This window comes from Streptomyces sp. AV19 (assembly GCF_015999245.1).
Classification (GTDB): Bacteria; Actinomycetota; Actinomycetes; order Streptomycetales; family Streptomycetaceae; genus Streptomyces.
The window spans coordinates 320,330-376,201 of record NZ_JAEAMR010000006.1 but is presented as its reverse complement, the minus strand read 5'-3'; the positions used below and the strand labels follow the sequence as shown (position 1 = coordinate 376,201).

51 protein-coding genes (1 of these 51 running past the window's edge) are annotated in these 55,872 nt (G+C 73.0%); 26 read left to right on the top strand and 25 right to left on the bottom strand.

What is annotated here, in order from left to right:
- Positions 1-868, top strand: the 3' portion of a protein-coding gene (locus I5Q34_RS09490) for an FAD/NAD(P)-binding protein (RefSeq protein WP_199891747.1). It extends 638 nt beyond the left edge of the window; only the last 868 of its 1,506 coding nucleotides appear in the window; the start codon falls outside the window, past its left edge; the stop codon is at positions 866-868.
- Positions 869-964: 96 nt separating this feature from the next.
- Positions 965-1,942, top strand: a complete 978-nt coding sequence (locus I5Q34_RS09485) for a hypothetical protein (protein WP_199891746.1) — start codon at positions 965-967, stop codon at positions 1,940-1,942.
- Between the two features lie 183 nt (positions 1,943-2,125).
- On the opposite strand, the gene I5Q34_RS09480 is transcribed toward I5Q34_RS09485, so the two are convergent.
- From I5Q34_RS09480 to I5Q34_RS09470, 3 genes are all read right to left on the bottom strand, one after another.
- Positions 2,126-2,299, bottom strand: coding sequence for a hypothetical protein (locus I5Q34_RS09480; RefSeq protein ID WP_199891745.1), 174 nt, complete (start codon positions 2,297-2,299; stop codon positions 2,126-2,128).
- A 112-nt stretch (positions 2,300-2,411) separates the two neighbouring features.
- On the bottom strand, positions 2,412-3,932 hold the full coding sequence (locus I5Q34_RS09475; protein WP_199891744.1) for an MFS transporter: 1,521 nt from the start codon (positions 3,930-3,932) through the stop codon (positions 2,412-2,414).
- A complete protein-coding gene (locus I5Q34_RS09470) occupies positions 3,929-4,579 on the bottom strand; it encodes a response regulator transcription factor (protein ID WP_199891743.1) in 651 nt (216 codons plus the stop codon). The genes I5Q34_RS09475 and I5Q34_RS09470 overlap by 4 nt, the downstream gene beginning before the upstream one ends.
- Before the next feature lie 196 nt (positions 4,580-4,775).
- Between I5Q34_RS09470 and I5Q34_RS09465 the strand changes: the two genes are divergently transcribed.
- Together I5Q34_RS09465 and I5Q34_RS09460 are read left to right on the top strand one after the other, a co-directional pair.
- Entirely contained in the window at positions 4,776-5,336 is a 561-nt protein-coding gene (locus tag I5Q34_RS09465; protein WP_199891742.1) for a universal stress protein, read from the top strand.
- A gap of 129 nt (positions 5,337-5,465) precedes the next feature.
- The gene (locus I5Q34_RS09460) at positions 5,466-5,966 is read left to right on the top strand and encodes a universal stress protein (protein WP_199891741.1); all 501 of its coding nucleotides are present in this window, start codon (positions 5,466-5,468) and stop codon (positions 5,964-5,966) included.
- 17 nt (positions 5,967-5,983) lie between these two features.
- Here the strand turns inward: I5Q34_RS09460 and I5Q34_RS09455 are convergent, their stop codons facing one another.
- Positions 5,984-7,369 (bottom strand): hypothetical protein, encoded by a 1,386-nt coding sequence (locus tag I5Q34_RS09455; RefSeq protein WP_199891740.1) that lies wholly within the window; start codon positions 7,367-7,369, stop codon positions 5,984-5,986.
- A gap of 148 nt (positions 7,370-7,517) precedes the next feature.
- Here I5Q34_RS09455 and I5Q34_RS09450 point away from each other — a divergent pair, with 148 nt between their 5' ends.
- Complete coding sequence (locus I5Q34_RS09450; RefSeq protein WP_199891739.1) at positions 7,518-8,432, top strand: LysR family transcriptional regulator; 915 nt, start codon at positions 7,518-7,520, stop codon at positions 8,430-8,432.
- Positions 8,433-8,510: 78 nt separating this feature from the next.
- On the opposite strand, the gene I5Q34_RS09445 is transcribed toward I5Q34_RS09450, so the two are convergent.
- Both I5Q34_RS09445 and I5Q34_RS09440 read right to left on the bottom strand, forming a co-directional pair.
- Positions 8,511-8,744, bottom strand: coding sequence for a hypothetical protein (locus I5Q34_RS09445; protein WP_199891738.1), 234 nt, complete (start codon positions 8,742-8,744; stop codon positions 8,511-8,513).
- 155 nt (positions 8,745-8,899) lie between these two features.
- On the bottom strand, positions 8,900-11,032 hold the full coding sequence (locus I5Q34_RS09440) for an FUSC family protein (RefSeq protein ID WP_199891737.1): 2,133 nt from the start codon (positions 11,030-11,032) through the stop codon (positions 8,900-8,902).
- 206 nt (positions 11,033-11,238) lie between these two features.
- Here I5Q34_RS09440 and I5Q34_RS09435 point away from each other — a divergent pair, with 206 nt between their 5' ends.
- The 5 genes from I5Q34_RS09435 (at position 11,239) to I5Q34_RS09415 (ending at position 15,408) form a co-directional block, all read left to right on the top strand.
- Positions 11,239-11,748 (top strand): universal stress protein, encoded by a 510-nt coding sequence (locus I5Q34_RS09435; protein ID WP_199891736.1) that lies wholly within the window; start codon positions 11,239-11,241, stop codon positions 11,746-11,748.
- Positions 11,749-11,936: 188 nt separating this feature from the next.
- A complete protein-coding gene (locus I5Q34_RS09430; RefSeq protein WP_307811661.1) occupies positions 11,937-12,377 on the top strand; it encodes a sortase domain-bontaining protein in 441 nt (146 codons plus the stop codon).
- Positions 12,378-12,530: 153 nt separating this feature from the next.
- Entirely contained in the window at positions 12,531-13,190 is a 660-nt protein-coding gene (locus I5Q34_RS09425) for a hypothetical protein (RefSeq protein WP_199891735.1), read from the top strand.
- The gene (locus I5Q34_RS35760) at positions 13,187-15,208 is read left to right on the top strand and encodes a SpoIIE family protein phosphatase (protein WP_199891734.1); all 2,022 of its coding nucleotides are present in this window, start codon (positions 13,187-13,189) and stop codon (positions 15,206-15,208) included. The genes I5Q34_RS09425 and I5Q34_RS35760 overlap by 4 nt, the downstream gene beginning before the upstream one ends.
- An 11-nt stretch (positions 15,209-15,219) precedes the next feature.
- Positions 15,220-15,408 (top strand): hypothetical protein, encoded by a 189-nt coding sequence (locus I5Q34_RS09415; RefSeq protein WP_199891733.1) that lies wholly within the window; start codon positions 15,220-15,222, stop codon positions 15,406-15,408.
- Between the two features lie 169 nt (positions 15,409-15,577).
- Here the strand turns inward: I5Q34_RS09415 and I5Q34_RS09410 are convergent, their stop codons facing one another.
- From I5Q34_RS09410 to I5Q34_RS09400, 3 genes are read right to left on the bottom strand one after another with little or no spacing between them, the layout of a single operon-like run.
- Positions 15,578-16,441 (bottom strand): DMT family transporter, encoded by an 864-nt coding sequence (locus I5Q34_RS09410; protein WP_199891732.1) that lies wholly within the window; start codon positions 16,439-16,441, stop codon positions 15,578-15,580.
- 6 nt (positions 16,442-16,447) lie between these two features.
- Complete coding sequence (locus tag I5Q34_RS09405) at positions 16,448-18,973, bottom strand: bifunctional lysylphosphatidylglycerol flippase/synthetase MprF (RefSeq protein ID WP_199891731.1); 2,526 nt, start codon at positions 18,971-18,973, stop codon at positions 16,448-16,450.
- Positions 18,974-19,009: 36 nt separating this feature from the next.
- Positions 19,010-20,341 carry an esterase family protein gene (locus tag I5Q34_RS09400; RefSeq protein ID WP_199891730.1) on the bottom strand — a complete coding sequence of 444 codons (1,332 nt, stop codon included), beginning with the start codon at positions 20,339-20,341 and terminating at the stop codon, positions 19,010-19,012.
- A gap of 211 nt (positions 20,342-20,552) precedes the next feature.
- Between I5Q34_RS09400 and I5Q34_RS09395 the strand changes: the two genes are divergently transcribed.
- The gene (locus I5Q34_RS09395; protein WP_234428631.1) at positions 20,553-22,700 is read left to right on the top strand and encodes a hypothetical protein; all 2,148 of its coding nucleotides are present in this window, start codon (positions 20,553-20,555) and stop codon (positions 22,698-22,700) included.
- 489 nt (positions 22,701-23,189) lie between these two features.
- Here I5Q34_RS09395 and I5Q34_RS09390 read toward each other — a convergent pair whose 3' ends face one another.
- Both I5Q34_RS09390 and I5Q34_RS09385 read right to left on the bottom strand, forming a co-directional pair.
- Positions 23,190-23,411 (bottom strand): DUF397 domain-containing protein, encoded by a 222-nt coding sequence (locus tag I5Q34_RS09390; RefSeq protein WP_199891729.1) that lies wholly within the window; start codon positions 23,409-23,411, stop codon positions 23,190-23,192.
- A complete protein-coding gene (locus I5Q34_RS09385) occupies positions 23,398-24,285 on the bottom strand; it encodes a helix-turn-helix transcriptional regulator (RefSeq protein WP_199891728.1) in 888 nt (295 codons plus the stop codon). Before I5Q34_RS09385 ends, I5Q34_RS09390 begins: the two co-directional genes overlap by 14 nt.
- A 393-nt stretch (positions 24,286-24,678) precedes the next feature.
- On the opposite strand from I5Q34_RS09385, the gene I5Q34_RS09380 reads away from it, so the two are divergent.
- Positions 24,679-24,894, top strand: a complete 216-nt coding sequence (locus I5Q34_RS09380) for a hypothetical protein (protein ID WP_199891727.1) — start codon at positions 24,679-24,681, stop codon at positions 24,892-24,894.
- Between the two features lie 16 nt (positions 24,895-24,910).
- Here the strand turns inward: I5Q34_RS09380 and I5Q34_RS09375 are convergent, their stop codons facing one another.
- The 3 genes from I5Q34_RS09375 to I5Q34_RS09365 are packed head-to-tail and all read right to left on the bottom strand — an operon-like array spanning position 24,911 to position 28,693.
- Entirely contained in the window at positions 24,911-26,104 is a 1,194-nt protein-coding gene (locus I5Q34_RS09375; RefSeq protein ID WP_199891726.1) for a wax ester/triacylglycerol synthase domain-containing protein, read from the bottom strand.
- Complete coding sequence (locus I5Q34_RS09370) at positions 26,049-27,713, bottom strand: prenyltransferase/squalene oxidase repeat-containing protein (RefSeq protein ID WP_199891725.1); 1,665 nt, start codon at positions 27,711-27,713, stop codon at positions 26,049-26,051. The genes I5Q34_RS09375 and I5Q34_RS09370 overlap by 56 nt, the downstream gene beginning before the upstream one ends.
- Positions 27,713-28,693: a terpene synthase family protein gene (locus I5Q34_RS09365; RefSeq protein ID WP_199891724.1), complete on the bottom strand. Its 981-nt coding sequence runs from the start codon at positions 28,691-28,693 to the stop codon at positions 27,713-27,715. The genes I5Q34_RS09370 and I5Q34_RS09365 overlap by 1 nt, the downstream gene beginning before the upstream one ends.
- Positions 28,694-28,834: 141 nt before the next feature.
- Here I5Q34_RS09365 and I5Q34_RS09360 point away from each other — a divergent pair, with 141 nt between their 5' ends.
- Positions 28,835-29,452 (top strand): hypothetical protein, encoded by a 618-nt coding sequence (locus I5Q34_RS09360; protein ID WP_199891723.1) that lies wholly within the window; start codon positions 28,835-28,837, stop codon positions 29,450-29,452.
- A gap of 318 nt (positions 29,453-29,770) precedes the next feature.
- Here the strand turns inward: I5Q34_RS09360 and I5Q34_RS34560 are convergent, their stop codons facing one another.
- Both I5Q34_RS34560 and I5Q34_RS09350 read right to left on the bottom strand, forming a co-directional pair.
- Positions 29,771-29,989 carry a hypothetical protein gene (locus tag I5Q34_RS34560; RefSeq protein ID WP_234428694.1) on the bottom strand — a complete coding sequence of 73 codons (219 nt, stop codon included), beginning with the start codon at positions 29,987-29,989 and terminating at the stop codon, positions 29,771-29,773.
- 86 nt (positions 29,990-30,075) lie between these two features.
- Positions 30,076-30,747: a M20 family metallopeptidase gene (locus tag I5Q34_RS09350; protein ID WP_234428630.1), complete on the bottom strand. Its 672-nt coding sequence runs from the start codon at positions 30,745-30,747 to the stop codon at positions 30,076-30,078.
- A gap of 135 nt (positions 30,748-30,882) precedes the next feature.
- On the opposite strand from I5Q34_RS09350, the gene I5Q34_RS09345 reads away from it, so the two are divergent.
- From I5Q34_RS09345 to I5Q34_RS09335, 3 genes are read left to right on the top strand one after another with little or no spacing between them, the layout of a single operon-like run.
- Positions 30,883-32,040 carry a glycosyltransferase gene (locus I5Q34_RS09345; RefSeq protein ID WP_199891722.1) on the top strand — a complete coding sequence of 386 codons (1,158 nt, stop codon included), beginning with the start codon at positions 30,883-30,885 and terminating at the stop codon, positions 32,038-32,040.
- A 10-nt stretch (positions 32,041-32,050) separates the two neighbouring features.
- Positions 32,051-33,061 (top strand): SDR family NAD(P)-dependent oxidoreductase, encoded by a 1,011-nt coding sequence (locus I5Q34_RS09340; RefSeq protein WP_199891721.1) that lies wholly within the window; start codon positions 32,051-32,053, stop codon positions 33,059-33,061.
- Positions 33,062-33,075: 14 nt separating this feature from the next.
- Positions 33,076-34,089, top strand: coding sequence for an esterase family protein (locus I5Q34_RS09335; RefSeq protein ID WP_234428629.1), 1,014 nt, complete (start codon positions 33,076-33,078; stop codon positions 34,087-34,089).
- 1 nt (position 34,090) lies between these two features.
- Here I5Q34_RS09335 and I5Q34_RS09330 read toward each other — a convergent pair whose 3' ends face one another.
- On the bottom strand, positions 34,091-34,519 hold the full coding sequence (locus I5Q34_RS09330) for a nuclear transport factor 2 family protein (RefSeq protein WP_199891719.1): 429 nt from the start codon (positions 34,517-34,519) through the stop codon (positions 34,091-34,093).
- Between the two features lie 36 nt (positions 34,520-34,555).
- Positions 34,556-36,073, bottom strand: coding sequence for an NAD(P)/FAD-dependent oxidoreductase (locus I5Q34_RS09325; protein ID WP_199891718.1), 1,518 nt, complete (start codon positions 36,071-36,073; stop codon positions 34,556-34,558).
- A 143-nt stretch (positions 36,074-36,216) separates the two neighbouring features.
- Between I5Q34_RS09325 and I5Q34_RS09320 the strand changes: the two genes are divergently transcribed.
- Entirely contained in the window at positions 36,217-37,194 is a 978-nt protein-coding gene (locus I5Q34_RS09320; protein WP_199891717.1) for a Rieske 2Fe-2S domain-containing protein, read from the top strand.
- Between the two features lie 9 nt (positions 37,195-37,203).
- Entirely contained in the window at positions 37,204-38,586 is a 1,383-nt protein-coding gene (locus I5Q34_RS09315; RefSeq protein WP_199891716.1) for an MDR family MFS transporter, read from the top strand.
- Here the strand turns inward: I5Q34_RS09315 and I5Q34_RS35755 are convergent.
- The 5 genes from I5Q34_RS35755 to I5Q34_RS09290 form a co-directional block, all read right to left on the bottom strand.
- Positions 38,554-40,404: a helix-turn-helix transcriptional regulator gene (locus tag I5Q34_RS35755; protein ID WP_199891715.1), complete on the bottom strand. Its 1,851-nt coding sequence runs from the start codon at positions 40,402-40,404 to the stop codon at positions 38,554-38,556. The two genes, I5Q34_RS09315 and I5Q34_RS35755, sit on opposite strands and share 33 nt — an antisense overlap.
- 539 nt (positions 40,405-40,943) lie before the next feature.
- Positions 40,944-42,923 carry an FAD/NAD(P)-binding domain-containing protein gene (locus tag I5Q34_RS09305; protein ID WP_277965414.1) on the bottom strand — a complete coding sequence of 660 codons (1,980 nt, stop codon included), beginning with the start codon at positions 42,921-42,923 and terminating at the stop codon, positions 40,944-40,946.
- Positions 42,924-43,066: 143 nt separating this feature from the next.
- Positions 43,067-44,554 carry an MFS transporter gene (locus I5Q34_RS09300; RefSeq protein ID WP_199891714.1) on the bottom strand — a complete coding sequence of 496 codons (1,488 nt, stop codon included), beginning with the start codon at positions 44,552-44,554 and terminating at the stop codon, positions 43,067-43,069.
- On the bottom strand, positions 44,551-45,024 hold the full coding sequence (locus I5Q34_RS09295; RefSeq protein WP_199891713.1) for a hotdog fold thioesterase: 474 nt from the start codon (positions 45,022-45,024) through the stop codon (positions 44,551-44,553). The genes I5Q34_RS09300 and I5Q34_RS09295 overlap by 4 nt, the downstream gene beginning before the upstream one ends.
- Positions 45,021-46,691, bottom strand: coding sequence for a class I adenylate-forming enzyme family protein (locus I5Q34_RS09290; protein WP_234428628.1), 1,671 nt, complete (start codon positions 46,689-46,691; stop codon positions 45,021-45,023). The genes I5Q34_RS09295 and I5Q34_RS09290 overlap by 4 nt, the downstream gene beginning before the upstream one ends.
- 219 nt (positions 46,692-46,910) lie before the next feature.
- Here I5Q34_RS09290 and I5Q34_RS09285 point away from each other — a divergent pair, with 219 nt between their 5' ends.
- The 7 genes from I5Q34_RS09285 (at position 46,911) to fabI (ending at position 53,581) form a co-directional block, all read left to right on the top strand.
- Positions 46,911-48,698, top strand: coding sequence for an AMP-binding protein (locus tag I5Q34_RS09285; RefSeq protein WP_277965413.1), 1,788 nt, complete (start codon positions 46,911-46,913; stop codon positions 48,696-48,698).
- On the top strand, positions 48,695-49,825 hold the full coding sequence (locus I5Q34_RS09280) for a beta-ketoacyl synthase N-terminal-like domain-containing protein (RefSeq protein WP_199891710.1): 1,131 nt from the start codon (positions 48,695-48,697) through the stop codon (positions 49,823-49,825). The genes I5Q34_RS09285 and I5Q34_RS09280 overlap by 4 nt, the downstream gene beginning before the upstream one ends.
- Positions 49,822-50,760: a beta-ketoacyl synthase N-terminal-like domain-containing protein gene (locus I5Q34_RS09275; protein ID WP_199891709.1), complete on the top strand. Its 939-nt coding sequence runs from the start codon at positions 49,822-49,824 to the stop codon at positions 50,758-50,760. The genes I5Q34_RS09280 and I5Q34_RS09275 overlap by 4 nt, the downstream gene beginning before the upstream one ends.
- Before the next feature lie 50 nt (positions 50,761-50,810).
- Positions 50,811-51,074, top strand: coding sequence for an acyl carrier protein (locus I5Q34_RS09270; protein ID WP_199891708.1), 264 nt, complete (start codon positions 50,811-50,813; stop codon positions 51,072-51,074).
- Positions 51,071-51,847, top strand: coding sequence for a 3-oxoacyl-[acyl-carrier-protein] reductase (gene fabG, locus I5Q34_RS09265; RefSeq protein WP_199891707.1), 777 nt, complete (start codon positions 51,071-51,073; stop codon positions 51,845-51,847). The genes I5Q34_RS09270 and fabG overlap by 4 nt, the downstream gene beginning before the upstream one ends.
- Positions 51,848-51,968: 121 nt before the next feature.
- Positions 51,969-52,748: a 2,3-dihydro-2,3-dihydroxybenzoate dehydrogenase gene (locus I5Q34_RS09260; protein ID WP_199891706.1), complete on the top strand. Its 780-nt coding sequence runs from the start codon at positions 51,969-51,971 to the stop codon at positions 52,746-52,748.
- A gap of 53 nt (positions 52,749-52,801) precedes the next feature.
- The gene (fabI, locus tag I5Q34_RS09255; protein ID WP_199891705.1) at positions 52,802-53,581 is read left to right on the top strand and encodes an enoyl-ACP reductase FabI; all 780 of its coding nucleotides are present in this window, start codon (positions 52,802-52,804) and stop codon (positions 53,579-53,581) included.
- A 7-nt stretch (positions 53,582-53,588) separates the two neighbouring features.
- On the opposite strand, the gene I5Q34_RS09250 is transcribed toward fabI, so the two are convergent.
- Entirely contained in the window at positions 53,589-54,617 is a 1,029-nt protein-coding gene (locus tag I5Q34_RS09250) for a PD40 domain-containing protein (RefSeq protein WP_199891704.1), read from the bottom strand.
- 62 nt (positions 54,618-54,679) lie between these two features.
- Entirely contained in the window at positions 54,680-55,225 is a 546-nt protein-coding gene (locus I5Q34_RS09245; protein ID WP_199891703.1) for a hypothetical protein, read from the bottom strand.
- A gap of 124 nt (positions 55,226-55,349) precedes the next feature.
- Here I5Q34_RS09245 and I5Q34_RS34550 point away from each other — a divergent pair, with 124 nt between their 5' ends.
- Positions 55,350-55,784, top strand: coding sequence for a YchJ family protein (locus I5Q34_RS34550; RefSeq protein WP_277965412.1), 435 nt, complete (start codon positions 55,350-55,352; stop codon positions 55,782-55,784).
- The last annotated feature ends 88 nt before the right edge of the window (positions 55,785-55,872 follow it).

The window sequence follows — 55,872 nt, the reverse complement described above, 5'->3', positions numbered from 1 at the left end:
CCGCGACGGCCACCGGACGACGATGGCCTCGCCGTCCGGCACCCTGCCCTCCGTACGGATCTCCCTGCACGCGCCCGCCCGCGCCTTCCCGCCGCTGGAGCGCCTGGCCCGCCTCGACCCCGCGGACCCGCTGCTGGCGGAGCGGATGACCCGGTGCGTCGTCGAGGCCGTCCGGCTGCTCGGGAACACCCCGCTGCGCCGGCAGACCTCGCGGGCGGCCGACCCCGTCCGGCGCCTGGCCGAGGAGACGGCCCTGGCGGAGGCCGGGACGTGTCAGTGGCCGGGGGTCGCCATGGCGGCGATGGAGGCGTTCACGGCCTTCGCGGACGGCCTGCCCCTGGAGCGGCGGAAGGCGCTGATGGCGCGCTTCGACTGGTTCACCGGCCGCTACGTGACCGCGCTGGCCGCGGTCAACGCGCGGCGGCTGCTCGGCCATCTGGAGTCGGGCGCGGTGGAGTTGGCCCCCGCGTATCCCCGGTCGGTGTCCTTCCGGGACGGGCTGTGGCGGGTGGAGTGGCCCGGTTCCGCGCCCTCCGTGCCCTCCGCGCCTTCCACGCCTTCCACGCCTTCCACGCCGGAGTCCTTCGACTACGTCGTCAACGCCACCGGCTTCCACCCTCCCGAGCTGTGGTGGGCGGACGGGGGCGCCGAACTGCGCCTGGCGCCCCACGGATCGGCCACCGTGGGGCACTTGGCGCCGGACCTGCGCGTACGCCGGGCGCCCGGGACCGCGCCCGAGCGGATCCGGGTGGCCGGCGTCGGCACGCACCCGCGCATCCCGTTCTCCAACCACCTGCGCACGGTGGCCCGGCAGACCCGCGCGGTGGCCCGGCAAGTGGCGGAAGGTGGCGGGTTCGAGTCCTTGTGAAGGCCGCTGTGGGGCGGTGGATACTGGCGCCGCGATCCGCGCCGGGCCGCGTGGCGCGCCCGGTGTTCCCGGTGCTGCCCATGGAGGGGATGTCTCATGGCGATGGTCCGGACGAAATCGGGCAGAGGCGGCGCGGGCAAGGGCGGCGCCCTCAACCTGCCGCGGACGGCGACCGGCGTCGATCAGCTCCTCCACGCCGTGCGGGCCAGGAAGCCGCGGCGCGGGCCCGAAGTGCCCGGGGAGCCGCGCTGGCGCGGCGACTACGTCGCCCCGGACGCGGACGGGCCGCGGGTCGCGCTCCAGGAGTTCGGCTACACGTCGCGGGAGCTCAACCGGGCGCACGGGCGGGTGGACGACACGGCGCTCGTCGGCCCGTTCCAACTGCTGACGCCGGAGGGGCTGGACTGCCTGGCCGAAGTCTGCGACCGGCTCGAACCGGCCGCCGGGTCCAGCCGGTTCATCGCGACGCGGCGGGTCCGCAGCGCGGACCTGATGTCCCCGTTCATCAACAACATGATCCGTGACCGGGCCTTCCTGGTGGCCTGCTCGCGGATCGTCGGCGTTCCGCTGATCCCCCACCCGCTGCGGATCCCCACGGCGCAGATCAACTACTTCGAGGGCCGGGGCCGTCCGGAGATCGTGCGCTGGCACCACGACGGCATGGACTACGTCTTCACCATCCAGCTCAGCGACGGCGATTCCTACGAGGGCGGCCGCTTCACGTACTTCCAGGGCCGGACCGGGGAGTTCGACGACGTGACGGAGCACGACCCGCGGATCCGCGAGGCGGACTGCCGGGCGCGCGGGGCGACGCTGTTCCTGCACGGGAGCCGGATCTTCCACGCGGTGACGCCGGTGACGCGGGGGCGGCGGGTGACGCTGGTGATCTCGTTGTTCTGCCCGTACTTCGCGCGACGGGACTCGAACACGTTCTGGCATCTGGCGGGGGACGACGGGATTCTGGCCACGGTGCCGAACTGGGTGCGGTTGAAGTGGCCGGTGGAGGATGCGGCGATGGATTTCGCGCTGCGGGCGGGGAGTCCGGTGGTGACGTGGGAGGACGTGCGGAGGTAGTGCGGTGGGGGGTGTTGTGCCCCAGGCCCGCCCTCTCACCGTTTCTTCCGGGGCTCCGCCCCTCGGCCCGGTACCGCGCTCCGCTCGGTGAGCGGGGGCTTCGCCCCTTGGCCCCCCGAAGCGCCCTCCGGGCGCTGTCCTCAAACTCCCCGGAGGGGGCAACCCCCGGACGGGCTGATCGCCCTATCCCTTCCTGATCTGCCCGTACCGCTTGAGGTCGGGAGCGTTCCTGGGAGGAGCCCCCGTCGGCCCGTAGGTGGGCGTGTAGCCGCACCGGGAACACTGCTCGGCCTGCATCACGCCGTCCTGGTCCACGGTCTTCGTGCGGTACTCGGGCGCGCATCCGTGCTCTCTCATCGTCGGAAGCACAGACCACCTCCTGTATGCGGGGTTGAGCAACGTAGCGCACCGTGGGGCGCACCGGCACTCGCACCGTTGCGCGATCACGAGACCCAACCCTCGTACGCGGTCAATGCCCACCCGTCACCCGCACCCCCCGCGGCACCAGCCACACCACCAGCACCATCACCACCGCCACGATTCCCGCCGACACATACGCCGTCACCGTCAGCGCGTCGTCGAACGCCGCGCGCGCCGCCGCCAGGACGAGGCGGCCCGCCTCCCCTCCCACCTGGTCCGCGATCTCCACCGCCCCGCCCACCGAGCCCCGGGCCGTCGTCAACTCGCTTCCTGCCAGCGGGAGTCCGGTCATGTGGCGGGTGAAGACCGCTCCGTGGATGCTGCCCAGCAGGGCGACGCCGAGGCCCACGCCCAGTTCGTACGCCGTTTCCGAGACGGCCCCGGCCTGGCCGGCGCGTTCCGCCGGGACCGACGAGACCAGCACCGACGCGGCGGCCGTCATCGCCAGGCCGTCGCCGGCGCCGAGCATGGCGAGGACGACGGCGACGACGAGGTAGGAGTTCGGCACGGGGGTCAGCGCGAGGACGAGGAACGCCGCGACCATCGCCCCGAGGCCCAGCCCCAGCACCGTCCGCACCCCGGCGCGGTGCATGACCCACGGCGAGCAGAGGGAGCCGGCCAGCATCGCCACGGCCGACGGCAGCGTGCGCAGCCCGGCCTGGAAGGGCGAGTAGCCGTGCACGTACTGCAGCCACAGCGAGATGAGGAAGAGCGCGGCGCCGATGGCGAGCATCGCCAGCAGGGTGGCGAGGGCGGCCGCCAGGAACGGCCCGTTGCGGAACAGCCGTACGTCCAGGAGGGGGTCGTGGGAGGCGAGTCGTCGCCGGGCGAAGAGCGCCAGGAGCAACAGGCCCAGCAGCAGGACGGCGACGTCCGCGGCGCCCGGGTCGCCGGTGGCGACGTGTTTGATGCCCCAGGCGAGCGCCACGATCCCGGCGACGGAGAGCAGGGCGCTGCCCCGGTCGAGCGGTCCGGTCTGCGGGACGCGGTACTCGGGCAGCAGGCGGAGGCCCGCCAGGACGGTGACGACCACGACCGGGACGTTCACCCAGAACGCCGCCGACCAGCCGAAGTGCTCCACGAGCACCCCGCCGACCAGCGGTCCCACACAGGCGCCCGCGCCGGCGACCGCGGCCCAGATGCCGATGGCCAGGGCCCGTTCGTGCGGGTCGGTGAAGACGGTGCGGATCAGCGACAGCGTCGAGGGCATCACCATGGCGCCGCCGATGCCCAGCAGCACCCGGCCGGCGATCAGCTGCGCGGAGCTGTCCGACGTGGCGGCCAGGACGGAGGCCGCGCCGAAGAGCACGAACCCGGTGAGGAAGAGCAGCCTGCGGCCGAAGCGGTCGCCGACCGCGCCGCAGGTGACCAGCAGGCCGCCGAGGACGAGTCCGTAGATGTCGATGATCCACAACTGGGCCATCGCGCCGGGCCGCAGGTCGTCGATGAGGGAGGGCAGGGCCACGTTGAGGATCGTGGCGTCCATGGCCACCAGGAGGAGGCTGGAGCAGAGCACGGCGAGCACGGCCCACCGGCTCGTTCCCCGCGCGGGGCCCGCGGAGACCGTCATTCGAGCAGGCCGCGGCGCATCGCCTCGGCGACGGCGGCCGCGCGGTCGGACACCCCGAGCTTCTCGTAGAGCCGCTGCGTATGGGTCTTGACGGTGCTCGCGCCCAGGTAGAGCTCGGCGGCCAGCTGCGGGATGCTCTTGCCCTCGGCGAAGCCGCGCAGCACCTGCCGCTCGCGCTCGGAGAGGACCGTCTCGTCGCGGTCGGCGCGCAGCCGGATCTCGTCCACCAGTCCGTCGGAGAGGTCCTCGGAGACGATGCGCTTGCCCCGGGCGACCTTCAGCACCGCGTCCACGATCTCCGAGCGCTTGGCGTCCTTCGCCAGGTAGCCCGCCGCGCCCTCCTGGACGGCGCGGTAGACGACGGCGCCGTCCGTCGTCGCCGACAGCAGGATGGTCCGGGTCGGCAGCCCGTCGCGGACGGTGGCGTGGATGACGGCGATCCCGTCCATTTTGGGGATCCGGTAGTCGATCAGGGCCACCTGGGGCCGGTGCTCGCGGATGGCCTCCAGCGCCGCCGCGCCGTCCTCGACCTCGGCGACCACCTTGATCCGGCCGCTGAGCTGCAGCCCCCGGGTGATCCCCTCGCGATAGATGGGATGGTCGTCGGCCACGACGACGGTCACCTGCGTTCCGGAATCGGACTCCATGTCCTCGTCACTTCCGTTTCGCGTGCACTGCCTGTTTGTCAACCATACGTGCGTTCGCCCCGGTGGGCCGCTCCGGACGGTGGCGGGCCGGTCCCCCGGGGCACCGGCCGAAAGGGGGACCCGCCCGGCCCCAGGACGCTCCTAGCGTGGAGTTTTTCGTGTGTTCCGCGAGGTGGGAGAGGTGGGAGGAGTTGTCATGGACGACCGGATGACCGACCGGACGCCCCGCGTCGTCGTCGGCGTGGACGGTTCGCCGAACAGCGTGGTCGCCCTGCGCACCGCGCTGGCCGAGGCCCGCCGCCGGGCGGCCGAGCTGTACGCGGTCACCGCGTACCTGCCGGTGGACGGCGGCTGGGCCATCGGCCCCGGCCCGGCCCCCGACCCGGACCGGCGCAAGGCCGCGGCCGCCCTGGAACGGACCTGCCGGTCCGCCCTGGGCACGGACCCCGGGGGCGCGCCGCTGACGGCCGCCGTCGTGCGCGGCCCGGCCCGCCACGTCCTGACCGACCTGGCCGACCGGCCGCAGGACCTGCTGGTCGTCGGCCTCGGCCGGCAAGGACCCCTCCGGCGGCTGCTGCGGTCCTCGGTGGCCCGGGACTGCGTCCGCCACGCGCGGTGCCCGCTGCTGCTGGTGCCGCCGTCCGGCCTGGCCCGCGACTACCGCAAGGGGCTGCGCCGCTGGAACGGCTGGCTCGGGCGGCAGGCGGACGACATGGTCCGCACCGCCTTGGACGACGACGGCGTACCGCGCGCGTGAGCACCGGCCGGGGGACCCGGCCGTCCGCCGGCGCCCCCTCCGGACGCCCGATCCCGGGCCCGGGACGCGGCCGCCACGCTGGCGGGAGAAGCAATCGAAGACACCGATGAGGGATGAGGAGTGAGCGTGATGTCGGAGACGGTCGAGCGGGTCGTCGTCGGAGTGGACGGCTCGGCGGGCAGCGTCGCGGCCCTTCGGCAGGGCGCGCGGGAGGCGGCCCGCCACGGCGCGGTCCTGTGCCCGGTGTTCGCGTGGTCGCCGCCGGGCGGGGAGGCCGCCGACGCGGTCAACCCGGCGCCGGCCGACGTCCGCGCCCATTGGGAGCAGGCCGCGGAAGCAGTGCTGCGGCGCACCTGCGAGGCGGCACTCGGTCCGGACGCGCCCACCGCGGGGATCACGGGGTTCCGTCCCCGGACCGTGCGCGCGGACGCCGGCGCGGCGCTGGTCGCGCTGAGCCACCACGGCACGGACCTGCTGGTCATGGGCGCCGGGAGTCACGGTGTGCTGCACCGCTTCGTCCGCGGCTCGGTCAGCCGGCACTGCCTCAGGCACGCCGCCTGCCCCGTCCTCGTCGTCCGGCCCGACACGGCGGACGACCGGGTCGCCGCCGCGGCGGGGCCGGGACGATGACCCGGCCCCGCCGGCGGTCAGGACCGGCTGCCGGCCAGCTGGTGCTCGTACGAGATCTTGGGGAAGTCCCAGGTCTTGTCGAGGACCTTGGTACCGAAGACGTTCAGCCTGGCGAAGAACGAGCCGGTGAGCTCGCCTCCGCCGTACAGGGCCCAGTCGGCCTTGGCGTCGTTGACGGACTTGGGGTCGTTGACGGACTTGGCGTCCGGCACGCTCTTGGTGTCGCCGGCCGTGCCGTGCACGGTGGCCTTCAGGTACGGCATGGCCTCGGCGGTGACGCCGACCGAGCCGTACAGGCCGAGTTCGGCGTGCGTGCCGATGCCCGCCTTCGCGGTGGCCGAGCCCTCGACGCGGGCCGGGGTGCCGGTGGTGGTGGGCTCGGGGCCGGAGAGCGCGCTCCAGCCGTGGTCCGCGTCGTACTTGGCGCCGACCTCCAGGTGTCCCTTGGTGTCCTGCTCGGCGTCGAGCGTGATCTTCCCGTCGGCCGCGATGTCGTAGAAGTAGTTCACCTTGAGGTTGAGCACGATCGGCACCGGGCCCACCCAGACGGTCTTGTTGACATCGACCTCGGCCGCCGGGATGTGCAGCGGCTTGTGCCCGGTGTCGTACGAGGCGGTGCCCTCGGCGTGGGCGGCGAAGCCGTAGTCGTAGTCGGCGGCCATGCCGATGGTGGCCCTGGACGGCTGGACCGAGTACCAGTGGGCCCGTTCGTAGGAGAACAGCATCTCCGGCTTGAGGTCCAAGTGGCCCTTGAGCGCGGAGGAGTGGCCCTCGGTGGGCTTGACCCCGGACGGCATCGGCACGTCCACGTCGAAGCGGATGCCCTGCCCGTTGCCCTGCCCGGCGGAGACCTTTCCGCCGCCCCCGGGCGACTTGACCTTCAGGTCGGCCGCGGTCAGCGGGACGCGGAGGTCGGCCTTGGCGTCGCCGAGCGCGTCGGCCAGGGTCGCCGGCGCGGTGTCGACGGAGACCGAGCCGCCCGCCTGCGGGTGCACGGCCTTGACCTTCACCAGCGCGCCCTGCGGCGCCACCGGCGTCGCGGGTGCGGCGATCACATCGCCCCCGCGGAGCTCCGCGGGGCTGCCCTTGACGCCGTCGGACGAGGCGCCGGCCGACAGGACGGCGTGTCCGCCGGAGGCGTCGTAGCCCGTCAACCGGGCGCCCCCGACCTGGACTTGCCCGGCCTTGCCGTCGCCGGCCGGCCGGACGACGGTCACGGCCTGCTTGTCGGACGGGCCGTCGCCGAGCGAGAGGGACGGCGGGGTGCGGTTGCCCCCGGAACCTCCGGAGCCTCCGGAGCCCCCGGAACCTCCGGTGTCGGCGGAGGCGGGGAGCGCGGCCAGCGGCACGGCCACCCCGGCCAGCAGCACGGGCAGCAGCAGTGAACGGCGAGAGAACTTCATGGACTTCCTTCCGGGCGGGGCCGCTTCGAGCACCTCCCCGGACCCCGCTGTCTCCTCGCGGGACCGCCCCTCGGCCACGGGTTCACTGAAACCCGGCGGCCGGGCCGGGATCAAGAAGAATTCACCGAAGCAGAGATAGGCAAGAGCTATGGCACAGGGCACGGAAACGGAGCGCAGCGCGAGCAACCTGTCCCTGCGCCAGCTGGAATACCTGGTGACCGTGGTGCACGAGGGCCGGCTGACGCGGGCGGCCGAGCGGCTGCATGTGACGGAACCCACGGTCTCCCAGCAACTGCGCACCCTGGAACGGACGGTCGGCACCGCCCTCCTGGAGCGCCGCCCCGAGGGCGTGCGCCCCACGGAGGCGGGCGCGGCCTTCCTGCCCTACGCGCGCACGACCCTGCGCTGCGCGCAGGAGGCGACCTCGGCGGCGCGCTCGGCGGCCCGCGGCAGGCGGCGGGCGCTGCGCATCGGCACGGTGCACGCGGCGCTGCCCGCCGCGCTGCTGCCGGGCGTGCGGCAGTGGACCCTGGCCCACCCCGCGGCTCCCGTCTGCGTCCGCCCGCACGGCAGCCGGTCCCAGCTCCAGGACTCCGTCGCCGCGGGCGCGGTGGACCTGGGCGTGGGGCCGCGGCCGGTCGGCTGGGACGGGCGGGTGCTCGCCCTCGGCACCGAGGAGCTGGTGATCGTCTGTCCCGAGGACGACGAACTGTGCGGGCGCACGGCCCACTTGGAGGACCTGTCGGGGCGGCGCTGGATCGGCCACCAGGGCCACGGCCCCGGTGAGGCGTTCGCCGAGGCGTTCCGGGCGGCCGGGTTCCATCCGCGGATCGCCGTGGAGGTGCCGCAGGCCGAGGCGGCGGTCGCGCTGGCGCGCCAGGGCGTGGGCCTCACCCTCGTCCCCGCGGACGCGCTGCCCCCGGACCTGCGGAAGGTGGCGGCGCACCCCGCCCCCCGGCTGCTGCGCGAGCTCACGGTCTACACGGCGGCGCACCCGCGCGACGAGGCGCTGGCCTGCGCGACGGCGCTGGCGGAGGAGGCGGGGGCCGGGAACGCGGACTGACGCCTCCCGGCGGTCCCTTCGCGGGCCCGTTCCGCGGCTCTCCTCCGGCCTCCCGGGTTCACGTCCGGCCGGTCTCGTTCACTTCCGGCCGATCTCGCCCTGGCCGACCGAGAAGATGGGCATCTGGAGGCCGAAGAGGGCGTAGTTTCCCTGGCCGTTGGCGTTTCCGTTCCCGTTCCTGCCCCCGTTGTGGCCGCCGAAGAGGCCACTGAGGCCCTCGTCCGGTTTTCCGTCATGGGCGCTGGCGGGGCCTGCGAGGACACTGAGGAGCGCGGCGGCTCCGAGGAGGACGGAGGCGATGCGGCGACGCATGAACGTCCTTTCCGTACGAGGTGATTGGGTCACGAGGTCATCGGGTCGGAGGCACCCTGCCCGGCACCGCCGGGGCGCATGCGGCGGGTCCCTCGTGTGGGGGGCGGGGTAACGATCCGCCGCTCCTTCGTTCGGAGTTGGGGGCGACCCACCGGTCACCGGGTCCGCACCCGTCCGGCCGTCTCCGCCGCCCCCGTCAGCCACGCCTCCGCGTCGGCGGTCAACAGGGCCCGTTCCGGGGGGATTTCGGCACCGTGCTCGACCACGTACCGCAGCGGCGCCGACTCCCGCGCGGGGCACACCGGCGGCGGGCCCGTCTCCCGCCACCGGCCGGCCCGGAGCGCGGCCGCCGACCGCAGGTACTCCTCCGCCGCCCGGGCGGCCAGCGCGGCGAGCCGGTCCGCCGCCGCGGCCGGGAGCGGGACCCGGTGGCCGGCGCGGTGCCGGCCCACCGTCGCCTCGCCGCCGCGGAGCGCCTGGTAGGCCGCCGCCATGGCGTCGCCCCAGACCGGGTCCGGGTCGCGCCCGGGGTGACGCTCGGTGCGGTACTGGAGGTATGTGGCCTCGGCGAGCAGCACCGCTTTCCGGGCCCGGTGCAGGCCCACCGGTCCGTCGCCGCCCGTGCACAGGGCGCCCGTCACGGACCGGCACAGGGCGGCCGACGCGGTGAGCGCGTCGGCGAACGCCTGCCGCAGCCGGCCGTGCGCGCCGCGCGGCCAGGCGAGCAGTCCGGCCAGCGCCCCGACGGAGCCGCCGATCACCACGTTGACCAGCCGCACGCCGGACAGTTCCCAGTGGGGCGCCGCGAGCTGGGAGAAGATGAGGACGAAGGTCAGGGTCATCGCCGCCTGCATCCAGGCCGGTCCCAGCACCGGTCCGACGCCGAAGCCCACGAGGACGACGACCGGCAGCAGCACGGCGTAGTACACGGGCCGGTCGCCGACCGCGTAGAGCAGGCCGGCGGCGAGCGCGGCGCCGGCGGCCGTGCCGAGGAAGGCGGGGACGAGGGCGCTGCGGGTGTCGGCCGCCGAGGTGCGCATGAGGCTGAGGGTCGCCAGCAGCACCCAGAACCCGTGGGAGAGGTCGAGCGCCCCGGCGAGCAGCCGGGCGGCCGCCAGGGCCACGGCGACGCGCACGGCGTTCTGCAACAGCACCGATCCGGGGGTGAGATGGGCGCGCAGCCGCCACCACCAGCGCCCCGGGCCGGACACCAGGGCGTAGCCGAAGGGCTCGTCCGCCGGTGTGACGCCGGATCGCGGCGGCGCGGGCCGGGCGCCCAGGGCGATCCGGGTGGCCTCCGTGACCATCCGGGTGCCCTCGGCCGCGGCCCGCACCAGGGCGTCCTGGCGCAGTCCGGCGGCGGAGACGCGGTCCAGCGTCCGGGCGCGGGCCGTGTCGAACGTGCCGAGCGCGGCGGCCAGTTCGTCGGGCGGCGGCGGCCCGGCGGAGCCGTCGCGCAGCGCTGCGGCGGCTGGGCGCAGGGCCGCGGCGGCCTGCCGCAGGAGCTCCGCCGACACCGGGTGGGGCACATCGGGGCAGGCGTGCAGCCGGTCGAGCTGGTCGCGCACGTACCGCAGGGCGGCGTGGGCGTGGTTCAGGGCCCGGTCGGACATGGAGGGCGAGGTGGGGCGTTCGGCGGCCGGCACCCGGGAGAGCCGGGCGGCGTCCAGGGCCCGGTCGGCGGCGCCCCGGAGGGCGGCCAGTCCCGTGCCGGCGGCGAGCGCCACGGCGGTGCGTTCCGCGTGGCGGGCCACGGCGTCGGCCGCGTCGGCGAGGACGGCACGGTAGGGCACGGGGGCCGGTTCGGGCCACACGAAGCGTTCGGCCAGGGCCGTGCAGAGGATGCCGACGGTCAGGCCGGCGAGCCGGGACCCGAGCGTCTGCGGCGCGTAGGGCGGGAAGCACGGCAGGACGTAGTAGAGCTGGTGGGCGATGGACAGGGCGGCCGCGCGCGGGCCGAGCGCCGCGCAGAAGGCGACCAGGAACCCGACGACGAGCATCCCGCAGGCCGCCGCCCAGGAGCGCACCGCGAGCAGGGTGCCCGCCGTGACCATGAGCCAGCCGACCGGCAGGGCCGCGAGCAGCGTGCGGGTGCGCTGCCGGGGCGGGCCGGGCACGTGGCAGAAGAGGACCAGCGGCAGCGCGCCGAAGATCGCGTAGAGGGCGGCGACCGGCCGGTGGAGGCCGTAGCGCAGGGCGAAGAAGGGGACGCACCCGGCCAGCACGATCCAGACCGCGCGCCGCAGGGCGGGCGGACCGTCCTCGTGCCGCAGCAGCCACCGGATCATGCCGGATCCCACGATTCGGCGCCCCGGACACGGCCGCAACCGGAAGGACCACGGCGGTGTCCGCCGATCGGCCGAGGCGCTCCCCCGCCTGGCCAGCCGGACGAGGGATCCGCAGGTGGCAGGGGCTTCCCTAGCGTGGTGGGCACGGCCCGACGCGAGCGGACCGAACCCGAAGCGGAAAAACGGGACGAGGAAGGGACCGGGAAATGAACCACTCCGTACGACGTGTCGTGGTGGGGGTCGACGGCTCCGCGGGCAGCCTCGTCGCACTCCGGCAGGCCGCGGGCGAGGCCCGCCGGCACGGCGCCGAGCTGCATCCGGTCTTCATCTACTCCTCGCCCCAGGGCGACTACATCGACCTGCTGTGGCCGCCGGACGAGCGGACCGCCCGCGAGCTGGCGCACCAGGCCCGGGACGATCTGCACGACGCGTGCGTGTGCGCGTTCGGCGGCGAACCGGACGGCCTGCGGTGCTCGCCGGTCGTGGTGCGCGGCCGGACGGGCCCTGCGCTGGTGGCGAGCGCGGCCGAGGACGGCGACCTGCTCGTCGTCGGCGGCGGTTCGCACGGCGCGGTGCACCGCTTCCTCACCGGCTCGGTGAGCCGCTACTGCGTGCGGCACGCCCGCGGCCCGGTCCTGGTCGTCCCGGCGGCCGGCGCCCGGGAGCGGCACCGGGACGGGCGGCGGTCCGCCGTCGCGGCCGGACGGGACGGGTGATGCCCGGCGGCCGGCGGCACGGGTGGGGACTCCTCGTCCTCCTGCTGCCGGCCGCCGCCGGCCTGGCCGCGCTCCTGCTGAGCTTCGGCCGGCCGGGCCCGGTGCCGCCGCCTTCCGCTCCGTGGGGAAGTTCTCCCGTGCCATCGGGAAGTTCTTCCGCGCCGCCTGGAAGCGCGGAGCCGGTGCGGGTGACCGTGCCCGCGCTGGGGCTCACCGCACGGGTGGTCCCCCTGGGCCTGGAGCCCGACGGCACCGTCGCCGTCCCGCCCATCGAGCCGGACGCGCCCGTCGGCTGGTACGAGGGCTCGCCCGTCCCCGGCGCGCCCGGCGCGTCCGTCCTCCTCGGGCACTCGACCGTCGGGCGCTACGGCGACGGCGCGTTCTTCCGCCTCGGCGAACTGGGCCCCGGCGGGCGGATCTCCGTCCTGCGGGCGGACGGCCGCACGGTCGCGTTCACCGTCCGGCGGGTGCGCGAATACCCCAAGGCGGACTTCCCGTCGCGCGAGGTGTACGCGGGCACCTCGGGAACGCCCCGGCTGCGCCTGGTCACCTGCGGAGGACCTCGGGACGGGGCGGGTGGCTACCGCGACAACGTCGTCGTCTACGCGGATCTGGCCGCCGGGCGGTGAATTGCCGGGGCCCGGTCGGGGGACGGCGTCCCGGCCCCGCCGGTCCCCCGGCCGTCCGACCCTCCCGGGCCCCGCCCGCACCCAGGGTGGGGACGAAACCATCTGAACCCCTCGGAGAAACCGTCCGAACCCCTCGGAAAGGATGTGGATCCCATGCGTCGCCTCCTCTGCGCGACCGCGACCGGTTCCGCGCTCGTCCTGGGCGGGGCCCTCGGCGCCCCGGCCGCCGTGGCCGACCCGCCGCCCCGGCCCGACCCCCTCGTGGGCGCCGCCACCATCGGCATCAGCCCCCACGAGACCGTCAACGGGAAGACGGTGTCGATCACCGGCGCCTGTGCCCCCTACCCGGGCGCGAGCGTACGGTCCGTGTCCTCCCGGGCGGGACAGGTCGGCCTCACCGACATCCGGCCCGAGCACATCCGCGGCACCCTGCTCGTCACGGCCGGACAGGGCACGTACCCGGTACGGCTGGTGTGCAGCAACGGCAGCGCGCAGACCCAGCTCAGGGTGGACGCCTCACCGCCCGGTCCGGCACCCGCGCCGCAGCCCCACCCCGTGAACCCGGCACACCACGGCCAGAACGGCGGCCGCGGCCTCGCCCCGGTGCACCACACGACCGGACAGACCGCCGGCACGGGCCCGCGGACCGCGTCCGGCACCGTCCCTCAAGGCGCGCCGCGCACCGGCGCGGCCCCCTCGAACGGTGACGCATGGGACGCGGATCTGTTCCTGGCCGGTGTCGGCGTCGCCGTCGTCGCCGGGACGATCGTGGTGACCGTCCGGCGTCCGTCCGGCAGGAGCCGGGTCCGGTGACGGCTCCTGTCACGGACCGCACGTTCCCGGAGCCCCGTACGGCTCCGGGAACGGCAACGGGCCGTTCCCGTCCGCCCGTCGACGTCGTACGGACGCTGACCGAGGTGTTCCTCGACGCCCCGGTGGGCCTGGCCGTGCTCGACGCCGAGGGCGTCGAGTGGGCGGCGAACGCCCGCTGGGAGCAGCTCCTGGGCGGGCGCCGCACCGAGGGCGCGATGGTTCCCTGGACCGACCGGCTGCCCGCGGCGGACCGCGACCGCGCGGCCCGGGCCGTGACCTCGGCGTTCGCCCTGCCCGCCCGGGACGCCGTCCTCGTACGCCTCACCGGCCTGCGCCTGACCGTCCGCGCGCTCGGCACTCCCGGGCTGTGCGTGGCCGCCGCCGAGGCGGACGACGGCACCCCCGACGCAGAGCACTCCGAGCGGGAGGCCCAGCTCCGGCTCGCCCTGGAGATCGTCGACCTGGCCGCCTGGAGCGTGGACGCGGACACCCTGCGGCACCGCTGGTTCGCGGGCTCGGAGAAGCTGTACGGCATCACCCCCGGCCCGGCGGGCGAAGGCATCGAGGAAGTCATCGCCCCCGAGGACCTGGAGGCGGCGACCACCGCCTTCTACCGCGCCGTGGACGGCATCGAGCCCCTGGACATCCGCTGCCGGCTGGCCGCCGGGGACAAAGCCGGCCGCTGGCTGCGGGTCAAGGCCCGGACGTACATGCTCGGCGACCCGCCCCGCCGCACCCTGGTCGGCGTCACCCGCGACATCACCGACACCGTCCACCACGAGGACCGGCTCCGGGCGCGGGCCGACAACGCGGCCGACCGCGCCGACCGGATCCAGGACCTGGCCACCACGCTGCTCTCCGCCACCACCACCGACGAGGTGGCGCGCGCCGTCGCCGACCACTTCTGCGCCTCGACGGACGCGATCGGCGCGCTCGTCGTCGTCCCCGAGGACGGACGGCTGCGCACCATGGCCGGTTCCGGCACCGGGGTGCGCATGGGCGCGCTGATGGACGGCACGCCGCTGGACAGGGCCGGGGCCACGGCCCGCGTCATGCGCGAGGGCAAGGCCCTGTACGTACGCTCCCGCGCCGAGATGCGCGAGCTGTCCGGCGGCGACCCGCACCACTGGCTGGACCACACCCGGGCCCGCTCCTGGGCACTGCTCCCGCTCACCCACGGGGCGCTGCTCTTCGGCTACGCCCGCGAACACGACTTCCCCGTGACCGAACGCACCCTCCTCCTCGCCCTCGCCGGGCTCACCAGCCAGGCCATGGAGCGCTGCGGTCTCGTCCAGGCCCGCATCGACCTGGCGAGCGCCGTCCAACGCGCCCTCCTGCCCGAGGAGTTGCCCGATCTGCCCGGCCTGCGGCTGGCGGCCCGGTACAGCCCGGCGCGGGACGGCGTCACCGTCGGCGGCGACTGGTACGACGCGGTCCGGCTCCCCGACGGGCGCTGCGCCCTGGTCATCGGCGACGTCGAGGGCCACGACGTCGAGGCGGCCGCGACCATGGGCCAAGTACGCACCGCCGTACGCGCCTACGCGCGCACCCGCCTGGAGCCGAGCGAGGTCCTGGCCCACGCCAACGCCCTGCTCTGCTCCCTCGACACGTCCCTCTTCACCACCTGTACGTACGCGGTCGTCGACCGCGGGCGCGGCGAGCTGACTGCGGCGACCGCCGGTCACGTCCCCGCCCTCCTCGGCCTCGCCGACGGCACGACCCGCCCGCTGGCGCCCCGGCCGGGCCCGCCGCTCGGCATCCTGCCGACGGCCTCGTACCCGACGCTGCGCGTCCCCCTCGACGGGGCCCGCTGGCTCGCGCTCCTCACGGACGGCCTGCTGGAGGGCCCGGACCTCGAACTGGACGCCGGTGTCGACCGGTTGCGTCACTCCGTCCCCGCCGACGCCGGCGACGACCCCGCCCGGCTGGCCGACGCCCTCCTGGAGGCCGCGGCCTCCACGGGCCACCGGGACGACGCGGCGGTCCTCACGGCCTGCCTGGAACCGGCCCACCCCTGAAGGAGCTCCTCATGCGCCACACCCACACCCGCGACGGCGTCGCCGGGCTCGCGGTCGTCGTCCTGATCGTGCTGGAGGCCATCGCTCTGCGGCTGTCCCCGGCGCGGGACTGGCCGCTGGTGACGGTGGTGCTCGTGGCGGCGCTCGCCGGGATCGCGGTGGTGATCGCCCTGGGCGCCCGCCGGAGGGGCCGGGGATGAGAGGTCCGCGCGGAGCCTCGGGACGGCGGTCGCATGCCCCGCCCGCGCCCTCGCCGTCGAGGGCATGGACGGGCCGTCCCGAGGCCACTCGGGCGAGGCCGTTCCCGGGCTGAGCGGTGAGCGCACCCTCTCGCCCCCGGGTCCGACGCCCCCGGGCAGGAGGACGCGCTCAGAGCTCGCGCGGCGTCTTTGTGTCGACGCGGGGCAGGACGAGCACCCCCCAGGTGACGAGCACCGCCCCGACGGCCTCGGGGAACAGCCACCATCCGGTGCGGACCCGTTCCCCGTAGACCAGCATGCCGAGGGCGAGGCTGACCAGGGCCTCGCCCAGGGTGAGGGCGGGCTGGGAGGCGATCAGCGGGCCGGACTCCATGGCGTTGGCCAGGAGGAAGAGCGCGATGGCACCGGTCGCGACGAAGCCGTAGAACTGCCAGGCGGCCAGGAAGGCCGATGCGCCCTCCCGTGCGAAGACGTCGGTGGCGGCGGTCATCAGGGTGGCGGTGAGGGCGTAGCCGATCGCGGAGGCGGAGCTGAACAGCGCGGCCCGGGACCGGCCGCGCGGCCTGGGCAGGGCGGCCAGGACGCACAGGGCCATGGTGCCCGTGGTGCACAGCAGGGTCAGCGCCCACAGGCCGGCGGCGACTTGGCTGTGCCCCCCGGAAGGTGCCGCCGCCGCCAGGGCCAGGCCGAGCCCGGCCGCGACCATGACCGAGGCCGCCCAGCCGGCCGCCGGCAACCGCCGGCGGGCATGGGCGGCGGCGATGAGGAGGGTGAACGGCAGCTCGGTCACCAGGATGGGCTGCACGAGGGACAGGGAACCGAGGTTGAGGGCGAGCGCCTGGCAGGCGGCGGCAGCGACGATCACGGCGATCCCGCCGAGCCAGACGGGCCGCCGCCACAGGTGCCCCACCAGGCGGACGCTGAACGCGTCCCCGTGCGGAACGGTCACCGCGGCGGCTCTCTGCAACACCGTTCCCGAGGCATTGCCGACGGCCGCCAGCAGGGCGAACAGCGCGGACAGCACGGCCGACACATCGATTCACCCCCCGAACTGCCGCATCAACCGCACCCCTTGCCCTGCCGTCATGTGCGGCAGGTACGCCTTCCCGATCGCCCGCGTGATCGCCGGCAGCGCCGCCGGGTCCGGGTACACCATGTACATCGGCCGGTACTCCGGCTGGAACTTCGCCTTGAAGTTCAGCAACGACCGGAAGCCGTACACCGGTTCCAGCACCTTTCCCGCGTAGTCCAGCATCCGCTGGAGCGCCGCCGGGGGCTCGCCCGTCGCCTTGCGGGCCAGGGGCGCGCCCGAGAGGCTCACGAAGCGGGCACCCTCCTCCTTGAAACCCAGGGCGGCCGAGGCGATGAGGAACTCCATCGAGCCGCGGAAGCCGCTCGCCCGGCGGCGCATGAAGTCCAGGGTCCAGCCGACCGGTTGACCGGATTCGTGCACCGGCATCCAGCTCGTGATGCCGTGGACGGTCCGGTCGCCGTCGACGGCGATGAGGCAGCGGACCGCGGGGTCGTCGAGTTCGTCCAGGCCGCCGAGGGTGAAGCCCATCTCGGGCAGGCCCTTGTCGGCGACCCATTCCTCGCTGATGCCGCGGATCTGGTCGGTGAGGGCGACGGGGGCTTCGCGGAAGGACCACCACTCGGCCGAAATGCCTTCTTTCTTGGCCTTGTTGAGGGCGGTGCGCACGTCCTGCCACTTCTTGCCGGTGAAGGCGAGGCCGGGCAGGGGGACGACGGTGTCCTCGGCGACCTGGACCGAGCGCCAGCCCAGGGCCTCCGCCGCGGCCCGCGTCTCCTCGCCGACGCTGTAGAGGCACGGCGTCCAGCCGCGTTCGTCGCAGAAGCGGGAGAAGCCGGCGACGGCGTCGGCGCGGGCGCCGGCGGCGCCGAAGGGGTCGGTCGTGGTGAGGGCCACGGTGGTGACGACGCGGTAGGCGACGGCGGCGCGGCCGTTCCCGTCGAACCAGTAGTAGTTGCCGTCCCAGGTGGTGATGTGGCCGAGGTTGGAGGGGCTGCCCTCGGCGACCAGCAACTCCCGCGCGCGGACGGCCGCGTCGGCGTCCGTGTGCAGCCGGGGGCGGCGGAAGGTGACCAGCAGCGCGATCAGGGCCACCAGCCAGAACAGCAGGCCGCAGTACTGGTAGAGGGCCTTCGCCGTCCCTCCGACGGGCACCGGCCAGTCCGCGAAGTACCCGAGGAACGCGGGCGGGAGGAACTCGGAGACCAGCCCGCCGAAGAGCTGCCCGGCGCTCGCCGGGGGCCGGTACTGGTCGCGGACGGCCAGCCCGATGCCCACGTACGCGGCGCACGCCAGCAGCAGCGTCCCCCCGACGACCGCGCCGAGCTTGCGCACCGCGGACCGCGGCAGGCGCAGGTCGAAGCGGCGCCGGGTGACCAGCAGGAGCACCAGGACCAGGAACGGCAGCAGCATCTGCTCGGCGAAGTACTGGATGAAGTCGGCGTGTTCGGCGGGCAGCGCGCCGTAGGCGGTGGGGTTGGCGAGGAAGTCGTGCAGCCAGTAGGCGAAGAGGGCCATCCAGGCCAGGTGCAGCAGCACCGCGAGTGTCCAGGCGAGCCGCCGGCCGCGGCGCAGTCCCTCGGCGAGGACGAGCAGGATCACGGGGACGACGACGGCCGTGGCGACGGCGGGCGAGTCGTAGAAGTCCCGCAGGGCGTGGGCGGCGTCGCAGTCCAGGGCGGACTGGGCGCAGGCGTCCTTGACGTCCTCGGCGCCGGGCCGGGTGGAGACGTAGAGGTCGTTGAAGGTGCTGAACGGGCCGTAGGAGTCCTGGTAGAGGATGGCGATCATCGGCCCGATCGCGGAGGCGGCGACGACGAGGGCGACGAGCACCCGCGCCTCGGTGTGCGAGGCGTTGCGCGGCCACAGGGGCCCGCGCCGCCGGTGCAGGGCGGCGCCGATCGCGAGGCCGACGACCGCGCCGCCCAGGCGCAGGACGCCCTGGAGGTGGCCGACGTACAGCGACATGACGAGCGCGAACGCGACGATGCCGAGCCGGGTGCGGCGCCGCCACAGCGCGGTGAGCCGGTAGCTGAGGACGCCGCCGACGGCGAGGGCGCCGATGGTGGGGGTGACGGTGAGGTCCTCGGTGAGGCTGGCGAGCCACTGTTCCCCGGCGGCGGAGCCGAGTTCGACCATGCCGATGCCCAGGAGGCTGCCGAGGATCTGCCCGCCGAGCAGGGTGGCGGCGGTGCGGGCGACGCCGAGGCGGCGCTCGGCGGGGGTGACGAGCAGCAGGACGAGGACGGTGGCCGCGAGGTAGCCGCCGAGGCCGGGGCACCAGAGGAGCGAACTGGCGGGCGTCCACCAGCGGCCCTCGGTCAGCGCGGGCACGCCGACGCCGACGCTCTCCATCCGGCGCCGGCTCGGTCCGGAGCCCAGGGAGTGGGTGACGGCGCCGACGATCCACAGGACGGCGAGGAAGGCGAGGGTGAAGGGGGCGTGGCGCACGGGGGCGAGCACGCGGTCGAGGGTGATCCGCCAGCGGTGGCGGCGGTCGCCGACGGCGGGCGTCTCCGCGGGTGCGGTGCTCATGGGATCATCCCCGTGTTCATGGGACCATCCTCGTGCTCATGGGACCATCCCCGTCTGCCGGGCGATCCACGGGAGTTGCTTCTCCAGTCCGGGCCGCCAGACCTGCCAGCTGTGGCCGCCGGGGAGTTCGACCCACTCGGCCTTCATCCCGGCCGCGACGGCGGCGTCGTAGACCTTGCGCTGCTGCGGCCGGTAGGTGCTGTCGGAGCGGCCGGCGACGAACGCGGCCCGGGTGTCGGGGAAGCGTTCGCGGGCCATGACGTCGAGGGGGTTGACGTGTTGGTAGGCGGCCACGTCGCCGCCGAAGGCCTTGTCGATGGTCTTGGTCCGGCTGCCGAGGGTCGGCGCCTGCTGGCCGGCGATGTCGTTGATGACGCCGTACACCCGGGGCGCATTGACGCCGAGCTGGAGGGAGCAGGTGCCGCCGAAGGAGATGCCGGAGATCACCCAGGACGTGCGGGCGGCGGGGACCTGGAGGTGGGCGCGGATCCAGTCGGGGACGTCGGTGGCGAGGTAGGTCTGGACGTTGCCGAGCCGGGAGTCCATGCAGAGGGTGTTGGCGAACTGCGAGCCGAGGGGGTCGGCGACGACGACCACGGGGGCGAGTCCCCGGTGGGCGGCGGCGAAGGTGTTCATCATGTCCACCAGCCGGCCGGAGTTGATCCAGTCGTCCGGGGAGCCGGGCTGCCCGGCCAGGAGGACGATCACGGGCAGCAGGGGGCGCGGACTCGTCCGGTAGGCGGGCGGCAGGTAGATGTACGCGTCGCGGGCCCGGAAGCCGGATTTCGCGCCCGGGATCGCCGACCGGGAGAGGGTGCCGTCCTTGGGCAGGTCCGGGGGCGGGCGCCAGACGTCGGAGAGGGTCTTGCCCGGCGGTACGGCGAGGGTCGGCCCGGCCGTGCCCGTCGCGTCGCTCAGCTTCGTGGTCTTGGTGAGCCAGGTGTTGAGGGCGGAACGGGCCGTCGGGTACTGGTCGAAGTGGCGGTTGATCTGCGAGGCGCCGAGGAGGACGACGAGCAGTCCGCAGAGCGCGGCCCCGGCCCAGTAGCGGGGGCGAAGGAGCGGGATCCGGAAGAGCGCGAGGCAGATGCCGAGGACCGCGACGCCCGTCCACAGGACGACGCCCGCGGGCAGCGGGTCGGGGAAGGGCTGCAGCCAGTCGTCCACGGCCCACCGCAGGGCCATGGTGACCAGCACGGCGAGCAGCACGGCGGCGGGTGCCCAGCGGGTCCACCACCGGCGCCGGCGGGAGAACAGGAGCACCGCCAGGGCGGCGAGGCCCAGGACCATGAGGACGACCGGAATCCATCCGGTCACCAGCGACCAGTCCAGGGGGCCCGCCGCGATCACCGCGTGCGTGATCACCATGTCAAGCAAAATGCTACGTAACCGGGTGGAACCGGCAACTCGGCGGGCGTCTGCGGGCCCGTACTCCCGCGTCCGAAAACGGCCGTTCCCGGCCCCCGCGAACCCGCCGGAAGTCTTACGTCCGGCCGCTTTCCCGACAGAATCGCGGGCATCGCCCGAACCATCGGGCCCGGACCACCGGGATCCTGGGAATCAGGGGGGAAGCAGAAGCATGCGACGCGACGGAATGAGCCGCAGAGGTGTCCTGCGCGCGGGGCTGGGGATCGGCGGAGCGGCCTGGGCGGCGGGCGCGCTGCCGCTGCCGCCCCCGCCTGATCCGCTGAGGATCGACCGGGCCGCCTGGGCCGCGCCCGCCGTGACGCAGGGCGTCTTCCCGGACTGGGCCCGCTTCGCCCGGATCGCGGACGGCACCTTCGACGACGACGCCGAGCCCGCGCAGTTGAAGCCGGTGATCAACACCCTCAAGGCGCAGAACGTCAGCGTCGTCGAGGTCGACACCGTTCTGTCCAACTGGCTGACCCAGGCCGAGTTCGACGCCCACATGAAGACGGTCAGGACCTTCACCGAGCTCGCGCACGCGGCCGGGATCCGCGTCGTCATGTACTACCCGTCCCTCGAACTCATCAGCGTGGGCGGCGAGAAGGGACGGTCCTTCTACAAGAACGACAACGGCAAGGCGTGGGTGCAGCGTTCCCTCGACGGCCAGGACAACGTCTTCTACGGCAGCCTCGTCGTCTGGGTGGACCCCGGCGACGAGAGCTGCTGGCTCAGCCCCAACTCCCCCTGGCGGGACTACTACCTCGCCCGTATCAAGTCCCTGGCCACCACCGGCGTGGATGCCATCTGGCCGGACGTCCCCATCTACTTCGACGGCAAGGCGAGTTGGTTCGACGCCTCCACCTGGGCGGCCGCCGCCTTCAAGGCCGACACCGGGCTGCCGCTGCCGAGGAACGCCGACTTCGGCGACACCACGTTCCGCCGCTTCGTCGAGTGGCGCCACCGCAACCTCAACCAGTGGCAGCTCGACATCGCCGCCGCCGGCCGGTCCGTCAACAAGGATCTGGTCACCTTCGTCGAGACCGTGAGCATGGACTACCAGTACGCCACGTCCATCGGTCTCGACGGCGCCTACCTGCGCCACGCGGAGAACGTCAGCCACGCCTGGGAAGTCGACATTCTCAGCAACTACGACGGCATGCGGCACGCCACAGCGTCCGACTGGACGTGTCTGATCTCCATGTACAAGTACGCGCGGGCCGCCAGCGGCACCAAGCCCGCCTGGGCGTTCTCCTACGGCTGGAAGGCGGACGACGCCTCGCTGGTGATGGCCCAGTTGCTCGCCACGGGCTGCAACCCCTACGAGGTGAAGAGCCCGTTCAAGAACGACACCACCGACGCGACGATGCGCACCCGCATGTACGGCTTCGTCGCCGCCCACGAGCGGAAGCTCTTCGCCGCCGCCCCGGCCGCCGAGGTCGCCGTCTACCACTCCACCGCCTCGCGCGACTACGTCAGCCCCTCGGCCGGCACCGGCATGTACGTCAACGACAAGAAGCCGTCCGGGGTGAAGGAGTGGTGGAGCGAGAGCACCCCCGAGGACAGCTGCGCCACGATGCCCTGGCTCGGCGAGTTCCGGGGGACGGTCAAGGCGCTGGTGTACGGGCACATCCCGTTCAACACCGTGGTCAGCGTGGGCCTTTCGGCCGCCGACCTCGCGCCGTACAAGGTGCTGATGCTCCCCAACCTCCAGGCGGTCTCCGACGCGGAGGCGGAGGTGCTGCGCGGGTACGTGGCGGGCGGCGGGACGGTGGCCGTCACCGGGCCGGCGCCGACCGCGCTGGACGAACTCGGCGCCTCGCGAGCGGAGTTCGCCCTCGCAGACGTCCTCGGCTTCCGCCGCAAGGACCCCGTCCCCGCCGCCCATCAGAACCGCTTCGGCGCGGGCACCTGCTTCTACTTCAAGGACCTCTTGGGCAAGTCCTTCCTCACCGCCACCGGCCAGGCGGACGCGGCGCAACTCCTCGCGCCGGTACGGGCCGTGGCCCCGCCACCGGTCACCCTGTCCAGCGGTGACCGCCGGATCTATCTGGAGGCGGGCCGCCTCGGCGACGACACGGTCGTCCAGCTGGTCAACTTCACCTGCTTCGGCGACACGCCGGCCGCGTTCGCGACGACTCCGGCCGCGTGCGCGGTGTCGGTGACCGTCCCCGAGGGCAAGCGGGTGACGGCCGCGACCGTCGCCTCCCCGGACGGGACGTCGCCGGCGCCGCAGCCGGTGACGTGGACGACGTCGGGGGCCACGGCGACGGTCGCGGTGACGGTGGCGCAGTACGCGCTGCTGACGGTGACGGTGGAGTAGGGCGCGTCACGGCTCAGGGGGCGGGGAAGACGACGGCGCCCCGTTGGGTGGTGCGGCGGGGATTTTGGTGTTGCCCCTGTTCATGGAACGGTCCTCGCGCGGCTCCGGCTGCCCGGCCGTGGGGCGGCATGGTGCGTGGCCGGCCGGCCGTTTCGTCTCGGGCCCTCCGGGCCCAAAGCTGCGGGCTACGGCGAGGGGGGCGGCCGGTTGCCCCGCGCTGCCGCGTGCGGGTGGCCTTCGGCAGATGCCCGAGGGGCGCGTGGGCTGAGCGGGGCGCTCTGAAAGCGGTGTGGGGGCCGAGTACCGGGTTGCGATTGCCCGGGAGCCGGGTGCGGGATCGCGACCCGCCCCACGCCGGCAGCCGTGTCCCCGGAGGGGCGGGGTGCCCGTGTGGTCGTTGACCTTGGATTGCGGGCGATTTGGTCGTGAGGAGCGAGCCGTCCGCCGCCGCCCATGAACCAAATCGCCCGCTACTTCGCACCCCGACGGCTACACCACTCGGCGGGACGCGATCGGGAATACCCCGCCCCCTATGCCCGCGACGAACGCGGCCCAGGCGGGTATCGCGAAGGCCACGGACGGCCCTTCCCTGTCCTTGCTGTCGCGGACGGGTATGAGGCCGGGGAGGTCGCCCGAGACTTCGAGGCACGCCCTTTCCCCGTTGCTGTAGCTGGATTTGAACCACTTCGCGCGAGTGTCAACCTTCTGCATATTTCCCCGCCATTTCCATGATGAGGTGCTTCGACTCGTTCTCGTCCAGCGCTGTATGCCAGATATCCTTGAAAGCCCGGTCGTACCGCTCCAACTCGGCTGGTTTGTCGAGGTAGAGAGCTCCTGTGAATCCCTCCGCATACACGGTGGACGGCTCCACCTCCCTGCCTTCGCCGTTGCACGGGAACCGCAGGATGCCGAACATCCCTGAGAGCGCGCCCATGTGAAGACCGGCATTGAACGGGACCACCCGGATCGCCACATTGGGCAGGCCGGAGACATCTGCCAAGTGCTTGAGCTGTTCCACCATCATGGTGTGCCCACCGACCGGACGCCTCAACACACTTTCACTCACCACGGCACTGAGCTGCACCGGCTTGAAGAACCTGCTGAGGAGCACCTGCCTGGCCATACGAAGTTGCACCCGGCGCTCGACCTCGTCCGGGCCCTCATCGGGCAAATGAGCACTGATGATGGCGCGTGCATAGTCGGGCGTCTGGAGCAGCCCGGGAACCAGGTCACTCTCGTACCAGTCCAGCCTTTCGGTCGCCTCCTCCAACCCGATGAACAGGTCGAATCCCTCGGCGATGACATCCCCGTAGGCATGCCACCACCCCTTCGCCTTCGTCTCCTTGGCCAGCGCTTTGAGCGCCTTGGTGACGCCGCCCGAAGCTCCGTACACCTTGCACATGACCTCGACGTCGACACTGCGCAACGACGTCTGCCCCGTCTCGATGCGCCAGATGGTCGCCTCCGCCCGCTCCAGCTCACGCGCGGCGGCACGCACCGTGAGCCCCGCCTGGTTCCGGAGATCACGCAGGTACCGGCCGAGCTGCCGACGCGGCACGGTTGACCCCGTGGGTCCGTCCGACATCCTCATTTCCTCGTCTCCGCCTTTGTGTGAAGGACTTACGGCCCGCGAAATGTAGGACCAGGAACACCCGCTCCGCAACTGGCGTCAATCTCCCGTGAGTTACCCGCTGAAGTATTGCAAGCCGCTGCTCCGCAAGGGCAATCTGAACGCCCGAACCCCGCCACGTGCGACGCAACCGGAAAGGCTCGCCATGAACACGCCCGAACCGCCACCGAATTACCCGCCTGGAACCTGGATTGTGGACATTCGAACGAACAAACTCGGTCGCTGCATGGACAAATACGGCCCCCACATCCAACTCCGAGCACCACGAGGCGGTCGTGAATGGGACGCCCCACCGAACGCTCTCCGTCCGGCCCACGCCGACGAGCTGAACCGGGAGGGGATCCCCTCGTGCTGATCCCTCCCCTGATGGCCGACCTCCCCGAGGTCATCCCTCTCCCCCACAGCAGCGGCCCGCCCGCCATGCCGGCCCCGGCCGAGGGCTGCGCGGTGTGCCGCCACCTGGACAAGGCCAGGCGAGCAGTGGACCCGGGCAAGGACCCGGCGAAAGCCCTCCGCTTCGGCGAGGCGTATATGAGCCACTGGCTCACCCGGCACACGGCGTAGGCGGACTTACCGTGTGTCAGTCCCGTCCGGGTGCCGGGGCGGACTGGGGGAAGGTCCGCTCCCAGAGGGCCGGGAGACGGTCGAGCCCCGGGAGCGCCTTGTCGGTCACGAAGTAGACGCTGGTGGTGCCGTTGTAACTGCAGGCGGCGATCGACACGGGGTGGTGGCGGGGCAGCCAGGTGAATCCCTGGACGTGGCTCGCACGGGCGCCGCGGAAGTCGAAGGGCCGGCGAAGGTCGATGTAGGAGGTGTCGATGACGGCCCGCGAGGGGGTGGCGAGTCTGCCGGCGATCATGTGGAAGGCGCGGGCGGGAATGCGGTCCGTGATCGCGCGCAGGGCCGCGCGCTGCGCCGGGCCTTTCGGCCCACGGGTGGCGGCGATAACGGCGTCCAGACGGGCGGCCGGGTCCGACAGGTGGGTCGGCAGGGGAACGCGGGAGAACGTGAACGCGTTTCCGAGGCGATGCCGTTCGCCGGGGCGTCTCAGGTCGACCATCATCAGGGCGGGCACGGGCCCGGCCGGCATCCGTGGCCGGTGTGCACCGCTCCACGTCCGCAGCGCGCCGGCGAGTGCGGCGAGAACGACGTCGTTGCCGCTGCCGCCATGTGCGTTCCCGGTGGCGCGCAGGACGTCGGTGGGCACGTGCGCCCAGGCGCTGACGCGATCGCCGCGCAGGGGCTGCGCGGGGTCGTCCCAGAGGTTGTTCGCGGCGAGAGTCCCGAGCATTCCCTTGAGAACACGTGTGTAGTTGCCGAGAGTTGGCCGGACGTGGCAGGCGGTGGCTTCCTGCGGGGAGGTGGAACCGAACAGCTCGTAGAGGACGTTGAATACGCCGATCCCGTCCTGGGTGGCGTGGTGCGCCCGGTAGCAGAGGGCAAAGCGGTCCGGTGCGTAGCCGTGCAGCAGCCACAGGTCCCACGGCGGGCCGTCGTCGGGGAGCGGGTGGGTCAGCAGCTCCCGCACCGCGTGGTCCAGGCTCGACGTGCCGGGCCGGATCCGGCGTTCGCGGACCCGGCGGCCGAGGTCGGGGGCCGGGTGGTGGGACCAGCGGGCCCTGAGGCCGGGGCCCTTGAGGCAGTGCGTCAGGGGCGGCAGCCGGCCGAGGTGGTCACCGACGTGGGTGAGCAGGTCGGCGAGCGGTGGGGCGGCGCCTTCAAAATGCAGGATGGCCCCGATCACCAGGGACAGCGAGGGTTGGCTCTGGGCCATGGTGTGCATGGTCAGATCCATGGGCGTGGGGCGGGTGGGAAGGGGCACGGCGGCTTCCTCCGGGCTGGATACGGCGGGTGAGGTGTCCGAGGGCGAGAAGGGCGAAGATGTCGGCGAGCACGGGGATGGTGAAGCCGAACGGACGGGGCCCCACGGAGTCCGGGACACTGGCGACCGACCCGTCGGGGCGCTGCTGGGCGAGTAGGTGGGCGACACCTCGTACGGCCGGTCCGGGTTCCCTGTGGCGGCTGAGAGTGATCAGGGCATAGGCCGTGCTCAGGGCGTCACTCCGGGCGCCGTCCTGTTGGCCCCAGCCTCCGTCGGCGTTCTGGGAGGCCAGGACGAGGCGCCCGGCCCGTCGGCCGATCCGGCGCGCCGAGCCGTCGCGGGCGCGGGGATGGCGAGCGGCGGCGAGAGTGGCCCGGAAGACGGTGTGCAGGCGGCTGCGGCTCCAGTCCGGCGGGAAGGACCCGTCCGCGTTCTGCTGGGAAGCGAGGAAGCCCAGCGCGTCGGCGACGGCGGTGCGCTGTTCGGGGCCCCGGGTGCTGAGGGCGTTGACGGCGGCCGCGGTCATGCAGGCTTCGGACGGGGCCCCGGACACGTAGGTGGGGTATCCGCCGTCCTGCCCGCGCAGGGTGTTCAGAGCCGCCAGCCCTCGGCGGATCGGGGCGTGGTGGGCGCGCGGGTCGGTCAGGTGGAGGACTTCGACGGCGACCGAGGTGCAATCCACATCCGCGAGCCGGGCGCGTTCGGAGAAGGACCAGCCTCCGCCAGGCTGTTGAAGACGCAGCAGCCGTCCGGCGACGGCGGTCAGATCGGATCGGGGGGCCGCGGCGGCGTGCAGGGCGATACCGGCGGTGGCAGTCGCCCATGTGTCCTCCTCGCAGATGAACGGCATTCCGCCGTCGGGGCGTTGGTGTTCGAGGGCGGTGGCCACCCCGTCGGCGACGAGGCGTCCTTCCTCGGGCAAGGAGGCCAGGGCATGCAGTACGGACAGGTGGACAAGGATGTTGCCCTCCCACACGGTTCCGGCGCGCTGGGTGGAGCGGAGCAGGTCCAACTCCCGCTCGCTGACCGAGTGGAGCTGACCGCGGGCGTGGGCGAGGACGGCCTTGACCGCGGTGTTCTGTACGCGCGCCCAGGTGTGCAGGCCGTGCGGGGAGAACGCTTCGGGCGCTGGCGGCGGTGCGGTGGGGAGGGCGCCGGCCAGGAGCAGGACCATGTCCAGGAAGGCCCGCTTGCGGAGGCCGGTGAAGTCCGGTGCCCGGGCGAGGAAGCGGTTCATGTCCGGCGGGCCGGTCTCCGTCGGGCGGCCACCGAGAACGGATCCGGTCAGCAGCCGGTCCAGCGGATCGGGCGAATCACGGTGTTCCGCAAGGTAGTTGGTGATGCGACGGCGGGCCGTGGGGTGACGGCCGGTCCGGTCCAGCAGCGCCAGCGTGAGGGCGGACTCGAGCACGCGGCTGCGGCACGGCTCACGGACGGCCCCGTCCGCGCCGACCCGGCTCCGGAGATGGACGAGGAGCCGGGCGGTGGCGGGCGCCAGGTCGGCCGGAAACACGTCGTCGGGCCAGTAGGGCAGACCGGTGGCCACCGGGACGACTCTCATCAGGAGTCTCGTTCCCGAGGCCGCGCGCTTCCGGTGAACGGTGGTGCCGCCGCGAACGGTCCACGAGGCGCGCCGGTGAAACGCCCGGACGCGGCCAGCCAGTTCAGAGTCGCCGCCGTGAGACGCTCCACGATCGCCGCATAGCGGCGCAGTCCCTCACGCTCGTCCCGTGGCAGGCCCGAGGCTGTGCGCAGGGCCGTCGCGGTGGCGCGGACGTCGTCGCGGCGCTTGTCGATCAGGGCTGCCACCCGGATTCGGGCCGCGGCGGCCGGAATGCCGGATTCCCTGGCGACGATCGCCACCAGGTTGTCCTGGCCCACGGCTGTGTCGTCGGCGGCCGAAACAAGGTCGTTCGCCCACCCCGCGACGTCGGCTGCGGCCCACCGCAGGTCCCGCACCCGGCTGTCCGCCGCGGTTTCCTCGGTCAGTGCGGCGCGACCGGTGCGTTCCAGGACGTCCAGCATCGGCTGCACGGTGATCGTGCGGCGCCGCAAGCGCACGTAAGCCTCCAGGGACAGCCGCACGCCGTCACGGCGCAGCGCGATCTCCTCCTCCGTGGCGTCGAGGAAGTCCAGGTAGTCGGCGGTGAATCGTTCCCGCCAGGCAGCGGGCATGCCTTCCGCCGTCCGCTCCCACAACCGCGCCAGTACCGCGGCGTGTGCGGCGGAGGGTCCGGACGGCGCGGCGGCACAGGTGAGAACGCGGCGCAGCGGAGCGGTGAACTTCTCGACCTCACCCGGGACGGTGCCCATGCCTGATCGGTCGATCCGGTCGTCCAGCCAGCAGATGAAGGCCGCCCAACGGGCCGTCAGCGCGACGTGTCCGGCTCGGCCGCCGGGCAGGGCGCCCTCGACCAGGAGATCCAGACGCATCGCGGCAAGCCGCCGCGCCTCCGCGGAATCGGTCACCAGGCCCGAGTCCCGTGCCCACAGCAGCAACTCGGCCGGGCCGCGCCCGGGAGCTGACGGAGAGCCAGACATGCCATCAATGTGCCAGCAGGTGCCCGCGTTCGCATGTGGTGAGCACCGGCCAACCCTCACCCGGTTGGCTCACTTCGTTTGCGGGCCGGTGCCGTGCTCACGAGGGTGGGAGGGGGCTCTGCCACGTGAGGACGGGCTGAAATGATCCGTATATCGGTAGTGCTCTTGACCATCGTGCTGACGGGAGCTGCCGTCGTCGGCCGCGCCCTCGGCGACGCCCGTATCCCCGTCACCCTGCCCGTGGCCGAAGGCGGCGGGGAGTGCGTCATGGCGTGGAGCAAACCGGGGGTGAGCTTTGTCCCGCTCACGCCCGGGACGAACCCGTCGTCCTATGCGTTTCCCAAGGTTTCCGGGACGGTGGAGGTCGACCTGGCGTACGCCACTGACCCCGTCAACCTGGCCGCGAGTATCCGCGCCGCCTTGGCCGCCGACGGCGGCTTCTCCCTCACCGACGCCTCCGGGCACTCTCTCCAGGTGTCCGATCCTCAGGTGAGCCTGCCCTCGGGCGAGAGCACCTTCCTGGTGAAGACCTCGGCCGACCCGTCGGGTACCCGCATGTCCATCTATGTGCCCTCCACGCCGCCCTCGCTCGTCCCCGAGGTGTCCACAGCTCTTCTCCCCAAGCTCAAGGTCGGCGTCCCCGCGACGAAGGTGAACGCGACACAGGACTTCGCCGATGCGCTGAACAGCGCCTTCGGGCCCGGCAGCGCGTCGGCCGGCGCATGGTTCGCCACCTGCTCCGGTTCGTTGAGCTCCTGAACGGGGCCAGGCGGGCGGTGGGCCCGGACGACGCCCCGGCGAAAGCCCGTCGCCTCGCCGAAGCCTTCATGAGCCACTGGCTCACCCGGCACACACCGCACGCGAACACCCCGCCGGCATGGCCACCGGCGCGAGGTAGCCCTCGACGGCCGGTGTAAACCCGCCACGACGGTCGGGAGTCCTCCTGGACAACGAACCCGACGAGAGGCGGAACCCCCATGGCCACATACGCGTTACCCCGCGCCCTGGTCACCCTGGCACTGGCGGCGACAGTCGCCGCGACCACGGCCGTCCCGGCTACCTCCGCACACACGTGAGTCAGTGACCGACCCGTCGCACGGGTGCCGGCACCGGACCGTCCACTGTCAACCCGTCCAGGACTGCCGTGCCTGTCTGGGCGATGCGGCCCTGGTCGAGGACGATGATGCGGTCGGCGAGGCGGGTGTTGGCCAGACGATGGGTGATGAAGACGGTCGCCCGGCCCTCCTTCGGATCGGTTGACCTGGAGGTGGTGCGGTGGTGCTGACTCCATGTCACCGCGTTCGACGGTCCGTTCCCAGAGACGGATGTGGGGACTTCCTGGGAGCGGATCTGAGACGTTCCTGGAACCCGGATGGCAGTTGTCAGCCGGCACGGAGGAGGCCGAGGACCGCCCGGTGATAGACGGCGTAGACCTGCGGCAGTTCGGCCAGACGGGCGCGCTCGTCGATGCCGTGCAGTCCCTCGTAGGCCAGGCCGAACCCGGCGGTGGCCGGGATGCCCTCGCCGGCCAGCAGGTTGCCGATGTTCGAGGGGCCCGCCGTCTTCGGCCGCACCGCCAGCCCCTCGGTGGCAGCGGCGTTCAGCAGAGCGGCGGCCGGCTGCTCGTGCGCCGCCAGACGGAACGGGGGCCAGCTGGCCACCGGGGTGATCCCGGTCGGCCGGGGAGCGGGCAGTTCCGCGTCGAGTTCGGCCACGGCCTTGCGCACCAGGGTCTCGGCGTCGTGCGCATCGAAGACCGGCGTGGTGCGCACGTCGACGTTGAGGTCGCACCGGTCGGGTGTGACGGAGAAGCCCTGGCCGCCGTGGATGGCGGTGACCGACAGCTTCGGTGGCAGCGGGAAGGGCGAGGTCCCGTTCACTCCGGGCAGTTCGGCGGCGTCCAGGAGGCGTACGAGGTGGGCAGCACGTGAGATCGCGCCGACAACAGTCCTGCCGGAACCGGAGTGCCCGGAGGGGGCGTGCACGGCGATGGTGGCCCGCCACAGGCCCCGGCCGCCGACCACGACCTCCTCCAGTCCCGGGCGGCGGGACATCCCGGCGCCCGCCGTTTTCGCGGCCGTCCGGCCATGAGACCCTGTCGCCGGTCATCGGCGAACCAGCAGGACCACCCCAAGGCCGACAGAACGCCCTCTTAAAACCCTCTTAGGACATTTCTCCACGCTGTGGCCATGGCTACAGCACACGACACCCTCTCGGTGGTCGTCGGGGCGGGCGGCACCGGCGGGCACATCTATCCGGGGCTGGCCGTCGCCGAGGCGCTGCGAAGAGCCGTGCCGGACGCGGTCATCAGCTTCGTCGGCACCGAGCGCGGGCTGGAAGGGCGGCTGATACCGGAGGCCGGTTACCGGCTGCACACGGTCGACATGATCCCCTTCGACCCGTCGCTCGGCGCCCGCCGGTTCCTGCTGCCCGCCGATCTGCTCCGCTCGGGCCTCCAGGCGCGGCGGGTGATCGAGGAGCAGGGCGCCCAGGTCGTCATCGGCATGGGCGGGTATCCGAGCGCGCCCGCCGTGCTCGGCGCGCGGCTCGCGGGGCGGCCCGCGCTGGTCCATGAGTCCAACGCCGTGCCGGGGCGCGCCAACCGCTTCGCGGCGACGCTGACCCCGCACGTGGCGCTCGCCTTCGACCGTACGCGCCGCCACCTGCCGGCCCGGACCGCCGAGCGGGCCCGGACCGTGGGCATGCCGCTGGTCGGCGCGGTGGCGGGGCTCGACCGGGCGGCCCGCCGGGCCCTGCGCGCCGACGCCCGGCGCGCCTTCGGCGTACCGCCACACGCGCGAGTCGTGCTGTTCAACGGCGGCAGCCTCGGCGCGGCCCGGCTCACCGAGGCCGCGGTCGGCCTGGCGCGGCGCTGGCGCGACCGGCCTGACGTGCATCTGGTGATCAAGACCGGGCCGGCGGCCCTGGCGGACGTACGGGCCCGGCTGGCAACGGGCACGGCCACGGCCGTCGGCTACCTGGACCGCATGGACCTCGCCTACGCGGCCGCGGACCTCATGGTGTGCCGCGCGGGCTCGGCGACGGTGGCCGAGCTGGCGGCCCTCGGGATGCCGGCCGTCCTGGTCCCGTACCCGCACGCCCCGCACGACCACCAGACCCACAACGCCCGGGTGCTGTGCGACACCGGCGCCGGGCTGCTGCTCCCGGACGGCGAGACCGACGGCGACCGGCTCGCGGAGCTGATCGGCCCGCTGCTCGCCGAGCCGGAGCGGCTGGCCGCGATGAGCGCCGCCGCCCGCCCCGGCACCCACGCGGCCGCCGCCGACCTGATGGCCGCCTGGGCGCTGCGCCTGGCCGGCCGCGCCCCTGCCCTGATGACGAGCTGAGAGGAAGAACATGAACGCGAGTGATTTCCGGACCGGTTGGCGCGACCGGACCGTCCTGGTCACCGGGGCCGAGGGATTCATCGGGTCGACGCTGGTCGACCTGCTGGTGGAGCGCGGGGCCCGGGTGCGCGTGCTGGCGCACTACAAGCCCTACGCCGAACGCGGCTACCTGGCCCGCCACTTCGGCCCGGACTCCCCCGTGGAGATCCTCGCCGGGGACGTGCGGGACGCGAACCGGGTGACGGACGCCGTCGCAGGGTGCGACACCGTCTTCCACCTGGCGGCGCTGATCGGCATCCCGTACAGCTACGCGGCTCCCGAGGCGTATGTGCAGACCAATGTGGCCGGTACGGAGAACGTGGCCGCGGCCTGCCGCCGGCACGGCGTGCGCCGCATGCTGCACACCTCGACCAGCGAGGTCTACGGCACGGCCCGGACCGTCCCGATCCGCGAGGACCACCCGCTGCAGCCCCAGTCGCCGTACTCCGCCTCGAAGATCGGCGCGGACATGCTGGCGCTGTCGTACGCGCACACCTTCGGCCTGCCGGTCACGGTCGTGCGCCCGTTCAACACGTACGGGCCGCGCCAGTCCGCCCGCGCCGTGATCCCCACGATCCTGGCCCAACTCCACTCCGGGGCCGAGGAGATCCGGCTGGGCTCGACCTCGCCCACCCGTGACTTCACCTACGTCACCGACACCGCGGAGGGCTTCCTGGCCCTCGCCGACTGCGACCGGGCCGTCGGCCACGCCGTCAACCTCGGCACCGGCCGCGAGATCTCCGTCGGCGACCTGGCCGGCTCGCTGATCCGGGCCTCCGGACGGGACGCGAAGGTCGTCGTGGACGAGACGCGGCTGCGGCCGGCCGGCAGCGAGGTCGAGCGGCTGCTCTCGGACAACTCCCGCGCCCGCGAATGGGCCGGCTGGAGCCCGCGGGTGGACCTGGAGGAGGGCCTCGCCCGCACCTCCGACTGGGTCAGGGACAACCTGCACCTCTTCGCCCCCGACCGCTACCAGGTATGAGCAGGAACGACGGCATGACGATTTCGTTCACCAAACGCCGGATATGGGCGGTGGCCTGCGTGGCCGCCCTGGCCCTGATCGCCTGGCCGGTGCTCCAATACTCCGGTGTCTTCTCCGACAAGGGCGACCCGATCACCTTCGGCGAGAACGGCGGCGCAGGCACCGGCGCCCACGGCACGCTGATGCCGACCGGCCCGAAGGCCGGCTTCCGGATCGCCAACACCGTGCAGGACGGCACCAAGATCGGCGTGGTGACCCTGGACGGCAAGAAGTCCGGCTTCAAGGGCAAGGTGTGGGTCTGGGCCCCGAAGCAGTACGACGACCCCAAGTACGCCGAGTCCGGTTTCCCGGTCCTGATCGCCCTGCCCGGCGGAAACGGCTACCCGGTCAACTACTGGATGGGAACGGACCTCAAGCTGCAGTCGTCGATCGCCCAGTGGTCGAAGGAGGGCAAGAGCCTGCCCTTCATCGTGGCGATGCCGGTGCTCAACCCGGACGACAAGAACTACTACGACGGCAGCGACATCCCCGGGCAGCCGAAGATGGGCACCTGGCTGACCGAGGACGTCCCGGACCTGATCAAGGCCAACTTCCGTACGCTGAAGCAGCGTGACGGCTGGGCCTTCATGGGTTCCTCCTCCGGCGCCTTCGCGGGGCTGAAGGCGGTGCTCAAGCACCCCGACAAGTTCAAGGCCGTGATCGCGTCGGGCCCGGACATCGTCCCCGACTCCCCGCTATGGGCAGGCCATTCGGAGGAGAAGGCCGCGAACGACCCGGAGGGGCTGGCGAAGCGGCTGACCGAGGCCAAGGGCCCCGACGTCTACCTCGCCTTCCAGGTCGGCACCAAGGAGCGTACGTCGATGAAGAACACCAAGGAATTCATCGCGTCGTACGGCGACAAGGGCCCCGTGCACACCATGCTGCGGGAGATCCCGGACGGCGAGCACAACGCCAAGACCTATGTGCCGAGCATGGGCATGGGCCCGATCCAGTGGATCAGCGAGCACATGACCGGGCCGACGCCGTGATCTAGCGATCCGCGGGTGCCGGCACCAGGCCGTCGGCTATCAGCCCGTCGAGGACCGCCTCGCCCAGCGCCCGCACGGCCGACTGCGGCCGGACCATGACGGTGAACTCCTTGATCCGGCCGTCCTCGTGGAAGTGCAGCAGGTCGATGCCGTGGATCTGCTTGCCGCCCACGACGGCGCGGAAGAGCAGGACCGCCGACGGGGACTCCGTCCCGTCGGCGGTCTCCGCGTTCCCGGTGTGGTGACCGATGTAACGGAAGTCCTGGAAGGTGCGCAGCAGGACGCCGAAGAGGCCCAGCACCATGGGCTTGCCCTCGAAGGGCGAGAACTTGACGGGGCTGTGGAAGCGGACGTCGTCGGTGAACAGGTCGTCGAGCGCGGTGGGATCGCGCCGGTCGACAGCGGCACGGAAGCGTTCTGCGGTGGTCATGACGCACCCCTCGTCATTCATGGAAGTGGGAAGTGACTACTCACTTCCATGAATAGCACGCCGGGTTTCTCCTGCGGAAGATGAGGGGAGCGCGACGGCCCCGGTCCGGCGAGGCGGAGTCGACCAGGAATAGGCGTCGGGCTCGAAGGAGCGCAGCCGTTCGACGAGCCGGCCCGTGGACCAGGGCCAGCAGAAGGTGTTCACCCCGGGCACACCGAAGTAATAGCCAGTGCCGTCCGCGGTGTTGTACACCGTGCTCCGCAACCCCGCGCGCAGGGCGGCACCGTGCGCCTCCTGGACCTCGGGCCGGACGTCGAGGGCGGTGTACCCGCCGGCGCGGAGGTGGACGAGGGCGCTGACGATGTGGTGGAGCTGGGCCTCCACGGCGGTGGGGACCGCGGTGGTGCCGGAGAACAGGTTCGGGCCCGGGAGCAGGAAGAGGTTGGGGTAGCCGCTGACGCCGGTGCCGAGGTAGGCGCGGCGGTCGTGCTCCCACGTCCTGGACAGGGCGGTGCCGTCGGTGCCGTGGAGGGCGAACGGCGCCTCGCCGATGTGGAAGCCGGTGGCGAGGACGACGACGTCGGCGCGGGCGCGGGTGCCGTCGGCGCCGATGACGTCCCGGCCCTGCACGGCGGTGGCCCGGGTGGGGTGGAGCCGGACGTTGGGCCTGGTGAGGGCCGGGTAGTACGTGTCGGAGGCGATGATGCGGCGAACTCCGAAGCGGTGGCGGGGAGTCAGCGCCCGGCGCAGGGCGGGGTCGCGGACGGATGCGCGCAGGTGGAGCCGCCCGAGGGCCTCCACGGAAGGGAGCAGCCGGGGGTGGCGCAGGAGGAAGCCGATGGCCTCCTGGGTCCAGTAGTGCTGGCCGCGGAGGGCGCGGTGCAACGCCGGGTGCCGGTGGAGGAACTGCGGCAGGGCGTAGTCGGGCTTGGGCAGGACCCATTGCGGCGTGCTCTGGAAGATCTCGACGCGGCCCGCCCCGGGCTGGATCTCGGGCACGAACTGCACGGCGGACGCGCCCGTGCCCACCACGGCGACGTGACGGCCGGTCAGGTCGACGTCGTGATCCCAGCGGGCGGAGTGGAAGACCGGGCCCGGGAAGGCATCCAGGCCGGGGATGTCCGGGTAACGGGGGCGGTTCCAGAGGCCGGTGGCCAGGACGACGGCCCGGGCGGTGCGGGTGCCCCCGGTGGTCCGCAGCGTCCAGTGGTGCGCGGCCGCGTCCCACCGCGCTTCCTGTACCTCCACGCCGTACTGGACAACCCGGTCCACACCGTGCTCCGAGGCGGTGGTCCGCAGGTAGTCCAGGATCTCGGACCGGGAGGCGAAGCACCTGCTCCAGGGGTGGGGGGCGAAGGAGTACTCGTACAGCACGGCCGGGACGTCGCAGCCGCAGCCGGGGTAGGTGTTGTCGCGCCAAGTGCCGCCCCCGCGGGCCGATTTCTCCAGCACGACGACGTCCTCGAAGCCGGCTCGGCGCAGGGCGATCACGGCGGCCGTGCCGGACAGGCCGGCCCCGATGACGACGACGTCCGTCGTGCCGTACCCGCCCATGGCATCGCCCCCTTGACTGCCCACTGGCCAAAGTAACAACGGGTGATACCGGCACCAATGGATACGACGACAGTGCAACTCATATGAGTGATTCTTCCCGAGGTCAGCTGCCTCGCGCCCTTTCCTGTGGTTTGCTGCGGCCCATGACCACGGGGGCGGATCTGCCGGGATCGCGGGAACTTCCGTATCCGAGCAGCTGGTTCTTCCTGGCGCTCTCCCGGGAACTGCGCCCCGGCCGCGTCCTGACCCGGCGGCTGGCCGGCGAGGACGTGGTCCTCTACCGCACCGACGACGGACGGCCGTACGCGGTGCGCCCGTACTGCCCGCACCTCGGCGCGCACTTCGGCTCCGGCGGCACCGTGGCGGGCCGGAACCTCGTGTGTCCCTTCCACCACTTCGCCTTCGCGCCCGACGGTACGTGCGTCGGCACCCCCGACGGGCCGCCACCGCGTGCGCGGGTGGAGCACCACACGATCCGCGAGCGCAACGGATTCGTCTTCGTCTGGTACGCGCCGGACGGCAAGCCGCCCGCGTGGGACGCCCCCGAATCCGCTCCGGCGGGCGTCCTGGCAACCGCCGCCTGGAGCACCGAAGTCCGCGCGCATGTCCAGGAACTCGCCGAGAACACCCTCGACTACCGGCACGTGCCGGTCGTGCACCATGTGACGCTGCGGGAGCTGGAACCCCCGCGCGCCGAAGGCCCCTGCCTCCACACCCGTCTCAGGCTCTCACCGGCCGGGCCCGCACCGCTCACGCGGTTCCGCGTCGACCACTCGTTCACGATGTCCGGGCTGGGCTGTGTACGCATCGAGCACCCCCTGCCCCCGCTCGGCCTCGTCATCTACCTGTGGGCCCTGCACACCCCGACCGGCCGGGCCAGCACCCGTCTGCAACTCGCCACCGCCTGTGCGGAGATGCGGCCGTCACGCGCACCCGGACCGCGTCGCCCCCTGCACCGCGCCCTCGCCCGGCTCATGCTGCGGATCGCGGTCGCCAAGGTCCAGGGCGACATACGGATCTGGAACACCAAGCGCTACGAGCCGCGCCCCCGCCTCACCACCGGCGACGAGGCCATCGGCCTCTACCGCCACTGGGTCCGCCAGTTCTACCCCTCCCCGTGAGGCCGCCCCATGGTGCTCGTGATCCCCCTGATGCTGGCGCTGTTCATGGCCAACCTGGACCAGACGATCGTCGCCACCGCCCTGCCCGGCATCGGTGCCGACCTCCACGCCGGGGCCGACGTCTCCTGGATCGCCACCGCCTATCTGCTCACCGGCTCGGTCTCCACCCTCCTCTCCGGCAAGCTCGGCGATCTGTACGGCCGCAAGAAGATCCTCCAACTGGCCATCGGGGTCTTCCTGGTGGGGTCCCTCCTCAGCGGCATCGCACGCACCCTGCCCGTGCTGGCCGTCTCGCGGGCGCTGCAGGGCGTCGGCGGCGGCGCGATCACCTCGCTGGTCATGGCCATCACCGGCGACCTGGCCTCCCCGCGCCGCCGCGCCCGGCTCCAGGCCGCGCTCGGCACGGTCGCCGCCCTCGCCCTCATCGCCGGTCCACTGTGCGGCGGCGCGTTCTCCGACGGCCTCTCCTGGCGCTGGATCTTCTACGTCAACCTGCCCATCGGCGTCGTCGCTCTCATCGCGGTCGCCATGAAACTCCGCCTGCCCGCCCCGCCGGGCAACGGCCGGGTCGACATCCTCGGCGCCCTGACCGTCACCGTGTTCACCACCACCGTGATGCTGTTCACCACCTGGGGCGGGCACGACTACCCCTGGTCGTCCCCCGTCGTCCTCGGCCTGGCCGCCCTCGCCGTCGTCTCCTTGGCCTGCTACCTCGCCGTCGAACGGCGCGCGGCCGAGCCGGTCACTCCGCTGCGCCTGTTCCGCTCCGCCGACTTCTGCCTGGTCTCCGCCCAGTTCCTGCTCGTGGCGATGGTACTGATGGCGGCCATGCTGTACATGCCGATGTTCCTGCAGACCGTGCAGCTCAAGTCCGCGTTCACCGCGGGGCTCCACGTCGTCCCCCTCCTCCTCGGCCTGGTGGCCGCCGCGGTGATCTCCGGGCTCCTCATCACGCGGACCGGCCGTTACAAGGTCTATCCCGTCGCCGGGGCGGTCCTCGTCGCGGCCGGTATGGCCGTCCTCGGTCGGGCCGACCGGAGCACCGGGACCGTCGCCCTGGTCGTCCCGCTGGCCGTCGTGGGCGTCGGCATCGGCTTCTTCGTCCAGGTCTGCATCCTGGTCGGCCAGTTCTCCGCGGGCCAGGAGCACATCGGCACCGCCACCGGTGTCCTGAACTTCTTCCGCTCCCTCGGCGGGGCCTTCGGCGCCGCCCTCTTCGGCGCGGTCCTCACCGCCGGGACGCGCTCCTCCGCCCCGGACGCGGCGGCGTTCCGCTCCGTCTTCACCTGGACGGTGCCCTTCATGGCGCTCGCCCTCGCGCTCGCCCTCCTGCTCGAGGACCGGCCCCTGCCCGAGGCGTCAGTCCAGCAGCCGGGCCAGTTCGACGCGTGAGCCGATGTTGAGCTTCCGGAAGATCTGCCGGAGGTGGTAGTTGACGGTGTGCGGCGAGCGGCCGAGGCGGGTGGCGACCTGACGGTTCGTCATGCCACCCGCCACCAGGTGGGCGATGCGGAGTTCGGCCTCCGTGAGGTCGTCGAGCGAGACGGCCGCGGGGGGAGCCTGGTGCGAGGACCGCGGCGGGAAGAATCCGGTGCCCAGCTCGCGGAGGACGGATTCGACCCGGCCGGCGGCGGCGCTGGCGCCGATGGAGCGGTAGCGGTCCCGGGCGGCGCGCAGGTGCTTGCCGACCGACGCGTCGCGGCCCCCGCGTCTCATGAGCAGCATGCCGAGGTCCTCGTCCGCCGCGGCCGCCGCGAAGGGGTAACGGTGCTGCCGGACCGCGCACTCCAGGGCCTCGACGTTGTCGTGCAGCAGGGCCCAGGCGTGCAGCGCCGCCGCCGTGTACGCGGGGTCCGCGGCGGACGGCTGTGCCAGCCGCTCCACGGCGCGGACGGCGGACGCGGCGAGCGAGGTGTCCGCGGCCCGCCGGGCCAGCCGTACGAGCCAGGCGGCGGCCGCGTGGTCGCGCAGGAACAGGGAGGGCTCGGTGACGAGTTCCGGGTAGCGGCCCACGAGCAGCTTCACGGCGTTGCGCGGATCCGCGTGCTCGGCGGACACGCGGACGTCGGCCCATTGGTGGGCGACCAGCGCCGCGCGGGGTCTCCCGGCGAGCTCCGTGCCCGCCCGCCAGACCTGGTCGGCGGCCCGGCCGTTCTCGCCCCGCGCCAGGGAGATCAGCGACATCAGTGCCAGCCCGTGGGAGGCGGTCGTGCTGTCGCCGAGCCGGTGCGCCAGGGAGACGGACGAGCCGAGTTCGGCCTCGGCCTGGGCCATGTGGCCCCGGCCCATCAGGACCCGGCCGTTCGCGATCATGGAATCGGCGATGGCCCTGTGGTGGCGCAGTCGTTCGGCCAGGGCACGTGCCCGGCCGATTTCGGTGGCGCTTTCGCAGAACCGTCCCAGCTGATTCAGTTTGGCCCCGAGTGCCAGCGACGGATAGGGCCGCCAGGTGACGGGCAGGGCGCCGTTCGCCAGGCGGAGCGCCTCACGGCCCCAGTGCAGCCCTTCGTCGAGCGAGCCCGCGGCCCACTCGAGATTCGACAGCACGATCGCGGCGATCGCGGAGACGGGCGCGGCCCGGTGGGCGCGCAGGATTTCCCGGGCCCGGTCCTTGCGCCCCCGCGCGTCGTCCTTGAAGAGCCCGACGACCAGATCCGCCTCGTTCCCGGCCGCGGCGACATCGGTCAAGCCGGACAATTGGCGGGTCAGGGCGGTGTGCAACTCCTTCTCCGCGGAGGACGACAATCGTTCCCCCGCCGCGCTCTCCGCCCGGAACAGCCCGGACAGTAATTCCTCGGCGGCACCCGGGGAGTTATCCGGAGAAATCACGGGCTCTTCTTCGGGAACGGCCGGAACGGCCGGAACGGCCGGATCGGCCGCCTCGTGCCGGTGCGAGGGCGAGACGCTGTGGAGAAGCACGTGCCGCACCCGGCTGGGGACTTGCTCCTGGAGGGCCCGGTGGGCCTCCGCCGAGGCGAACGCGAGCCGGTCGCCGGCGAACTCGACCACCCCGGCGGCGAGGACCTCGTCGAGCGAGGGCAGCAGGCTCAGCGTGGTCACCGACTGCAGCTGGGCGACCTCCTGCAGCGTGAATTCCTCCCCGATAAGGGCGGCTGCCTGGACGAACTGCCGAGCACCCGCGGACAGCTCGTCGAGTTCCGGATGGGCGTGGGAAAGCATCTGGCGCGAAGTGATGACGTCATCGAGCACTTGACACCCGTTAGTGTGTAGCGGCCGATTTTGATAGTCAGTTGACCGGGCGACGCAGGCCCGGAGAATCCGTCACAATCAAATCGGCTCACCTCGCTCCAAGTTACGCACGAGTACGGCCGACCGAGCGCTACGGCATACCGCCTGAGCGCGCGCCGACGGCCGTGGGGGCAACGCACGAGATGGTACTCCACGCCGCACTAATGACCAGGCAAAACTACGTTCAGGTACCAACCACTATGGGAGCGTTGGAATACTTTGCCCAACGGGCGGCCATGGAGGGATGGTTCATGGCGGACGAAGCCCGGGGGAACAACCGGGGAACGCCGGATTCGCCCTCCGCCGGGCGGGCCGAACGGACGGGTTCGCGGTCGCGACGGCTCATGATCGGTCCGCACTTGGTCCCGGAACTGTCACCTCCGGGAGCCGGGCCGTTCTTTGCGCAACGCGAACGACACGAAGCGCAAACGACAGGAGCGGGAGCCGGGTGGGGATCCGGCTCCCGCTCCTGGGTACGGGCGGCGGTGCTGCGCGAGGGCTCAGGCGACCGCCCCTGTCCGTCCGGCGCCCCGGCCGTCCAGGGCCGCGCCGGAGCAGGCGAGGACGGCCCGCGCGATGGCGTCGGAGTCGGTGAGGGTGACGGAGTTGACCCCGGGGCGGATGCCGGCCGCGGTCACCCAGTGCACGGACTCGGTGGGCACGCCGAAGGCGAAGCGCCGCGGGTGCGCGCGGCCCCGGGCGTCCAGGAGCCGGAAGGGGCGGGGGGTGACGGCGAGCCCGTCGGTCTCGTGCCACCCGCCGTCCCGGGTCCTGATCCGGTACGGGGCGCACTCCCCCGCGTCCAGCAGGCTCCGCAGCAGCGCGTCGCCGGTGCCGCGCAGTGTGATCTCGGGCAGCCGGGCCTCGACAATGGCTTCGGCACGGACCCCGGAACCGGGCACCACGGGCGAGTGCGCGGTGAGGGCACCGGTCGCCCCGTCCACGTCCACCCGCATCCCGGGACCGACGACGGACAGGACGCCGGCCTCGATCAGGGCGGTCATCTCCTCGACGCGCCGCGTCGGCGGACCGATGGACAGGAACGCGTTGAGCGGGGTGAACCAGCCGTCGAGAGCGTCGCGGTGCGAGTCCCCGTGCAGTCCGCCGTGGTCGACCAGCTGCCGTATCTCGTTGCGCAGGTCGCGCAGCACGTCCAGGGCGGCCTTGCGCGGACCGTGCACGTTGCCGGCCCGGGCCTCGGCCACGTCCTGGCGCAGCCGGTCGAGCAGCCAGCACTCGAAGGCGGCGGGGCCGCTGAACTCCTCGTCCCGGTACGGCCGGGCGAGCAGGTCCCAGTCCCAGCGGTCCTTCTCCCCGATGTCGTGGGCGTCGAGGATGCGCTGCTCCTCGCCGGTGCCCCACGGGGCGTGCACGTACGCGCTCTCGAAACACCGTGCTTGCAGGGTGAGTTGCCGGGAGGCGAGCAGGGTGCGGTAGTAGACCGTCTCGACCTCCTTGGCGACCAGGGGCCAGATGTCGCGCTCGAAGTCGAGGCCGGACTGCCGGGCGGCGCGGGCCTTCAGAGCGGCGATGCGCTCCGGGGTCAGCAGCAGCGGCTCGTGGCGGCCGTGCGGGCCCTTCTGGTTCTCGCCGCGCGCGTGGTAGGGGATCCCTCGCCGCGAACCCGCGTACAGGCGCGGCTCGTTGCCCGACGCGTGGTAGACGAGCCGCCCGGCGGACCGCGTGAAGGAACCGCCCCGGCCGGCGGTGAACAGTGCCATGTAGTCGAAGAAGTTGAGCCCCAGACCCCGCACGATCACCGCCTGGCCGGGGCGGATCGCGCCGAGGCCGACGTCCGCGGGGTTGGCCGGCGGGACGTGGTGGATCCCGTGGCGCGCCGCCCGTGCGGCCAGGTCGCGGTCGGCGCGCGAGGCCCGGGCCGGCAGGTGGCCCTGGGCGAGGACGACGGCGTCGAGATGCCGCAGTTCCGTGCCGTCCGCCAGCACGACGGCCTGCCGGGGGGTGTCCGTGGTGCCGTCCTGCTCGTCCCGCAGGGCCACGGCCCGGGTACGGTGTTCCGTCACGGTGACCGAGGACGGTGCGCCGGCCACGATCCGCGCGTGGACCCAGCGCAGGTACTGCCCGTAGAAGGCGCGGGTGGGATAGCTGTCGGGGCCGAGCTCCCGTGCCTCCGCGAGGACGTCACGGCGCGGCTCGCCGAGGCACGCGTCGTCGGCCTCGCCGGCGAGCAGCGCCCGCGCCCACTCGTACAGGCTGGGCCCGGGCTCCAGCGGCCCCTCCAGATCGACGCTCGCGTCGGTGAACACCGAGATCTGGCCGGCCACGGTGTTCATCAGCAGCTGCCGGGACTGGTCGGTGCGCCACACGCCGCCCGCTCCGGGGGCGTACGGGTCGACGACGTGGATGTGGACGTCCGTGCCGGCGGCTGCCCGGCCGGCGTTGGCGCAGAGTCGTTCCAGCACGGACAGGCCACGCGGCCCCGCGCCGACGAGGCATATGGTGTGCGGTCTGGCGATCACGGCCGGAACTCCTCCTGGTTTGCCTGTTGCGGTGGCTGGATCGGGGTGTGCGGCACTGACGGGGGCATGCGGAACCAGGCCCACGGGCGAGGTGGGCCCGGATCCGGGCGGTGGATGACGGAAAAGGAAGAACTGACGGAACGTCAGTTCGTCGGCGCCGGGCGGCCGGCGATGCGGCGGAAGATCCCCAGCATGCTCATCACGACGAGGCACATGGCCAGGCACACGGACGCGGCCCACACCATGGCGTCCGCGTACGAGGTGCCGGGCGCGCGGTCACCGGCGACGGCGAAGAACAGCGCGCCGACGGCGGCGACACCGGCCGAACTGGCGAACTGCTGCGCCGTGGTGAGCGCCCCGGACGCCATGCCGGCCTTGTTCGCGGGCACTTGCAGCAGGGCGGCACCGATGAGCGAGGGCAGCACCACGCCGTTGCCCAGGCCGACCAGGGTCAGGCATCCGCAGATCCAGGCCACGCCGGTGTCCGCGCCGGCCGTGTGCAGCCGCAGGACGAGGATCAGCAGGCCGACGGCCGTCACCGCGCTGCCGGCGATGAGGGCGTTCATGCCGTAGCGGGCCGACCACTTCTTGCCCGCGATGGACGTCACCATGTAGGCGGCTCCCATCGGGGTGAAGGCGAGGCCGGCGCGGACCGGGCTCAGGTCGAGGCCGCCCTGCAGGAGCAGGGTGAGCGTGAAGATGAAGCTGCCGAAGTAGACATAGAAGGCCGCGCCGGCGACGATGCCCGCCCGGAACGACGGTCCGCGGAACAGCGACAGGTCGAGGACGGGATCCCCGCCCCGCGTGCCGAGCCGCTGCTCCCACCCCAGGGTCAGCGCCATGAGCACGGCCCCGCCGGCCATGCACAGCCAGGTCCAGGCGGCCCAGCCGGACGAGTGCCCCAGGGCCAGCGGGACGAGGACCATGCCGAGCGAGACGCTCAGTCCCAGCGCCCCGACCGGGTCGAGGCCGGTGCCGCGACGCGGCTGGGAGGCGGGCAGGATCCGGGGGGCGAGCAGCGCGACGACCGCGCAGATCGGGACGTTGACCAGGAAGATGGCCCGCCAGCCGAGCCCGGCCACATCGGCGTCGAGCAGCAGGCCGCCGAGCAGCTGGCCCGCGATCGAGCCGATGCCCGCCGTCACTCCGTAGGCGGCGATGGCCCGGGGGCGCTCCGTGGGGGCGAAGGTCGCGGTGATGGTGGCGAGGACCTGCGGCGCCATCGCGGCGCCGGTGAAGCCCTGCACGAGCCGTGCGGCGATCAACTGCCCGGGTGTCATGGCGATCCCGCACAGCAGGGAGGCCATTCCGAATCCCGCCATGCCTGTCGCGAACATCCTGCGGTGGCCCAGCAGGTCACCGAGGCGCCCCCCGGTGACCATGCCGCTGGCGAGCGCGAAGGCGTAGCCGCCCACGATGAGTTCGAGTGCCGTGCCGCCCGCTCCGAGGTCGTCCTGGAGGGACGGCGCCGCCACGTTGACCACGAAGAAGTCGAACTGGGTGATGAAGGTGCCCGCTAACAGGACCGCGAGCACCGCGCCCATGGACGCGCCCCGCACTGCTTTCGGCTGCCCGGAACTGCCCTCGCCCGAAGGGATCGAAGCGGTCGCCCGGGAATCAGCATCTGTCATTTCTTTCCTCGTTGCATGCGCTGCGAAGTGTTCGGAGTGACTGTAATCCGCGCCGTGCACGTGCGATTACCCGCCTCGTCGAGGACGGCCACGTCGTACGAGGCCGTGGCCGGCCCGAGGTTGAGAGCGGTCGCCACCCCGGTGACGATGCCTCCGCGCACCGCGCGGTGGTGCGTGGCGTTGATGTCCACGCCCAGGGCTATGTGGCCGCCGCCGGCGTGCAGGGCCGCGCCGATGGAGCCCAGCGTCTCCGCGAGGACCACGGACGCGCCGCCGTGCAGCAGGCCGTAGAGCTGTTTGTTCCCCGCCACCGGCATCGTGCCGACCAGGCGGTGGGGCGAGGCCTCCAGAAGTTTGATGCCCATGCGCGCGGCGAGGGTCTCCGGGGCGCCGGGTCTGCTGATCCAGCGGGCCAGTTCGTCCGGGTCGGTGATCGGTTCCTGCCGCGGGAAAGCCGGGGTCTCGGTCATCGGGCGACAGCGCCCCCGACGCCGGCGGTGGCGAAGGCCGCCGTGCCGGTGGCCGCGTAGTCGGCGAGGTCGGCGTACTTCTCGCGCAGCTCGCGCTTGAGGACCTTGCCGGTGGGGCCGACCGGGATGCCCGACTCGTCAGCGGCGATCTCCAGCAGGGCCAGCGGGGGCTGACCGGCCGCCGACAGCGCCGCGTTGGCGCGCTTCAGCAGGTCCCCGGGGTCCGCTCCTTCCGCCGCCCTGACCACGGCCACCGGCGCCGGGGTGCCGTCGAGGCGGCCGGCGGCCACCGCGCAGTCCCGGACCTCGGCCAGGTGCATCAGGAGGATCTCCTCCATGAGCACCGAGTAGCCGTCGCCGTCGGGCGTGCGGATCGCGTCCACGGCCCGGTCGACGTGGAAGAAGTCGTCCCCCTCGCGGTACACCAGGTCGCCGGAGAGCCAGTAACCGGCCAGTTTGCCGCGGTAGTAGGTGTCCGCGTCGTTCCAGTAGCCGGGGATGACGGACGCGCTGCGCAGGCCGAAGAGGCCCACCTCGCCGTCCGCGGCCTCGGTCCCGTCCTCGCGCAGCACCGCCACCTCGCCGGCCGGAACCGGGTTGCCCAGGAAGCGCGGCCGGGGCGGGGTGTCCCGGTCGACGTAGCGGCGCAGGGTCGCCCACCCCAGCTCCGAGGAGCCGAGGCCGTCGCTGAAGACCGAACCTGGCCTGCGCTCGCCGTCGACGAGGTGGTGGCCGTGGCGGAGCAGCTTGCGGATGTGGGCGTCGTGCGCCGCGTCACCGGTGTTCTGCCACTCGCGCACCGAGGTGAAGTCCTCGGGGTCCAGCTCCATGCCCGCGAGTTCCGAGTAGGTCTGGTTGAACGCCAGGATGCGGGTCGGCCGGTGCTCCCGGGCGCCGCGTGCCACTCCGGCGCCGGTCTGGTCGGAGAAGGAGATCAGCGGCAGTCCGCACAGCAGCGAGTAGAAGGTGTACGCGATCGCGGACGAGTGGGACTGGGGCGCCGCCGAGAGCAGCACGTTCGGGGCCTCGGGCACGGACAGCCGCCAGCCCGGGCCGTGCAGGCTCTGCCGGTGCGCCCAGATGACGGGCTTGGGGTTGCCGGTCGTGCCGGAGGAGTGGCACAGGAAGACGGGGTCGTCGTCGGCGTGCCGGTACAGCGCGCCGTCGGGGAGGGTGCGCCGGCCCGGGCCGCGCGCCTCCTCGTCGGTGACGGTCCAGCGCAGGCCCGCCAGCTTCTCGTGCCGGCCGTCGAGCAGCGCCAGCCGGTCCGCGTCGGTGTACAGGCCGACCGGGTCCACCCGGGCCATCAGGCCGAGCGCGAGCGCGGGGTCCATGCGGCCGTTGATGAGCAGGGGGATGGCGCCGATCCGGGCCAGCGCGGCCAGTTGCACCTGGTCGTCGAAGGAGTCCTCGATGTAGACCACGACGCGGTCGCGTGCGCGCACGCCGCGGTCCCAGTGGAACGCCGCCCACGCCTCGGCGAGTTCGTCGAGCTGGACGAGGCTGAATTCCGACTGCCGCGTCCCGTCGAGGTGATAAATGGGACGGTCGGCGACCAGACAGACCGCCTCCGGGTGGGGGCTCAGTTCAAGGGCCTTGCGCCAGGCGTTCCCGCCGCCCACGGAGGGGTCCTCATGAATGCGCGTTCGGGTCTCCTGGTCGAGCATGGTTCGCGTCGTGAGCGGCATCTTCACCTGGCCTCGATCGGGATCCGGTGCGCCTGATGTGTCGCACCACGTCTGCGGACGACGTTAGTTCGGCGCGTTGACCTGCGGCACTACCTGATCGAGTAGGTGGGCCCGGTGGCGGCCTACCTCTTCACGCGGTTCCCGCGACGGCCGGCGCCGCAATAGCTTTCTGGCCACCGGCAGGAAGGGAAGCCACCAGTGACCACGGAAGCCCCACTGACTACACGAGCGAGCGCCGCACGCGATCGCCTCCGCGAAATCGTGGCAACGGTTCTTGAAATGGAAGCGGCCGAAGTGGGCGATTCGGACCGGTGGGTGGACGAACTCGGCATGGACTCCCTGGAGAAGGTGGAGACCGTCACCCGCATCCGGGAGGAGTTCGGCCTCGCCCTCCCGGCGCGGGAGGCGTCGCGCATCGGCTCCGTGTCCGACGTCCTGCCGCTCCTCGACGCCCGGGGGCACGACCTCGTCGAGCGCCTGGTGGGCCGCCAACTGGCCGCCGGACGGGGCGAGCAGCTCTCCTATACGGATCCGGACGTGGGCGCGGTGACCTACGCTGCCCTGTACGAGGCGGCCCGCGGCTACGCCGGCGCCCTGGCGGAGGCGGGAGTCGCGCCGGGCACGCGCGGCGTCGTGCTGGCGGAGGACTCGGTGGCCACCGTGGTGGCCGTCCTCGGGCACTGGTGGAACGGGTCCGTCCCGGTCATGGTCAGCCCCCTGCTCGGCGACGACGACATCGCGTTCGCGGCCGAGGACTGCGCGGCCCGGATCGTCCACCTCGACGGCACCGACGCCAAACGCTCCGCCCTGCGCCAAAAGCAGGCCGGCCGCGCGCTCGTCGACGGCGAGGACGTCCGCCGGGACCTCGCCGGAACACGGCCGCCGGCCGTCCTGCGGCCCGCCGCGGCCGGACCGGCGCACGTCTGGCCCGCCGACGGCGAGACGCTGGTGCAGTACACCTCGGGCAGCACCGGAACGCCCAAGGGGGTCCGGCACTCCGCCGCCGGCGTCATCGCCATGATCGACGGGTTCGGCGACACCCTGGGACTGCGCCCCGAGGACCGCTTCCTGACCACGGCACGCCTGTCGTTCGGCTACGGATTCGGCAACGCCTTCCTGTGCGTCCTCGCGGCCGGCGCCAGTGCCGCCCTCGTGCGGGGCACCGTCGACCCCTACGTCACCGTCGACGCGCTGCGCACGCACCGTCCGACCGTGCTGTCCTCCGTCCCCCGCCTGTACGCCGCGCTGCTGGCCCTCGGCGAGGAGGAGCGCGACGTGTACGGCCCGCTGCGGCTGTGCACGACCGCGGGCGAGCACTGCCCCCCGCAACTCGCCGCCCGCATCCGCGAGATGACCGGGGCCGACCTCGTCGACTGCTTCGGCGCCACCGAGGTCATGCACGTCGCCCTGACCACCCCGCCCCGGGGCCGGACGGACGGCCCGCTCGGCTTCCCCGTGCCCGGCGTCCGCGCCACCGTGCGCGACACCGCCGGCGCCGAGCTGCCCCCCGGGCAGGACGGCCGGCTGCACATCGCGGGCCCCACCGTCGCCCTCGGCTACGTCAACCGGGAGGGGCTCGACGCGTCCTCGTTCGTGGACGGCGGCGTGTACACCGGCGACCTGGCACGGCAGGAGGCCGACGGGTCCTTCACCTACCTGTGCCGGGCCGACGACATCATCAACCTCGGCGGCTACAAGGTCGTCCCCGCCGAGATCGAGAACGTGGTGCGCGGCGTCGAGGGCGTCGCGGCGTGCGCCGTCGTGGCCGCCCGCGACGACAGCGGCCTCGAACAGGCCGTCGCCTGCGTCCAGGTGGCCGAGGGCTTCGACGCGCAGCGCACGCGCAAACAGGTCATAGCCACCGCGCGCGGGGAACTGCCCGCGCACAAACGGCCCTCGCGCGTCGAGCTGTTCGACTCGTTCCCCACGACGACGAGCGGCAAGGTCTCCGTCCGCCGCCTCCGGGAGCGGGTGACGGGCGCGTGACGTGGGACATCACCGGGCTCGCCGCCGTCACCAGCCTCGGCGCCGACGCCGAGGAGAGCTTCGCCGCGATGCGGGCCGGCCGCGAAGGACTCGCCCCCACCCGGATCTTCGACTCCGGCAGGTACCGGGCCAGGCACACCTACCCGATCGACGACCTGCCCGCGGACGGCCGCGACGTGCCGCTGCGCGCCACCGGCTGGCTGCTGACGGCCGTCGCCCAGGCACTGGCCGACGCGGGACTCGACGAGGACCTCACCGACGTCCCCGTCCTCGTCGGCACCACCCTGCGCGAGCAGCGCAGCCTGGAGCTGTGGTGGCGCGAAGGCGCCGAACTCGCCAATGATGACCTGTACTTCGGGCCCGCGCTGCGGCGCCGGTTCAACGCCGTCACGAGCTACACCTACGCCAACGCCTGCGCCGCCTCCCTGTACGCGCTCGGGCTCGGGGCGGACCTGCTGGAGCTGGGACTCGCCGACACCGTGGTCGTCGCCGGCGTCGACTCCATCGCCGAGTCCACCTTCGCCGCGATGGACCGCGCCCAGACACTGGTCCCGGACGCGGTGCGCCCCTTCGACCGCACGCACAAGGGCATGGTGATGGGGGAAGGCGCCGTCGCCGTCGTCCTCAGGAAGCCCGGCACCGGCGGCGAACCGCCCGTCGCGCGGCTGCGGTCGGTGGCACTCAACTGCGACGCCGTCCACCCCACGGCGCCCGACCCCGCGGGCATCACGACCGCCGTCCGCGAGGCACACCGCCGCGCCGGGGTGAGCCCCGGCGACATCGACCTGGTCATGCTGCACGGCACCGGCACCGCCCGCAACGACGAGACCGAGGCCACGGTGATGACCGAGGTCTTCCCCGAGGCCCCCGGCCCCCTCATGACGGCCGCCAAGTCCTCGGTCGGACACACCCTCGGCGGCTCCGGCCTGCTCAGCCTGATCACCGCCGTGCTGGGGATGCGGCACGGCGCCGTACCGCCCGTGGCCGGGCTGACCGACCCGATCGACGAGGCCGCCGGGCTGCGCCTGGTGCGCGGCGCGAGCGCCCCGGCGGAGATCCGCCTGGCCCAGGTGAACGCGTTCGGATTCGGCGGGATCAACGCCGTGGCAGTGGTGGAGAAGGCATGAGCAACGACCCTGCGCGCACCGTGTCCGTCACCGGAACGGGGCTCGCCGTACCCGGACTGTCCGGCGCGGCCGACCTGTTGGGGACGGCGCCGGCCGACGGCGGCTTCGATCCGGAGACCGGTCTGACCGGCCGCGACCTCCGGCACAAGGACCGCGCGACCCGGCTCGCCCTGCGGGCCGTCGGACCGGCCCTGGAGGACGCCGGACTGTACGACGCGTCCGACGGCTTCACGGCCGACCCCGCCGCCACGGCGGTGGTGGTCAGCTCCAACACGGGCAACTACGACAGCGTCTGCGGATACGTCGACACCGCCGCCCTGCGGGGCTCCCGCGCGCTCAGCGCGACGGGCCTGCCGCAGACCTCAACGAGCGGCATCGTCGGCTGGATCGCCATCAACTACGGCCTGCGCGGCCCCACCGTGGGGCTCGGCAACGGCCCGGCCGGCGGCCTCGACGCCCTGCACTGGGGCCGCAACCTGATCGCGGTGGGCCGCGCCGACGTCGCCGTCGTCGTGGGAGTCGAACCGCACAACGACGTCGTGGCCAAGCTGCTGGGCACCACGGCGGTCGACGGCGCGGCGGCGGTCGTCCTCGAATCGGCGGAACACGCCGCCCGGCGCGGGGCGCGGCCCCGCGCGGTCCTGCGGGGATACGGCCGCGCCCCCGGCCTCGACGACGCAGTGCGCCGCGCGGCGGCCGACTCCCCCGGTGGTACGGGCCTGTTGCTCACCGACCGGGCCCCGGCCGAAGGCGCGCCGTACGACGTCCTCGACCTGCAGGCCCGGCTGGGGCACTGCTCCGGCGCGCTCGGCGTGCTCCAATGCGCCGCCGCCACCGCCTGGTTCGACCGGGGCGGACACGGACCGGCGCTCGCCACGTCCGAGGCCACCGACGCCGCGGTGGCACTCTTCCTCGCGCCGCCGCACGCTTCCTGAACCACCGCCTCCCGTCTCGCACACCCACACACCCGAGAGGAAACACCATCATGTCCGAAACCGCCCCCGCCACCGTCGTCGACCTGGAGGAACTCCGGCAGCTCCTGGCGGTCACCTTCGACCTGCCCGCCGAGGAGATCACCGACGAGGCCCACTTCGTGCAGGACCTGGGCATGGACTCGCTGATCACCCTGGAGATCGCGACCCGCCTGGAGGACCGCTACGGCATCGAGATGAGCGACGACGAACTCAAGGCCATCAGCACGCTCCTGCACGTCCGCGACCTGCTCGAGCAGAAGCTCGCGAACGCATGACCGGGCCGGTCGCCCCCTCCCCCGACTCCGCCGCCGGCGAGCGGCGGGTGGCCCTCGTGTCCGGCGGCTCCCGGGGCATCGGCCGCGCCGTCGTGTCCCGCCTGGCCGGGGACGGTTACGACGTGGCCTTCTGCTACCGGTCCGACTCCGCGGCCGCCGACGGGACGGTCGAGGCGGCCCGCGAGGCAGGGGCGCGGGTGTACGCCAGGGCCGTCGACGTCTCCGACCCCGAACAGGCCCGCCGGTTCGCGGCGGACACGGAGCGGGAACTCGGCACGGTGCACACGCTCGTCAGCGCCGCGGGCATCACCCGCGACCGGCCGCTGGCCTTCATGACCGACGAGGAGTGGGACGCCGTCCTGACCACCAACCTCGACGGCACCTACGCGATGTGCCGGGCGGTGATCTCCCGGATGGTGCGCCGCAGGAACGGCTGTGTGATCACGCTGTCGTCCGTCGCGGGGGTGCACGGCAACGCCGGCCAGACCAACTACTCGGCCTCGAAAGCCGGAATCATCGGCTTCACCAGGGCCCTGGCCAAGGAGTGCGGTTCCTACGGGGTGCGCGCCAACGTCGTGGCACCCGGCTTCATCGACACGGACATGACCGCGGCCCTGCCGCAGAAGACCAGGGACCAGCTCAAGGGCCGCATTCCGCTGGGCCGGTTCGGGGAGGCGGAGGACGTCGCCCACCTGGTCTCCTTCCTCGCCTCGGACCGCGCCGCGTACATCACCGGACAGGTCCTGGGGGTCGACGGCGGTCTGGTCGTCTGACCGGAACCGTCCGGTCACGTCCTGAGAAGCCACGTCCTGAAAACGGGGGAGCTCGGTCGATCGCATGGTTCGCGAGCACACAGTCGACTCAACAGGGAGCAGTGCAGCGATGCAGAAAGCCATGGAAAACAAGACGGCCCTCGTCACCGGCGCGGCCAGCGGCATCGGTGCCGCCGTGGTCGCGGAACTCCGCAGGCGGGGCGTGCGGGTCGCGGCCGTCGACCGCGACGCCACCGCGCTGGAGAAGCTCGTCGCCGAACTCGGCGGGAACGGCGACGGGGAGGGGGCCGTGACCGTCTTCACCGCCGACGTCACCGACGCCTCGGCCGTCGACGACGTGGTGGACGCCGTCGAACGGCGTCTGGGGCCGCTCGACTACCTCGTCAACGGGGCCGGTGTGCTGCGCGTCGGCGAGGTCGTCGGGTTCACCACGGAGGACTGGGCCGCGGTGTTCGCCGTGAACACCACCGGCGTCTTCCACGTGAGCCGGGCGGTGGCCGAACGGATGGTCGCCCGCCGCCACGGCGCCATCGTGACCGTCGGCTCCAACGCGGCGAACACCCCGCGCGCCCAGATGGCCGCGTACGCCGCGTCCAAGGCCGCCGCCGCCCAGTTCACCAAGTCCCTGGGTCTGGAGGTCGCCCGCCACGGGATCCGGTGCAACGTCGTCGCCCCCGGCTCCACCGACACCCCGATGCTCGCGTCCATGCTGGACGGCGACTCCGGTCGCGCGGCGACCATCCAGGGGCGCCCGGAGGTGTTCAAGCTCGGCATCCCGCTCAGGAAGCTCGCGCGGCCCGAGGACGTGGCAGAGGCCGTCGCGTTCCTGCTGTCGGACGCGGCCTCGCACATCACCCTGCACGAACTCACGGTCGACGGCGGGGCGACCCTGGGCGCCTGACCGGCGCGCGCCGCCACCCCGGTACCTCACCCCTGTAAAGGATCACTGAAGTCATGAGCGGAATACTCGACGGCAAGCGCCTCCTGATCACCGGCGTCCTCAGCAAGGACTCCCTCGCGTTCCACGTGGCGCGCCTCGCCCAGCAGGAGGGCGCCGAGGTCGTCCTGACCGCCTACGGGCGGCGCAGCCTGGTCGAGCTGATCGCCAAGCGGCTGCCCCGGCCGGCTCCCGTCGTGGACCTCGACGTGACCGACCGGGAGCACCTGGACACCCTGGCCGACCGCGTTGCCGCACACCTCGGCGACGACCCCGCGCTCGACGGCGTGGTGCACTCCATCGCGTTCGCCCCGCAGGACGCGCTCGGCGGCAACTTCCTCAACACCGGCTGGGAGTCCGTGGCCGTGTCCCTGGAGATCTCCGCCTATTCGCTCAAGTCCCTCACCAAGGCGGTGCTCCCGCTGCTGTCCCGGCGCGGCGGTGCGGTCGTCGGGATGGACTTCGACGCCCAACTGGCCTGGCCCCACTACGACTGGATGGGCGTCAGCAAGGCCGCGCTGGAGGCCACGTCCCGCTACCTGGCCCGGGACCTGGGCCCCCGGGGCATCCGCTGCAACCTGGTCTCCGCGGGGCCGGTGCGCTCCACGGCGGCGAAGAACATCCCCGGGTTCAAGGAGCTCGCGGACGCCAGCGTGGGCCGCGCGCCGCTCGGCTGGGACCTGGAGGACCCGGAGCCCGCGGCCCGCGGCGTCGTGGCGCTGCTGTCCGACTGGTTCCCCGGAACCACCGGCGAGATCGTGCACGTGGACGGGGGCGCGCACGCGGTGGGCGCGTGAGGCCGTCTCACCTCCTGGGCGCCGGCACCCGCCACAGCGTCGACGGCCGGTCCTCGTCCCCCGGATGCGACTCGAAGGCGATCCACTTCCCGTCCGGCGACCAACTGGGCGCACCGTCATACGACTTGGGATCGCGCGTGACGCGCACCGGCTTCCCGCCCGCCGCCGGGACCACGAAGACCTGCGGCAGGTCCAGCCCGCCGGCCGTGGAGGAGAAGACGACGGACTTCCCGTCGGGCGACCAGCTCGGGTCGGTGTGTTCGCCGGGGACGTCGGTGAGCCCGCGCAGTCCGGTGCCGTCCGCGTTCATCACGTACAGCGCCCAGTCGCGGCCGCGTTCGCGCCGCTGGAGCACGAGGCGGCCGCCCTTCGGGGACCAGTTGGGCTGGCGGTTGTCGGTGCGGGTGGCGGGGCCGTCGAGGAGGCGGGTGCGGTGCGTGCCGTCGCGGCGGATCTTCCAGATCGAGCCCTCGCCGCCGCTGTCGCCCGTGCCCTCCGGGCTCTCCTGGCTCTGTTTGCTCTCCTGGAAGGCGATCCACCGGCCGTCGGGCGAGAAGCTGGGCTCCAGGTAGCCGGTGTCCCCGTCGTGTTCGGTCACGCGCACCGGTTTCCGTCCGGAGCCCGGTTCGAGGGTCCACACCTCGTCGCGGCCCGCGCGGTCGGAGGTGAAGGTGAGCCCGGCCGAGGGGTGCCAGCTGGCGCCGGGGAGGTTCACGGCGGCCCGGTCGTGCTCGTCCAGGACGGTGCGGGGCTTCTCCCGGGCGGCATCGCCGCGGAAGGGAAGGGTCCGCAGGGCGGCGGCGCCCTCGTTGTAGCCGTCGTGGAAGACGGTGAAGAGGAGGGACTTGCCGTCCGGGGAGAAGGCCGGGTTCTGGGCGCTGGTCCGGCCGCCGGGGCGGTGGAGGAGTACGGCTCCGTCGGCACGGGCCGGGGACGGGGGTGGGGACGAGGGCGAGGGGCCGGGGTCGTCCGGGGAACCGCACGCCGCCAGGACGAGCGCGGCCGGCAGAATCGTCACGAGCAGGCGCGTGCGCACGCGCCGACCCTAGCCGACGCAACTCGCCCGGAACAATGGCGACTTGAGACACGCCGAGGCGCTCAGCGCCCCGTGGGCAGCCCTACCGGCAGCGGTACGGGCGTGGGCAGCCCGTTCAGGCCGCCCACGAGGGTCAGCAGCTTCTGCAGGCCGGCCACCACCTTGGTGACGTCGCCGGGTACGGCGCCCGGGTTCTTCGCCAGGTCGTCCAGGAGCTGGTTGATGTCCTTGGTCACCTGGTCGAGGGTGGCCTTGATGTCCGTGGTGGCGTCCTTCTTCTTGTTCTTCGGGTTGGCCGGTTCCTGCTGGGCCTGGGCCCGGGCGGAGGCGTGCAACCGGACGCCCTCGTCGGCGAGCTGACGCTGCAGGACCTTCAGCCTCGCCAGGTCCGGCCTGGCGGCCTGGGCGTCCTTGGCGATCCTGGCGCCGAGGGACAGCGTGTCGCCCAGGCTGCCGAGCACGGCGAGCCGGGCGGTGACGCCGGGGACCACGACGGGTCTGGGCTTCGGCGCGGCCACCGGCTCCACGGCGACGGCCGCGCCGGCGAGGCCGAGTGCGAGCGAGCCGCAGAGGGCGAGGGCGACGGTGGTGGGCTGTTTCACGGGCATGGGGGCTCCTTTCCGGTTCGTGCCCACCGTCTGCCGGGCTGTCAGGGCTCGCAACCGCGAGCGCCCATCTGGAGGCTTGATCGCCGATGCGGCGGGACGGGTTCCGCCGGGGGACAATCGGGGCGTGCCGAAGAAGAACAGAACGACCAAGAGGACCGAGAGGACCGGGCCGAGCATCGCCCCCTCCTCCCCCTGCCCCTGCGGCCTGCCCGCCTCGTACGCGGACTGCTGCGGCGCCTTCCACGGCGGACGCTCCTCGGCCCCGACGGCCGAGCGCCTGATGCGCTCGCGCTACAGCGCCTTCGCGGTCGGCGACGCGGCGTACCTGCTCCGCACGTGGCACTCGTCGACCCGGCCGGAGGCGCTGGACCTCGACGGGCGGGTGCGGTGGACGGGCCTGGAGATTCTGGCGACGTCGAACGGGACGGCGTTCCACGCGGAGGGGACGGTGGAGTTCCGGGCGCATTGTCTGTTGCCCGGGGGTGTGCCGGACTCCCAGCAGGAGCTGAGCCGGTTCGTGCGGGAGGACGGGCGGTGGGTGTATGTGGACGGGGTGTGATCCTTTGTGATCCTTGTGGGGTTTTGCCCCGGACCCGCCCTTTCACCGTTTCTTCCGGGGCGAGCCCCGGGGCCCGTAACGCGGCTTC

Excerpts from the sequence above, each read along its gene's own strand:
- I5Q34_RS09400 (WP_199891730.1), bottom strand. The coding sequence starts at position 20,341 with ATGGTGATCACGCACGCGGTGATCGCGGCGGGCCCCCTGGACTGGTCG.
- I5Q34_RS09260 (WP_199891706.1), top strand. The coding sequence starts at position 51,969 with ATGGAAAACAAGACGGCCCTCGTCACCGGCGCGGCCAGCGGCATCGGT.
- fabG (WP_199891707.1), top strand. The coding sequence starts at position 51,071 with ATGACCGGGCCGGTCGCCCCCTCCCCCGACTCCGCCGCCGGCGAGCGG.
- I5Q34_RS09385 (WP_199891728.1), bottom strand. The coding sequence starts at position 24,285 with ATGTCGGACGGACCCACGGGGTCAACCGTGCCGCGTCGGCAGCTCGGC.
- I5Q34_RS09270 (WP_199891708.1), top strand. The coding sequence starts at position 50,811 with ATGTCCGAAACCGCCCCCGCCACCGTCGTCGACCTGGAGGAACTCCGG.
- I5Q34_RS09350 (WP_234428630.1), bottom strand. The coding sequence starts at position 30,747 with ATGTCCCGCCGCCCGGGACTGGAGGAGGTCGTGGTCGGCGGCCGGGGC.
- I5Q34_RS09435 (WP_199891736.1), top strand. The coding sequence starts at position 11,239 with ATGAACCACTCCGTACGACGTGTCGTGGTGGGGGTCGACGGCTCCGCG.
- I5Q34_RS09485 (WP_199891746.1), top strand. The coding sequence starts at position 965 with ATGGCGATGGTCCGGACGAAATCGGGCAGAGGCGGCGCGGGCAAGGGC.
- I5Q34_RS09480 (WP_199891745.1), bottom strand. The coding sequence starts at position 2,299 with ATGAGAGAGCACGGATGCGCGCCCGAGTACCGCACGAAGACCGTGGAC.
- I5Q34_RS09340 (WP_199891721.1), top strand. The coding sequence starts at position 32,051 with ATGAACGCGAGTGATTTCCGGACCGGTTGGCGCGACCGGACCGTCCTG.
- I5Q34_RS09395 (WP_234428631.1), top strand. The coding sequence starts at position 20,553 with ATGCGACGCGACGGAATGAGCCGCAGAGGTGTCCTGCGCGCGGGGCTG.
- I5Q34_RS09450 (WP_199891739.1), top strand. The coding sequence starts at position 7,518 with ATGGCACAGGGCACGGAAACGGAGCGCAGCGCGAGCAACCTGTCCCTG.
- I5Q34_RS09275 (WP_199891709.1), top strand. The coding sequence starts at position 49,822 with ATGAGCAACGACCCTGCGCGCACCGTGTCCGTCACCGGAACGGGGCTC.
- I5Q34_RS09360 (WP_199891723.1), top strand. The coding sequence starts at position 28,835 with ATGATCCGTATATCGGTAGTGCTCTTGACCATCGTGCTGACGGGAGCT.
- I5Q34_RS09245 (WP_199891703.1), bottom strand. The coding sequence starts at position 55,225 with ATGCCCGTGAAACAGCCCACCACCGTCGCCCTCGCCCTCTGCGGCTCG.
- I5Q34_RS09390 (WP_199891729.1), bottom strand. The coding sequence starts at position 23,411 with ATGCAGAAGGTTGACACTCGCGCGAAGTGGTTCAAATCCAGCTACAGC.
- I5Q34_RS09425 (WP_199891735.1), top strand. The coding sequence starts at position 12,531 with ATGCGTCGCCTCCTCTGCGCGACCGCGACCGGTTCCGCGCTCGTCCTG.
- I5Q34_RS09460 (WP_199891741.1), top strand. The coding sequence starts at position 5,466 with ATGTCGGAGACGGTCGAGCGGGTCGTCGTCGGAGTGGACGGCTCGGCG.
- I5Q34_RS09415 (WP_199891733.1), top strand. The coding sequence starts at position 15,220 with ATGCGCCACACCCACACCCGCGACGGCGTCGCCGGGCTCGCGGTCGTC.
- I5Q34_RS09290 (WP_234428628.1), bottom strand. The coding sequence starts at position 46,691 with ATGCTCGACCAGGAGACCCGAACGCGCATTCATGAGGACCCCTCCGTG.
- I5Q34_RS09470 (WP_199891743.1), bottom strand. The coding sequence starts at position 4,579 with ATGGAGTCCGATTCCGGAACGCAGGTGACCGTCGTCGTGGCCGACGAC.
- I5Q34_RS09475 (WP_199891744.1), bottom strand. The coding sequence starts at position 3,932 with ATGACGGTCTCCGCGGGCCCCGCGCGGGGAACGAGCCGGTGGGCCGTG.
- I5Q34_RS09375 (WP_199891726.1), bottom strand. The coding sequence starts at position 26,104 with ATGGCCCAGAGCCAACCCTCGCTGTCCCTGGTGATCGGGGCCATCCTG.
- I5Q34_RS09315 (WP_199891716.1), top strand. The coding sequence starts at position 37,204 with ATGGTGCTCGTGATCCCCCTGATGCTGGCGCTGTTCATGGCCAACCTG.
- I5Q34_RS09405 (WP_199891731.1), bottom strand. The coding sequence starts at position 18,973 with ATGAGCACCGCACCCGCGGAGACGCCCGCCGTCGGCGACCGCCGCCAC.
- I5Q34_RS09325 (WP_199891718.1), bottom strand. The coding sequence starts at position 36,073 with ATGGGCGGGTACGGCACGACGGACGTCGTCGTCATCGGGGCCGGCCTG.
- I5Q34_RS09320 (WP_199891717.1), top strand. The coding sequence starts at position 36,217 with ATGACCACGGGGGCGGATCTGCCGGGATCGCGGGAACTTCCGTATCCG.
- fabI (WP_199891705.1), top strand. The coding sequence starts at position 52,802 with ATGAGCGGAATACTCGACGGCAAGCGCCTCCTGATCACCGGCGTCCTC.
- I5Q34_RS09335 (WP_234428629.1), top strand. The coding sequence starts at position 33,076 with ATGACGATTTCGTTCACCAAACGCCGGATATGGGCGGTGGCCTGCGTG.
- I5Q34_RS09465 (WP_199891742.1), top strand. The coding sequence starts at position 4,776 with ATGGACGACCGGATGACCGACCGGACGCCCCGCGTCGTCGTCGGCGTG.
- I5Q34_RS09295 (WP_199891713.1), bottom strand. The coding sequence starts at position 45,024 with ATGACCGAGACCCCGGCTTTCCCGCGGCAGGAACCGATCACCGACCCG.
- I5Q34_RS09365 (WP_199891724.1), bottom strand. The coding sequence starts at position 28,693 with ATGTCTGGCTCTCCGTCAGCTCCCGGGCGCGGCCCGGCCGAGTTGCTG.
- I5Q34_RS09455 (WP_199891740.1), bottom strand. The coding sequence starts at position 7,369 with ATGAAGTTCTCTCGCCGTTCACTGCTGCTGCCCGTGCTGCTGGCCGGG.
- I5Q34_RS09345 (WP_199891722.1), top strand. The coding sequence starts at position 30,883 with ATGGCTACAGCACACGACACCCTCTCGGTGGTCGTCGGGGCGGGCGGC.
- I5Q34_RS09330 (WP_199891719.1), bottom strand. The coding sequence starts at position 34,519 with ATGACCACCGCAGAACGCTTCCGTGCCGCTGTCGACCGGCGCGATCCC.
- I5Q34_RS09300 (WP_199891714.1), bottom strand. The coding sequence starts at position 44,554 with ATGACAGATGCTGATTCCCGGGCGACCGCTTCGATCCCTTCGGGCGAG.
- I5Q34_RS09445 (WP_199891738.1), bottom strand. The coding sequence starts at position 8,744 with ATGCGTCGCCGCATCGCCTCCGTCCTCCTCGGAGCCGCCGCGCTCCTC.
- I5Q34_RS09440 (WP_199891737.1), bottom strand. The coding sequence starts at position 11,032 with ATGATCCGGTGGCTGCTGCGGCACGAGGACGGTCCGCCCGCCCTGCGG.
- I5Q34_RS09370 (WP_199891725.1), bottom strand. The coding sequence starts at position 27,713 with ATGAGAGTCGTCCCGGTGGCCACCGGTCTGCCCTACTGGCCCGACGAC.